The sequence below is a fragment of the Halovulum sp. GXIMD14793 genome (genome assembly GCF_054457435.1).
The window spans coordinates 1-56878 of the sequence record NZ_JBTLNE010000013.1 but is presented as its reverse complement, the minus strand read 5'-3'; the positions used below and the strand labels follow the sequence as shown (position 1 = coordinate 56878).

Genomic DNA, 56878 nt, shown 5'->3' with positions numbered 1-56878 from the left:
TTTCGGTATCAAAGAGAATCTCATTCTCCAGCTCGCCCTCAGATTTGCGCAAGGCGCGAATAGACTGGTTGATCTTGAATACATCCCGGCGACGATGCGCCAAGGCCAAACGGCTGGAGGAATCCTCATTGATGGTACGGTGTACCCAGTAATCCTCAGCCAAGGCAGCGATAGCCGCGTCTTGGTTGTCATAATCCATTTGAACTCGTCCGTGCTCAGAATAGCCTGCAAAGGCCGCATTCGTATCGCCGCGCGCAAGTGACACTGACGCCTGTTTCTGCCAATCTGACTGCTGGCGACGGATTTCAGTAAGCTTTGCAGCATCAATGTGGCTAAGCAGATCACGGAAGGGCGTGCCCGCTTCAATCGGTTGCAATTGGTCAGGATCACCGACCAGAACCAACTTGCAATCGCGTTTTTGAAGCTCAGTGGTTACTCGCGCCAATTGCCGCGTGCCAACCATGCCAACCTCGTCAATGACAAGAATGGAGCCGCGTTCAATCGGCTCATAGCCCGCCTTCCAACTGGTTTCCAGAGATGCAAGCGTGCGGCTTTCAATGCCGGATGCGCTTTGCAACCCATCCGCAGCTTTCCCGGCCAGGGCGGCCCCATAAACTTTGTAGCCTTGCAACTGCCAAGCCTCACGCGCCACGGATAACAAGGTGCTTTTCCCAGCTCCAGCCAGTCCGACGACGGCGGAAAGCTGGCTTGGCTTCAGAACATGGCGGATGGCTGCGATCTGTTCATCGCTCAGTTCTGCGTCGACGGATTTGCGCAAGGCTTTGTTCTGGCGATGGATGGCTCGGTCAATGTGAGGTTTCGATACGCGAAAGCCTTTTGCGTCGGCCATCGCGGTCGCCAAGCCGACAAGGTGATTTTCAGCGGCCTGGAAATCGCGCGTGGTGTAGCGGATTTCGCCATCATCGCTCACCAGAGCGACCAGCTTATCCGACCGTAGGGCCAGATCGGCGACGAAGCGCAATTGCACCGGATCGTCAATCTGACCAGAGAGTGCCCGCAGAATGTCGGTTTGGGTGAATTGGGCTTGGCGCTCAGATATGTGATCCAAGATCAGGTCCGGCTGATCTAGCAATTTCTCTCGTGTGAATGGGGGCAGATTGTCTGACGGCAAAACCAAAAACTGACGTGGATCGACAGAAAGGCTACCATCATGGGCGACGGCCTCGAATTCCTGCCACAGTACGTTGTGGTCCTGACGTGCCTGCCACTCGCGCTCCAGGGATCGACGCTCTGCCAAATGGCTGCGGATCAGAACCTCGCGTTCGGATTGTTGGGTGCGAGCGAGCATTTCCGCGTCGCGGGCAATGTCATCCACGACAATTTGATATTGACCCGTCAGCTTCGCCCAAGTTGCTTTCAACCCATTGGGCAATCGTTTCTGAGTTGCTTTCGTATGATCAAGCCGACGAGTTTCCAAAGCCTCTTCCAGATCGGTGCGCTCTTTGCGCTGTCTGCTGACCAGTTCAGAGAGCTGGGTTTCAAAGTCTCGCCGTGCCTTTGGAATGGCTTCATCTGCAATGCTCGTTTGGCCATTATTGAGAACCTGCGCATTCCAAAACTCAATTGCATCTTGAACGTTCGGCAGATCATTCTGATCGCCAAGGCGCGCACGCAGGTCTTTGGTTTTGACGCCACACCAGCGCGAGAGCGAATAGACCTCGCCGCGAGCATCAATAGCGACAAATCCACGGCGGCTCCCGCGCGCGAGGACAAAGCCGTGGTCCCGCAGGGCGGCGGCAAAGGCCTCCTTTGAGTCCGATATCTCCCAGCTTTGGGCGAAGAGAGCTTTCAACTCCCTGGGGTCGCGTTTGACCCGTTTGGATTGTGACGCCTCCGTCAGCCCGTAATTCAGCGGATCGCGGTCCTCAGGATTGCGCAACCCGGCGGGCATGTCCCAGCCATGTTCCATGTAAAGGTCCCGAGACATATCCCGCAGGCGGTATTTGGTATGCGCCAGATTGATGGCTTTCATTTGCGCTGCGTCAATGCGAGACCAGACACAATGGGCGTGGCGGCGGCCATTCTTTTCATGAAAAACAATCGCGCGGGGCTGGCCGGACAGGCCCAGCCGACGCTCGATCTCAGCAATGGCCCGTTCAAAGACCTCTATAGGGACAGTTTCGGGCTGCGGCGGGTTGAGCGACAAGGAAAACAAATACTGTCGACATTTTGTTCCAGAAGAGATTGCCTCCGCTTCTTGAAAGGCCCCAAGAAGATCATCCGCCAGAAACCCGCGCAACTCGTGTAGCGTCACATGCTCGTTGTCGCTTGCATTCATGAGATGCAGCGCCAACGCGCGACCATGACCCCGCTGATTGCCTTTCAGGATCATACCCGTTTGCCTAAAGCTCGAAGAAGCAGCGCGCGCATCTGTCCGACATAGGCATAAGCCTCGTTGATCTGCTCCTGTTCCGCAGGTTCAATCGATAACGCGCCGATGTTGGCGTGATAGGCCAGTTGGTTGAGATTGTTGGCTATCCGAGATTGACCCAACAAGGCGAGGACTTGCGCCAGCGCCGCTTGATCCTGAATCGGCGCGGCCTTGGGACCGCGACGTTTTGGCAATTCATCAGACAAAGCTCTGGCACGGATAAATGTGCTCAGCGCCATACCATCCGCCAAGTCTCTCAGCTTCGCGTAGTCAGCCTCTGAAAACCGCAATGTCACACGCGGGCAATCACGTGTCGTTTTACGCCCTAGCGGTTTCGAGGGCGCGTGCGTTTTTGTTCCGTTAACAACTTGATCAAATTCGTGTCGGGCCAAACTCATAGCGACGGACCCCGAGAACGGGAACGGCTAAGATGCGGGGCAGGATCAATTTTCTGAGCAGTTTCAATACCACCCGAAGCCTCGACAAACGCACGAAGCTTGCGGATAACCTCCGGGTCAGACTTGAGAAAAGCCTCCCATTCCTCTAATTCATCCAGTACAGAAACAAACGGTGCGTGTTCTAGGTTGTTCCTGTCAGGTGCAGCAGGTTCTGGCGCTGGAGACCGACCTTCTGGAATATGGCGATCTGTTCGACGGCAACCCGGTGGTGGAGGCCAAGGTGGCCGAGATGAAGGCCGCAACGCTGGACGAACTGGCCCAGATCGAAAAGATGGGCGGCGCGGTGGCGGCCATCGACTATATGAAAGCGCAATTGGTCGCTGCCAATGCGGCGCGCCTGTCGCGGATCGAGACCGGGGTAACGCCGGTGATCGGCGTGAATCGGCATCTGGACAGCGCCCCCAGCCCGTTGACTGAGGGCGAAGGCATCCTAACCGTAGACCCGGCGGTCGAGGAAGATCAGATCAAACGCCTGCAGGACTGGCGTGCGACACGCAACGAGGCGGCGGTGAGTGGGGTGCTGTCGGCCCTGAAGGCCGCAGCGGAAGCAGGGGAAAACGTCATGCCTGCCTCCATCGCGGCGGCAAAGGCGGGCGCAACAACCGGCGAATGGGCCAGCACGATGCGCGCCTGTTTCGGCGAATACCGCGCGCCCACCGGTATCGGCACCGCGATGTCCAACGCGGCTGAGGGGCTGGATGAGATCCGCGAAACCGTCGCTGGCGCGGCGGCCAGCCTTGGGACGCCGATCCGCTTTCTGGTTGGCAAGCCGGGCCTTGACGGGCATTCCAACGGCGCGGAACAAATCGCGGTCCGCGCCCGCGACTGCGGTATGAAGGTGTTTTACGAGGGCATCCGCATGACACCCGCAGCCCTGCTGAAAAAAGCGCAGGCAGAGGATGTGCATATCGTGGGTCTGTCGATCCTGTCGGGGTCTCACCTGCCGCTGATCGAGAAATTCCTGCGGCTGCGCTCGGAGGCGGGTCTTGATCGTGTCCCGGTGATCGCCGGCGGCATTATCCCGGAAGAGGACGCGGTGCGGCTTTCAGAACTGGGCGTGGCCAAGGTTTACACGCCGAAGGATTTTGAGCTGAACCGGATCATGTCCGACATAGTCGAACTGGTGACCGGTCCCGGCAGCATCGCCGCGGAATAGCCCGCCACGACCAATCCGGCAGCGCAGACTACCTACGACGATGGCCCGATGCGCGGCGGCCTTAGGCTTTTGTTCCGCGCAGGGACCCTACTTGCCGAACCCGCCTCCGGTGGGCGTATGCAGAACAAAGGTATCCCCCGGCCCCACCTCGCACTTGTCGGCGGAGGCCAGATCGCGGCGGTTACCATCAGACCGCTCGATCCAGGACGCACCAACCGCCCCCGGCTCGCCACCATCCAATCCCGGTGGTGGCAAAATCCGGTGCCCGGCAAGCACTGCCAGCGTCATCCCCTCAAGGAACCGAATGCGCCGCCGTGTCCCATCACCGCCCCGGAACCGCCCTATCCCGCCAGTATTGCGACGGATCGAAAATTCCTCAAGCACGACGGGGAACCGCCATTCCAGCACCTCTGGATCGGTCAGGCGCGAATTAGTCATATGGGTATGCACCCCGGCCGTACCCGGATGCCCATCCCCATTGGCCAACCGCCCCGCGCCGGACCCACCACAGATGGTTTCGTAATACTGGTAAGTATCATTCCCCCAGGTGGTGTTGTTCATCGTCGATTGCGCCGCTGCCTGAACATCCAGAGCCAGCAACAGGGCCGAGGTCACCGCCTGCGACACCTCCACATTTCCGGCAATAACCGCCGCCGGATAATCCGGTGACAGCATCGTACCACGCGGCAGGATCACCTTCAGCGGTTTCATCACCCCGTCATTCATTGGGATGTCATCATCAACCAGCAACCGGAACACATAGAGCACCGCCGCCATGGTCACCGGTTCCGGCGCGTTATAGTTGGTCGCCAGTTGTTCGGTGGTGCCGGTGAAATCAATCACTGCCTCACGCGCGGTGCGGTCAACGGTGATCTTCACCTCAATCTGCCGCTCCACCCCATCGAAATCCAGGTCCATGCGATAGGTGTATGTCGCATCCTTCAGCGTGGTGATGGCGCGGCGCACGCATTCCTCAGCATTATCCTGCACATGGCCCATATAGGCCTGCACCACATCCAGACCGAACTGCGCCACCATCTTGCGCAACTCCTGCGCGCCCTTTTCACAGGACGCGACCTGCGCTTTGAGGTCGGCGATATTGATATCGACGGCCCGCACCGGATACTGGGCCGAAAGCAGTAACTCCCGCGTCTCGGCTTCCCGGAACCGGCCCTGATCGACCAATTTCCAGTTGTCGATATATGCGCCCTCATCGTGGATCGTACGGCTGTCCGGCGGCATAGAGCCTGGCGTTAGCCCGCCCACATCCGTGTGGTGGCCACGGGCTGCGGTGTAAAACAGAACTCTGGTCCCGCTGTCATCCCAAACCGGCATCACCACCGTGATATCCGGCAGATGCGTCCCCCCGTTATAGGGCGCATTCAACACATAGACATCACCAGGCCCCATATCCGGGTTCTGCGCAATCACCGTTTTGACCGACGCCCCCATGGAGCCCAGATGCACAGGCATATGCGGCGCATTGGCAATCAGCCCGCCCCCCGCATCAAACACCGCGCAAGAGAAATCCAAACGTTCTTTTATGGTTACACTGGCCGAGGTATTCTCCAGCACCACGCCCATCTGTTCCGCAATGGACATGTAAAGGTTGTTGAACACCTCCAGCATGATCGGATCCGCCTTGGTGCCCACTGCATGGGTCTCGGCCAAAGCCTCAATCCGGGTCAGCGCCACATGGTTGAAACCTGTTATCTGAGCCTGCCAGCCCGGGGCAACCAGAATAGAGGTATGATCCTCCACCAAAACAGCAGGCCCGGTCAGGCGATCCCCTGGTGACATTGCGTCCCGGCGGACAAACCGCGTGTCCTGCCAGCCACCGTCAATCCAGACCGGCGCGGTCAGGGCGGTGTCCACATCCACCGCGGGTCGGCCGATCACCGGACCTTCGGTTTCAGTCAGATCCGCCGCCTTGCCAATCGCCTCGACACTGACCGCCTCGATGACCAAGGGCGTATCGCCGGGATCAAAGCCGAACTGCGCCTTATGCGCAGCGGCAAAGGCGGCTTGCATCTGATCCAAATCACCAAACGGGATTGGCAGCGTGGTATCGGTGCCCTGCACTTTCAGCCGCAGGACAGATTGCACCTCAATCTGCGCCTCGGCCACCCCCTGACGCTCCACCTCGGCCAAAGCCTGCGCGCCCAGACCGTCGATAATCGCCGCAGCCTCAAGCCGCGCATCGCCATCCAGCAGCTTTTCCACCGCCTGCACGCGCGCAGCACGGATATCCGCCAGCCCCATACCATAGGCCGACAAAAGCGAGGCCATGGGATGGATCAAACACCGCGACATGCCCAGCGTGTCGGCAATCGCGCAGGCATGCTGCGACCCCGCCCCGCCAAACACCGTCAGGCAATAGCGCGACACGTCATGCCCCCGCTGGACCGAGATTTTCTTGACCGCATTGGCCATATTTTCGACCGCGATTTTCAGGAAACCCTCGGCCACGGCCTCAGGCGCCATCCCGATCTGCGCAGCCATATCGGCGAATGCTGCCTGTGTCGCCGCCAGATCCAGCGGCTGATCCGCCTCGGGCCCGAAAATCGCCGGGAAGAATTCCGGCCGCAATCGCCCGGTCATCACATTCGCATCAGTAACCGCCAGCGGCCCACCGCGCCCGTAACAGGCCGGACCAGGATCGGCCCCGGCACTTTCAGGACCAACCCGCATCCGCGTGCCATCAAAAGACAGGATCGACCCACCACCGGCGGCAACCGTGTGAATATCCATCATCGGCGCAGTGACCCGCACACCTGCAACGGGCGCGTTCATCACCCGCTCGAACTCACCGGCGAAGTGGCAAACATCGGTCGAGGTTCCGCCCATATCGAACCCGATGATCCGGTCCTCCCCGGCAATTTCGGAGGTCCGCACAGCGCCCACAACACCCCCCGCGGGGCCTGACAGGATCGCATCCTTGCCCTGAAACAACCCCGCATCGGTCAACCCGCCCGAGGATTGCATGAACATCAGCTTGCCCGCGATATGGCCATCAAACGCCGCAACAACCCGGTCGATATAGCGCCGCAGGATCGGCGTCAAATAGGCGTCGACCACGGTCGTATCGCCACGCGACACCATCTTCATCAAGGGCGAAACCTCGTGACTGACGGAGACCTGCTCAAAGCCCAGCTCGCGCGCAATCGCCGCCGCCCGTGCTTCATGCGCATGGTGCCGATAGCCATGCACGAAGACAATTGCACAGGCCGATATCCCGGCCTCCTGCGCCGCGCTCAGATCGGCGCGCAACGCGGCCTCGTCCAAAGGCTGCTCAACCGTGCCATCTGCAAGGACACGCTCTGTCGCTTCGATCACTTGGGAATAGAGCATTTCCGGCAACACAATCTGGCGCGCAAACAGATGCGGACGTGCCTGATAGCCCAGCCGTAGTTGATCCCCGAGCCCCCGCGTGGTGACCAGCACCACTGGCTCGCCCTTGCGCTCCAACAACGCATTGGTCGCCACCGTCGTGCCCATCTTGACCGAGGCGATCCGATCCGCCGGGATCATCGCCTCCGTTGCCAGCCCCAGAAAGCCGCGCATCCCATGAAGGGCCGCATCCTCATACTGCTCAGGGTTTTCCGATAATACCTTGGCCCGGTGCAGACCGCCATTCGGGTCCCGCGCCACAATATCAGTAAAGGTCCCACCACGGTCGATCCAGAAATCCCACATGCACGCCTCCTGTTCCGGCCTTGCTTAGCGAACCTCTTGGGCAAGGTCCATCACCGCCAATGCCGCGCCGCCGGCTGGCGGGCGCGGGGTGGGCGGGTGGGCGCGCCCGTCAGGCGGTGGCACGGCATTGGCACTACCACCCGGAAGCAGCAGCGCATAAGGTGCAGCCCATGTCGATCTGGTCCCGCATTGCCGAAGCCCTCAAAGCGCTGTCCTCAGGCGAAGGCCTGTCCGCGCTTTTCGAACGGCTGCGCACACCGCCAGAACGCTCCGTCGCCTTTACCATTGCAGTGATCTCACTGGCAGCAAAAATGGCCAAAGCCGACGGCACAGTCACCGTGAACGAGGTCCGCGCCTTCCGCGAGGTGTTCTACATCGCACCGCAAGACGAATCGCAGGCTGCGCAAGTCTTCAACCTTGCCCGCCAGGATGTCGCCGGGTTCGAGCTTTATGCCGCACGCATCGGCAAAATGTTCGCCGAGGATCGCGTCGTTCTGGAAAACCTGCTGGAAGGCCTGTTCCACATCTCCATGGCCGACGGCATCTATCATGAGCAGGAAGACCTGTTCCTGCGTGAGGTCGCCAACCGTTTCAACCTGCCCGAAGCCAGCTTTCGCGCCATCCGCGCCCGCTATGTTCCTGACGCGGTCCCCGACCCCTATGATGTGTTGGGCGTGACGCAGGATATGCCAATTGCCGATATCCGCACCCGCTGGCGGCAATTGGTCCGCGAAACCCATCCCGACGCCCTGATTGCACGCGGCATGCCCGAAGAGGCCATCCAGCTGGCCACCAAGCGCCTGCACGCGATTAACGACGCCTGGTCCGCAATACAGGGTGCCGCATGACCCGTATCGCCACCTGGAATGTTGCCTGGTTTGCCGAACTTTTCAGCCGCAACGACAAACTGCTGCGCGATGATGAATGGTCACGACTTTATAACACCACCCGCAAGGATCAGGCCGATGCCATCGCCCAAGTCCTAAGGGCGGTTGATGCCGACCTGTTTGTCATTGTTGAGGCCCCAAATACCGGCAACACCCAATCCACCAGCTGCGCGCTTGGCAACTTTGCCGATCACTACAACCTGCGCCAGACCCATGCGCTGATCGGCTTTGAAAGCGAAACGCATCAGGAAATCGCCGCCTTTTACGACCCGACCCGTGTGAGCGTTCAACACGACCCCAAAGGTGGCCTGACCGGCCATGCACCCCGCTTTGATCAAAGTTTCGATCTGGATATCGACGTCGATGCGCAGCCTGAACAGCATGTATTTTCAAAACCTCCGCTGGAATTGCAACTTGACCCGGTCGGCGGTCAGCCGCTCCGCCTGATCGGTGTGCATGCCAAATCCAAGATGGCCCGCAATGCCCCAACACCAGAGGCCGCGCACCAGATGGCCATCGCCAACCGCCGCAAGAAGCTGGCTCAGTGTATTTGGCTGCGCCAGCGCGTGGATCAGCATCTGGCCGCTGGCGACGATCTGATCGTGCTGGGCGATTTCAATGACGGGCCGGGCCTCGACAGTTTCGAAAAGCTCTTTGAACGATCTGGGGTTGAGGTCGTTCTGGGCGATCCCGATACACCCGAAACCCTGCTGCGCGATCCGTTCAGCCGCGCCTGGCTGGAGGGCACGCGCACCGCACAAGCCGCCACTGCGCGCTTTTATGACAAGCCCACGCACCGCTATATCAACACGCTGATCGACTTTATCATGCTATCACCGGCACTGGCTGAGCGGTCGCAGCCAAAATGGCGCATCTGGCATCCGTTTGATGATGCGGACTGCTTTGAAGACAAGGCTCTGCAAAAGGCCCTTCTGACGGCTTCAGACCATTTCCCCGTTTCGGTTGACCTTGCACTTGCCCCCGGTGACAATGCCGCATCCTGACACCATATGTGTGAGACCATGAAACATATCCTTGCCCTGACTTTCGCGATCACGCTGGCCGGCCCCGCCCTGACCCAGGACGAGAAACCACCGGTAGAGCAACGCCATTTCCTGGACCGGTATCTCGAAGACCGGATGCGCGATCTTGCCGAGGAATTGCAGCGCGAACTGACCGAGAACCTTCAGCCCGAGCTGGAACGCCTGATGGGCGAGATGCTGCCCCGGTTGCGCGAACTGACCGAGCTGGTCGGCGGGTTGCAGTACTACGAAATGCCCGAAATCCTGCCCAATGGTGACATCCTGATCCGGCGCAAATCCGACGCCCCGCCCTTCGAAGGGCTGCCAGGGATCGTTGACAAGCCGATAGACCTTTAAGGACCGACTATGCAAAATTTTCTGTTTCCGCACGCCGATCTGGTGCTCGCACCCCAAACTGCGACCGCCGATGGCGAAAACCTCGGCGATCTGCCGGAATGGGACCTGACCGATCTTTATGCCGCCCCCGATGCGCCGCAATTGCAGGCCGATCTGGAGTGGCTGGCGGCTGAGGCTGACAGCTTCGCCGATGATTATCAGGGCAAGCTGGCCGATCTGGATGCCGCGGGCCTGCTGCGCTGTATCGAACGGAACGAAGCGATGGACCTGAAGATCGGGCGCATCATGTCCTATGCCGGTCTGCGCTACTACCAGAACACCACGGATGCCGACCGGGCCAAATTCATGTCCGATATGCAGACCCGGATCACCGATCTGACCACGCCTCTGGTGTTCTTCACGCTAGAGATCAACCGGATCGACGATGAGGTGCTGGCAGCGCATTACAGCGCATCCGAGGGGTTGAAACGCTACAAGCCGGTGCTGGACCGTCTGCGCAAGATGAAGCCGCACCAGTTGTCGGATGAGCTGGAGCATTTCCTCCACGACACCTCTGTCGTTGGCGCTGCCGCCTGGAACCGCCTGTTCGATGAAACCATGGCGGGCCTGACTTTCGATGTGGACGGCGACACCTTATCGCTGGAAGCAACCCTGAACCTGATGACCGATCATGACCGCACCCGGCGCGAGGTTGGCGCGCGGGCGCTGGCGGCCGTATTCACCGAACGTCTGCCGCTTTTCGCCCGTATCACCAACACCCTGGCCAAAGAGAAAGAGATCGTCGACCGCTGGCGCAAACTGCCCACCCCGCAATCCGGTCGCCATCTGGCCAATGATGTAGAACCAGAGGTGGTGCAGGCCCTGCGCGACGCCGTGGTCGCCGCCTATCCGCGCCTGTCGCATCGGTACTACCGGCTCAAGGCGAAATGGCTGGGGCTGGATAAACTGCAGGTCTGGGACCGCAACGCGCCGCTGCCGATGGAGGACAAGCGCATCATCGACTGGCCGACCGCGAAGCAGACGGTGCTGGACGCCTATGCCGGGTTCGACCCGCGCATGGCCGATTTGGCGGTGCCTTTCTTTGACAAGCGCTGGATTGACGCGCCGGTGAAACCAGGCAAGGCACCGGGGGCATTCGCGCATCCGACGGTCACGAATGTGCATCCCTATGTGATGCTCAACTACCTTGGCAAACAGCGCGACGTGATGACCCTGGCGCATGAACTGGGCCATGGCGTGCATCAGGTGCTGGCCGCCGAACAGGGCGAAATGCTGTCCTCAACCCCGCTGACCCTGGCAGAAACCGCATCGGTCTTTGGCGAGATGCTGACCTTCCGCAAGCTGCTGGACGCCGCACCGGACCAGACCGCGCGCAAAACGCTGCTGGCCTCCAAGGTAGAGGATATGATCAACACGGTCGTGCGCCAGATCGCGTTTTATGACTTCGAAAGCCGCCTGCACGCCGCCCGGCGGGAGGGTGAGATGACCCCCGACCAGATCAACGCCATCTGGATGGAGGTCACCCATGAAAGCCTTGGCGATGCGTTTGAGTTCATGGACGGATACGAGACCTTCTGGTCCTACGTCCCGCACTTCATCCACTCGCCCTTCTATGTCTATGCCTATGCCTTCGGCGATGGTCTGGTGAACGCGCTTTATGCGGTTTATCAGGACGGCGAGCCGGGCTTCCAGGATCGGTATTTCGACATGCTGAAAGCAGGCGGCTCCAAACACCACAAGGAATTGCTCGCCCCCTTCGGCCTCGACGCCTCCGACCCAACCTTCTGGGACAAGGGCATCGGCCTGATCTCGTCAATGATCGACGAGTTGGAGGCGATGGAGGGCTGACGTTGCTGCGATTTGCCTACCGAGCCGTCGGGCTGTCCTTTGAAAGGCGGTCGCTTGCGGCCTGTTAGGTAAGCTGCCGTTGATGATATTCATCGGATCGACCATCGGTGATGCAAAGAGTTAGGAACAGTGATTTGCCACATCAACCACCCGAAAGCATGGCCAAGGAACTTGGTGCGTGGAACGACGGTGCCGGAATACCGCTGGAGACTTGGGCGCAAAACGAGGGCAACTACAAGCTGACAGTCGGCTATGCAGCTCTTCTGTGGCCAAAGTTTGAGGCTGTCGGAAAGTACATTCTTGTCGAAGGCACAAGCAAAGAAAGCATCGAAAACTTTGAAGACCAGGCAGACTCGATGCCCAAGGGCGTTGAGTGGGTTCTCAACCATTTCCATCTGGCCGATCTGCACTACCACGATGAAGACAACCTGTCCGCCGACAAACTGCTTTTCATCGGGACCATCATAAAGGAAATGTGGGAGGCCAAGCTGCGAACCCAGTTTCCAGGTCGACCTTGCACGGTTAAGTTTTACGTCCCAGACGACCCTGAAGATCTAGGTGAATATCAAATTTCTTTTTGGCAGACCGCTTGGGACGCTGAGGAGCAAGGGTAAGTTTTAAATCAAACCTACCACTGGCCCTCTACACCAGTTCTGACCAAAGGCAAAAAGCCAGCGCCCCACCGCAGATCAGCCCGTCGTGGTACCAGCCTCATAGATCATATCGATCATCCGCTGATTGCCTTGGGAAAAGGCCAGCGGGCAGGCGTATTCCTCGTTCTCCAGAACAGCGGTGTTGAAGGCGTTGATCTGCTCTCGGTAATGATCGACCAGTGGGAAGCGTTCGCGGGTTTCGACACCGTCTGCAAAAACAGACACCACGTCATCACCGTAAAGCTTGGCGTTAAAGGGCGTCTCCACGGTCAAAAATCCCTTGGTGCCGTGGAACGTCATACGCTGGCGGGGGGCCATGCGCATGGAGACATAGAAATCCATGGTGAAACTGCCAAAGGCCGCATGGACGCGCGCGGTCGTATCGACGCCGTTTTCCCATTCGATGATGGACGAGACCTCCTCCGGCTCCTGGCCCGTGACAAAGCGGGTGGTCACGCAAGGGTAGACGCCGATGTCCCGCAATGCGCCGCCGCCGGTTTCGGATCGGTTGCGGATATTGTCAGGGTCATCATTGTAAAAGCTGAACGCGCCCTGCACGTGGCGCAAAGCGCCAATGACGCCTTCGCCCAGCAACTCCCGCACCCTGATCCATTGCGGATGATGGACAACCATGAATGCCTCGGCCGCCAGAAGGTCGGCTTCTGCAGCCGTCACCATGATCCGGTCGATCTCATCCGCGTTCAGGGCAATCGGCTTTTCGCACAGAACATGCTTACCAGCTTCCAGTGCTTTTATCGTCCATTCGACATGTTCGGAATTGGGCAGCGGGATATAGACGGCGTCAATCTGATCCGAGGCCAGCAGCTTGTCATAGTCATTCAGCAGCGTGACATTGCTGTAAGGCGCGGCCAGTTCGGCCGCCTTGCCCGGCGTTTTCGACGCAATGGCAGAGATCACCCCACGCTCTGACATATGAATTGCTGGGCAGACCCAGTCTGCGGCAATGCGTGCTGCGCTCAGCACACCCCAGCGAATCGGTGCCTCAGACATGGTGTCTCCTTTCTTGTCATACTGGTCTTCACCCTAACGCGTACCGCCGCCGAAAGAAGGCGGAAAAAGGCAAATATATGACCTTATCATGCCGTATATGTTAACCCTAAGCCAACAAACAAAAATTCTGTTGATTTCTTCCTACCTAAAAGTATAGGGTCAAAGCCCAAGCGTATATGATCTCATCTGCGCCCCCCAACTTGAGACCAAAACGGAGACAACCTCGATGTCCTTCGCCGCCGCTATTCGATCCACATCTGCCACCATCGCCCTGCTTGCGCTTTCGACCTCTCTGCTTTCTGCTGAGGATATCTCGACGCTGACGGCACGCGAGGGTGGTGTAAAAATCTCAGGTGAAATCACCGGGTTTAAGGAAGACCGTTATCAAATCGTCACCTCCCACGGTGCGATGGAAATCCCGGCCAAGCATGTGAATTGCGAAGGCCCCGGATGTCGCGTGGAGCGCGTGATTGCGGACTGGCAGCCTGGCATGCCCGACGGCTTGGCCGAAGTGACCATGCCTGACGGTTCGGTAACACTCAGCGGAACGGTCGTTGAGGTTGCGCATGGCAATATCCGTATCGACACACAACTGGGCGAGTTCGACCTTCCGTTGGATGCGATATCGTGCGACGGCCCCGGCTGCCCTTCACGCGCCGAGCGCGTCGCATATGTCGAGGCTGACAACCTGGTTGCGGAAACGCTGGCAAATGCACCTGCTGCTGACATTGTGAATACGTCGCTGGGGGGCAGCGGTGATATCACGACGGCACCAACCGCGCCCAAGGCACCCGAAGGCGCAGAAGTCGCCGCAGCACTGCCGTCCAGTCCTTTGACGGCACCGACACTGCGGATTTCAGGTCCCGAAGCTGTGATCAATGACCTGTTGCCGATCGCGCTTGGCACATATGCCGATACGTTCGGCGGCAAGCTGAGCCTGACCGACACAGGCAAGGGCACCGATGTTGGCGTTGTTGCTGAAAATGGCGACAAGATTCTGCGGCTGTCCGGTCTGACTGCGGTGCAGCCGGTTGAGCAGGTTGCCCTTTTGGCGAACGGTAAGTCGGATGTTGCGATCACCATTGGTGAGGCACCGAATGCTGCCCTCTCCCTAGTTGCGAAGGCAGGCAAAGGTGATCTTGACAGCTTTGAGCAGCAGCGTGTTCTGGCAATGGACGGGCTGGTTGCCATCGTATCACCTGAAAGCCAGATCAAATCGATCCTGGATGACGATGTGCAGGCAATCCTTGCCGGTCAGGTCACCAACTGGTCTGAACTGGGTGGTCCGGATATGGCCATCAACGTGCTGGCCTCTTCCGAAAGCCATTTGCGTGGGATGCTCCCCGAAGGGACACAAACCCGCAACGGCGACAGCGCCCAGATCGTGCAGGCTGTGCTGCAGGACCCGGCAGCCATCGGCTTCGTCCCATTCTCGGCCCGGGGTGAGGCCCGGACACTGCCACTGTCCTCGACTTGCGGCGTCGAGACAGAGGCAACCGCGGTGAACCTCAAGACCGAACAGTACCCCCTGATGCAGCGCGTTGTGGCTTACAACACCAACGACGCTGCCTCTTCGGAACTGGCTGACTTCCTAGCCTATCTGGAAAGCGCAGAACTTGATCAGGGCATTCGCCGTTCGGGCTTTGTCGATCTGGGGATCGAAACCGAAAAGCTGGAGGCGGCCAGCGCCCGCGTTGCCCGCGAAGCAGAGTCCTATGACATTGAGGTTCTGATCAACGGCGCCAAAGATCTTGTCGCCGATATGGACGGCAAAGAGCGCCTGTCCACTGTCTTCCGCTTCGACAACGCATCAACCCGTCTGGATCGCCGCTCCCAGCGTGACCTGCGGCGTGTGGTCGACTTTATCGCCGCACATCCCGATGCAGAGTTCATGATCGTCGGCTTCACCGACACCGTCGGAACGTATGACGAAAACCGTGAACTGGCCCAGCGCCGCGCCGACACTGTGCTGGCTGCGCTGCGTGAGGCGGACACGGGTAACGAAATTAACTCGGCCAAAGTGGGGACCAAAGGTGTGGGTGAGCTTTACACGCTGGCCTGCAACGAGCGGGGCGCAGAGCGCGCTATCAACCGCCGGGTCGAGGTCTGGATGGCTCGCTGAACAATACTTCTAGGTGCAGAACTAGGGGGCTTCGGCCCCCCTCTTTTTTTATCCAATGTGGTATTTTGCGGAGATGAACACGGTGATTTCCAACTCGCCGCCAGATACCGGAACACTGAGCTGCCGTGCACGACCACCAACCATTCTGTAGAGCGCGCTGTCGCTTCCCGAGGTATCGCTGTCCTGGATTTCCAGCACCCCTTTGACCTCGAAGCCGAAGCTTTGCTTGTGCAGCTCCAGCTTGGATTTGATATCTTCTGCAGCCGCGCGCCGCGCCTCTTGCAACAAAGCATCGTGGCGGCTTGCATCAAACGATATGTCATCAATCCGGTTCAGCCCTGATCGTGTCATCTGATCCAGAACCGTTCCCAGATTGTCCAACTCACGCACCTGAACCGTGACCATATTGGTCACCTGATAGCCGGAAAAAATCGGCTCATCCGTCTTCTTGTGCCTGTGCTCAATACGCCTGAGCGACAGGTTGGACGTCGTGATATCGCTTTTGGCGATCCCGGCCTTCCCGGCAATGTCAAAGACCTTTTGCAATGCGGTAGAATTGGCCTGCATCGCGTCGCTTGAGGTTTTGGCCTGTTCCTCAACACCGATGGTCAGAATGGCGATATCAGGTTCGGCGACCACTTTGCCGATCCCCGAAATCAGGATGAACGGTTCTTCAGGGGGATGCTGATCACGCATGGCTTTGCCTCCAACAGCGGGCGGGTTTGATCGGGAAATACCTGATCCCTGCCCGACTGTTACGACGCAAAGCCCGGTTATTCAATCAAAGCGTGTCGGCGTTTCCGAAAAGGCACCCGGCGCAAAAGCGCCAAGTCGAATAAATATCAAAAATCCTTGTTGCGCGAAGCATAGCTTCAGCAATAAGCCTGCACCTACTCAGTCGACTAAAGCGTTTCGAGTTTAGCTTGAGACATCACCTAAAATCGAAACGCGTAAGCCATATAGGTTGATCACTGCGTTGGCCATATCCGCGCGCAAGCGCACACTGACCGCGCGGAATCCAGGTCCAAAAGGCACATGCTGTTCTTAATTCAAAAGTTGGATTTTCTGCCTGCTCGGATGCGCTGGCGGGCGGCGCGCGCAGCCGCTTGGCAACGTTACCGAAAAGACTCAAAACAAGGCTATCCGCGTGCCAAGCGGCAGTTTGAGAAAGTGCATGGTTACCCACTTTCATTGTCGCATCCACAAACTCATAGTGAACGCCTACATCTCCGCAAGTTGTGCGATCACGATCCGCGTTTTACTGAACTGACCGACAAAGTGACCGCGCGCAACTATATCGACACGGTTCTTGGGACGGGTCAGGCTGACGAACTTTGTGTGCCGTTCCTGGCGCATGTCGACCGGTTTGCAGATCTGCCTGCATCGCTTTGGGAGCTGGATATCATCCTGAAATGCACCCACGGCTCTGGCATGAATAGCGTCGTGCGGGCGGGCGATAAGGCAGCGCGCTCAAGGGCCAAGAAGCGCTTAAACAAATGGCTTGGCAGGGTGCAGGCCCGCAAAAAATTCGAGTGGTGTTACCTGGACCTGACCCCGTCAATCATAGCTGAACCGCTGCTGGCGGACGGTGATATCCTGGACCTGAAGCTCTATTTTTACGACGGAATTTTGCGCCTTGTCATGCCCGAAGACAACACAGGCCCGGTAACCCGCCTGTCATACTATACACCCGATTGGACCCGGCTTGATATGACATGGCCGCATTATGAACCCCTTGAGGCCGAACGCCCACCGGCACTGGATGACATCATCCGCATCGCGACGCCGCTGGCCCAGGGGTTTGACATGATCCGGATCGACTTTCTGCTAACCCCGACGCGTCACTATCTTGGGGAACTGACCATCTATGACGGCAGCGGGCTGTTTGTCTTTGACAGCTATGAGGAAGACAAGGAGGCCGCTAAATACTGGCGGCAGCCGCATCTTGGGGTGGACACCTGACCCTTCTGTGCAACGCGGCCTGTTCAGCACTTACGTCGCAAAGCCAGTACCCTCCAAGTGCTATGGTTTGCAACTATCTGCAAGGCAGATGACCCCATATCAGCCAACCGCCTCGATCAGGCCCTTTTCAGCCGCCAGATCGCGCATGCGGGTCTGTAGCTTTTCAAACGCTCGGACCTCGATCTGGCGGATACGTTCGCGGCTGACATCATAGACTTTGGACAGGTCTTCCAATGTTTGCGGGCTGTCTTTCAGACGGCGTTCTGTCAGGATAAAGCGCTCACGTTCATTCAGTTCGCTCATCGCTTCCAGCAGCAGCTCGCGTCGGCCTTCGAGCTCGTCCCGTTCGGCGTAATCCGCCGCCTGGTCGGCATCTTCATCTTCCAACCAGTCCTGCCATTCGGCCGCGCCCTCACCATCGTTCTTGATCTGGGCATTCAGAGAGGCATCGCCACCGGACAGGCGGCGGTTCATTTCGACCACCTCCGTCTCGGTCACGTTCAGGTCTTTGGCAATCTGTTCGACGTTTTCCGGGCGCAGATCGCCCTCTTCCAGCGCGCCGATCTTGTTCTTGGCTTTGCGCAGGTTGAAGAACAGCTTTTTCTGGGCTGCGGTGGTGCCCATTTTCACCAAGCTCCACGAGCGCAGGATATATTCCTGAATGGCAGCACGGATCCACCACATAGCATAGGTCGCCAAGCGGAAGCCTTTTTCCGGGTCAAAGCGCTTCACCGCCTGCATCAGGCCGACATTGGCCTCGGACACGACCTCGGCCGTCGGCAGGCCATAGCCGCGATAGCCCATGGCAATCTTGGCCGCCAGCCGCAGGTGGCTGGTAACAAGCTGATGGGCCGAATCCGTATCGCCGTGATCGACCCAGGCTTTTGCCAGCATGTATTCCTGCTCCGGCTCCAGCATGGGAAATTTGCGAATTTCCTGCATGTAGCGCGACAGGCCCTGTTCGGGCGATGGGGCAGGCAGATTGGCATAGCTCATAAAGTGTCTCTCCGCTCAGTTGGCCGACTTGATGTAAGCACTGCTTACGAATATTCAAGGGGCGGCTGGTCAGATTTAAAGCGTTTCGAGTTTACCTTGAGACATCACATAAAATCGAAACGCGTACACCATATAGGCTTATCACTGCGTTTCAGGATAATCTTTTGTCTCAGGTTTATCCCGAAACGCTTTAGTTAACTTTTTGACTGACGCAAGAGGTCTAACAGATCATTGAAGTCTGCAGGCAAGGGCGCGGAAAGCAACAGTTTTTCACCTGTAACCGGGTGATCAAAGCCCAAGGTCGCCGCGTGCAACGCCTGCCGGGGGAAGTTGCGCAGCGCGTTGCTGACCTCTGCCGGAAGGGCGTCTTTGGCAAGGGCGCGGGGGCGGGCATAGACCGGATCACCGATGATTGCACAGTGGATATGTGCCAGATGAACACGGATCTGATGCGTGCGCCCGGTAAAAAGCTGGCAATGGACCAGTGACGCGACCGGGCGGGTTTGGGGGCCGAAAACCTCCCTCACAAAGAACTTTGTTCTGGCGACGCGCCCGCCCGCGGCCTGCACAGCCATGCGCTTACGATCAGTGCGATGACGCCCAATCGGGGCTTCAACCAGCAGGCCAGTGCCTAAATTCGCGTCTGCATCCGCCCGAACATGTGGGATACCGCGCAGATGCGGTGCTGCGGGGTCAGGGTGGCCCCAGCAAAGCGCGGTATAGGCTTTTTCCATCTCTCCGGCTTTGAACATCTCTGACAGCCGCGTATGCGCCGCAGCGGTCTTGGCTACCACGAGACACCCTGAAGTGTCCTTGTCGATCCGATGCACGATCCCGGGCCGCTCTACCCCGCCAATGCCGGATAACTGATCGCCACAATGCGCCAGAAGGGCGTGGACCAGCGTCCCGGTCTCAGACCCTGGGGCGGGATGCACGACCATGCCCGGAGCCTTGTTGACCACAATCAGATGCTCGTCTTCGTATAGAATATCGAGCGGGATCGCCTCGGGCACCAAATCCAGGGGTTTGGGCGGCGGCAGGGTGATATGATAGGTGCCCGGACGCGCAGTGGCTTTGGGATTGGTCATCGGGCCGTCCGGCCCGGTCACAGCCCCTTCGGCGATCAAAGCCTGCAGGCGCGAGCGGCTGAGGCCCGCCCCCTCTGGCACAATGCGGGCCAGCGCCTTATCAAGGCGTTCAGCCGTGCCTTCAGGCAGGTCAACGATATGAACGGACGGATCGGACATGGACGACAGCAATAGCCTGCATTCTTTGCCAGAGCCAGCAGGTCTGCGGCGGCTTCGGATCATGGTGATGATCCTGACGGGCACCCTGACGCTGGGGGTGATCATTATTGTCGGGCTGATGCTGGCCACCTTTGAGCGCGGACCGCAGCCTTTGCCGTTGCCCGAACAGGTGATCCTGCCGGAGGGCGAGGCTGCGCGCGCTTTTACACAAGGAACCGGCTGGGTTGCTGTGGTGACATCGGATGCGGATGGGGCGGAGCGGATCCGGGTCTTTGGCCCGGATGGGCGTGCCTTGCAGGTGGTGGATATCGCCCGGTAGGGGCATTGGAGCCTCCGGCGAGGATATTTTGGAACAATGAAGGGAAGGTTGCTTGCCGGGCGTGAGCTTCGGCACAATATTGGGTGATGATGTCATTACCACCGGGATTTCTTGACGAGCTACGGGCGCGCACCTCGATCGCACAGATCGCGGGGCGCAAGGTGACGTGGGATCAGCGCAAGAGCAATCCAGGCAAGGGGGATTACTGGGCGCCCTGTCCGTTCCATACCGAGAAGACTGCCTCGTTTCATGTCGATGATCAGAAGGGATTTTATTACTGCTTTGGATGTCATGCGAAGGGGGATGCTTTAAGTTTCGTGCGCGAGACGGAGAATATGGGGTTCATGGACGCCGTGCGTCTGCTGGCCGATGCGGCCGGGATGCAGATGCCGGCGATGGACCCGGCGGCTGCCGCCAAGGCGGAGGTGCGCAAGGGGCTGGCCGAGGTGATGGAGCAGGCGGTGCAGTTCTATCGTTTGCAGCTGAAGACCGGGGCCGCGACCGAGGCGCGGGACTATCTGGAGCGGCGCGGGCTGACATCTGAGACGCTGGAGCGGTTTGAGATCGGTTTTGCGCCAGGCGGGCGGCAAGCGTTGTTTGCGTATCTTACGGGCAAGGGAATCACTGCCGAGGATCTGGATCGGGCGGGTCTGTGCGCCCGGCCGGATGATGGCGGGCAACCCTATGACCGGTTCCGCGACCGCATCATGTTCCCGATCCGTGATGCGCGGGGGCGCACCATTGCCTTTGGCGGGCGGGCGATGGACCCGAATGCCCGGGCGAAATACCTAAACTCCCCGGAAACCGAGCTGTTTGATAAGGGGCGCAGCCTTTACAATCACGGCCCCGCGCGGGAGGCGGCGGGCAAGGCTGGCAGCCTGATCGTGGCCGAAGGGTATATGGATGTGATTGCGCTGGCGCAGGCGGGGTTTAACCATGCGGTTGCCCCACTGGGGACAGCGATCACCGAAGACCAGTTGCAGTTGATCTGGCGGATAACGCCAGAGCCCGTGATCGCACTGGATGGCGATAAGGCAGGATTACGGGCCGCATTGCGTCTGGTCGATCTGGCATTGCCGCATCTGGAACCGGAAAAGTCGCTACGGTTTTGTCTGCTGCCCGAAGGGTTGGACCCGGATGATCTGATCCGCGCGCAGGGGGCCCGGGCCATGGCCGATCTTCTGGACAGTTCTGCGCCCATGGTCGACATGCTGTGGCGCCGCGAAACCGAAGGCCGCAGCTTTGACAGCCCCGAGCGCCGTGCCGCGCTTGATACTGCTCTGCGTGCGGCCTTGGGCAAGATCAATCATAGCGGGCTGCGCAGCCACTATGAGACGGCGATCCGGGAAAAACGTGCAGAACTATTCCGCCCCACCCGCCGCGACACATCGCAGCGCGACAGCCGGGGCTGGCGCAATACGCGCCCACAGACGCCCCTGCCGACAACGCGGGCCTCCCTTTTGGGGCAGGCCACCGCCGGGGAAGAGGCCGCAGCGCGGGTGCGGGAAAGTACCATTCTGATGGGGTGCCTGGCCCATCCCGATCTGGCCGAAGAGTTGGAGGCGGATCTGGATGCCTTGCCGTTTCTTTGCCCCGATCTTGATCAGATACGCCGCGCGCTTTTACAAGCGTTGTCGGGCGACCTATCTGACCTGCAGACGGGGACCGCAGATATCCTTGGCCACGATCCCGTGGCGAAACTGGCCCAGATCGGGCAGGTGCGGCTGAACCGGCATGTCCAGCCTGACAGCGACGCAGGTGCGGCGCGAATGGCGGTCGCGGAAGAGATCGCCCGGCAACGCGCCTTTATCGGCCGCCAGCAGGAACTGCGCGAGGCCGAGGAGGAGCTTTCTGGCGTGGCGGATGAGGGGCTGACCTGGCGCCTGCGACAGGCGAATGAGGCCGCTGAAGCCGCCCTGAGACCAGTGCGGGATGATGCGGAAACGACCGAGGATGGCGAAAAAGAAATGCGGGATGCATTGCAATCCTACATCGATCGCCAGATTTGGTTAAAGAAGAAGAAATAGAATCACCAATTGCGAATCGGTGATTCGTATAGGAAATATGTAGAAACGAATCGTTCAGGCGGCTTACGGGCGGGGTAGGCCGGAACATTCAGGAGCTATGAATGGCCAAAGATACCGACGACACCAAGACGCGCGAGACCGACGAAGCAGCGGGACCGATGCTGGATATGAGCCAGGCCGCGGTCAAAAAGATGATCTCGCAAGCCAAGGCCCGGGGCTACATCACCTATGACGAACTGAACGAGGTGATGCCTTCGGAACAGGTGTCCTCGGAGCAGATCGAAGACGTCATGGCGATGCTGTCGGAAATGGGCATCAACGTCATCGAAAGCGACGATGTTGATGATGATGACACCGAAAGCGACGATACTGACAGCGAAGGCGGTGATCTGGTCGAGACCGGGTCCAAATCCCGTGAACTGGCCACAACCACCGCAGCTGGCGAAACGCTGGACCGGACCGACGACCCTGTGCGGATGTATCTGCGGGAGATGGGCTCCGTCGAGCTGCTGAGCCGTGAGGGCGAGATTGCCATCGCCAAACGGATTGAGGCCGGGCGCAACACCATGATCCTGGGGCTTTGCGAAAGCCCCCTGACCTTTCAGGCGATCACCATCTGGCGCGACGAATTGCTGGATGAGACGATCATGCTGCGCGATGTGATCGACCTTGAAACCACCTTCGGCGCCACGATGGACGGGGACGAGGATACGCCGGTCATCGATCCGAATGCGGCCAAGGCAGGGGCTCAGCCAAAACCGAAGGAAGAAGCGGAACCCGAAACCGATGCCGATGGCAACCCGGTGGCGCAGGACGATGAGGATGACGAGGATGATCAGGCCAACCTGTCGCTCGCTGCGATGGAAGCGACCCTCAAACCGCAGGTCCTGGAGACCCTTGACCAGATTGCGGCCGATTACGAACGCCTTGCCGCGATGCAGGATGACCGTATCTCGGCAACACTGAACAAAAACCAGAAATTCTCGACCACGCAAGAGCGTGAGTATCAGCGCCTGCGCGCCGAAATCGTGGAACTGGTTAACTCCCTCCATCTGCACAACAACCGCATCGAAGCGCTGGTTGATCAGCTTTATGGCATCAACCGCAAAATCATGTCGCTGGACAGCGCTATTGTGAAACTAGCCGACAAGGCCCGGATCAACCGCAAGGATTTCGTCAGCGAATATCGCGGCGCAGAGCTGGAACCGGGTTGGATTGACCGGGTCAGCGACCTGAAAGGCCGCGGCTGGGATATGCTGACCGGCGACATGCGCGAGCAGGTCGAAGGCTTGCGCGGCGAGATGGCCCAGGTCGGCCAGTATGTCGGCGTCGACATCACCGAATTCCGCCGCATCGTTAACCAAGTGCAAAAGGGCGAGAAAGAGGCCCGCATTGCCAAGAAAGAAATGGTCGAGGCGAACCTGCGCCTGGTGATTTCTATCGCCAAGAAATACACCAACCGCGGTCTGCAGTTCCTGGATCTGATCCAGGAGGGTAATATCGGCCTGATGAAAGCGGTGGATAAATTCGAATACCGCCGGGGCTACAAGTTCTCTACCTATGCGACATGGTGGATTCGGCAGGCGATCACACGCTCCATCGCAGATCAGGCGCGCACCATCCGTATTCCGGTGCATATGATCGAGACCATCAACAAGATCACCCGCACCGGTCGCCAGATGCTGCACGAGATGGGCCGCGAAGCGACCCATGAGGAACTGGCCGCCAAGCTGCAGATGCCGCTGGAAAAGGTCCGCAAGGTGATGAAAATCGCCAAAGAGCCGATCAGCCTGGAAACGCCCATTGGCGACGAGGAAGATTCGCAACTGGGTGATTTCATCGAGGATAAGAACGCCATCCTGCCGCTGGACAGCGCTATTCAGGGCAACCTGAAGGAAACCACAACCCGCGTTCTGGCCAGCCTGACCCCGCGCGAGGAACGTGTCCTGCGCATGCGCTTTGGCATCGGCATGAACACCGACCACACCCTGGAAGAGGTCGGCCAGCAGTTCAGCGTCACCCGCGAACGTATCCGCCAGATCGAGGCGAAAGCCCTGCGAAAACTGAAGCACCCCAGCCGCAGCCGAAAACTGCGGAGCTTTCTGGATCAGTAACCATCGAATGGCAGGAAGGCGGGCGATTTATGCCCGCCCCTTCTATGCCGTTCCGTGAGTTTGCAACCCCGCCATATCCCACCATGGGAGCATTCCAACGTGCTAAAGCGTCTTGGGATGGAAGGTGACGTCTGGGATATCAGGCTTGGCACCATCACTCGCCCCCCGGACGTGGGGCGCTTGTCCGTTTGGACAGGTTTTTCGCATAACGCTTTAGGCAATTTCGGAACTCATACAAACGCCCATCCTATAGGTGGCCTTGAAAAACCGGGCCAAGACGGCAAGTATTGGCAAGCGGGGAAGGTGATGTTCCGTCTTCCCTGTGAAAAGAACGCGTCCGACTGGGAATGGACACCTTATGATTTTCGATGTCACCAACCCGTTTGCAAGACGCCCGCGCTTTCTCGCCCGTTTGCCGCGGCTGGTGCGCTTTATTATCTTTCACTGGATGATCGGCTATCTTATCGCAGCCCTTTTCACAGCATTGGTCTTCGGTCTGAATATCGGCGGGATCAGTCAGATGGTTCTGCATTCTGAGGGCAGTTGGATTGCCGGGCTGGCGTTTTACATCCTGAACGGCATCCTGTTTGCTGGCGCGCAGGTCAGCGTTGCCGTCTCGCTTCATCTGAGTGACTGATATCCCGTATGCTGACGGTCCACACCTCTGGCCCTGGGCTTTATGAATTTACGGATCAGGTCACCCCGCTGGCCGGGCAGGGAAATGGGCTGCTGACGCTGTTTGTGCGTCACACCTCTTGTTCGTTGCTGATTCAGGAGAATGCTGATCCCGATGTCATGCGGGATCTGGATGCCTTTTTTGCCCGGCTGGTGCCACCTGCAGATGATCCCGCGATGGCCTATCTGCGCCACACACTGGAAGGGCCGGATGACATGCCAGCCCATATCAAGGCAGTTCTAACCGCAACGTCGCTTTCGATCCCGGTCATTGACGGGCAACTGGCGCTTGGCACCTGGCAGGGCATTTACCTGTTCGAGTTTCGCCACGCCCCGCACAGACGGCAGGTCGTGGCGCATCTTTCGCGATAACCCTGCCCGTCAAAATGGCGGACAGGGTAGATAGGCTTACTCGTCCAGAACAAAGGTCACCATCAGGTTGACGCGGTAACCTGTAACCTTGCCATCGTCGACCATCACGTGCTGCTCCTTGACCCAGGCGCCCTTGATCCCACGCAGGGTTTTAGAGGCCCGCTCAATGCCTTCTTCGATGGCTTCTTGAAAACCTTTCTTGGAAACGGAGGAAATCTCGGTAACGCGTGCAACTGACATTGTCTTTCTCCCTTCAGGTGTGAATGAGATGCAGGCTAACACGCCCCGCGCGCCTGTCGACACCACGAGGTGTTGCGGCAAATCCCCTTATCTCGTGGAAATGCAGAAAGCCTACCCAAGCGCTGGTGTTGGACCTATAGTACGGTCAATCGAGTATTTTTTCCGGGAGATCCCAACCCATGCGCTGTCCGTTCTGTGGCAATGTCGACACCCAGGTCAAAGATTCACGCCCCGCCGAGGATCACGTCGCCATCCGCCGCCGCCGGTTCTGCCCCGCCTGTGCGGGCCGTTTCACCACTTATGAGCGTGTGCAATTGCGCGATCTGGTCGTGATTAAAACCAATGGCAAGCGCGAGGATTTTGACCGGGACAAGCTGGAGCGCTCCATCCGCATCGCGCTGCAAAAACGCCCTATCGAGCCGGACCGGATTGACCAGATGATCTCGGGCATCGTGCGGCGGCTGGAAAGCATGGGCGATACCGATATCAACTCTAAAGCGATCGGTGAGATTGTGATGGAGACCCTGGCCCGGATCGACACCGTGGCCTATGTGCGCTTTGCCAGTGTGTACAAGAACTTCCAGGCTGTGGAAGACTTTGAGGAATTTGTTGCAGAGTTGCGTCCGCCGGAAACCCCCGAAAAGCCCGAGAAATAATGGATGACGCCGGTTGGATGCGCCATGCACTGATGCTGGCGCGTCAGGGATTGGGCCGGGTCTGGCCCAACCCATCTGTGGGCTGCGTTCTGGTGCGCGATGGCCGGATGGTTGGCGCGGGGCGCACTGCCGATGGTGGGCGGCCCCACGCCGAAGCTGTGGCCTTGGCCGATGCCGGTGACGCTGCGCGGGGTGCAACCGCCTATGTCACGTTGGAGCCTTGCGCCCATCATGGCCGAACCCCGCCTTGCGCTGACGCGATGATTGAGGCCGGGGTCAACCGTGTTGTCGTCGCAATGCCGGACCCGGACGCACGGGTCGACGGGCGCGGGATCGAGGCGCTGCGTGCCGGGGGCGTGGACGTTCAGGTCGGCCTGATGGCGACCGAGGCAGAAGCGTTGAATGCGGGGTTCCTGAAGGTCAGGCAGCAGCGCCTGCCGATGGTCACGCTAAAACTGGCTGCCACTCTGGACGGCCGGATCGCCACGGCGCAGGGCGAAAGCCGCTGGATTACCGGGCCAGAGGCACGCCTTTTTGTCCATCATCAACGACGGCGGCATGACGCGGTGATGGTCGGGGCCGGAACCGCGCGCGCAGATAATCCGATGCTGGATGTGCGTGGGCTGGGTGATGGCCCGCAGCCGGTGCGCATCGTGGTGAATTCCAGCCTGTCCCTGTCTCTGACCTCGCATCTGGCGCAAACCACCAAGGACATCCCCGTCTGGCTGATCCATGGCGGAGCGGCAGAGGCGCGGCGGCGGGACACCTGGCGCGATCTGGGTGCCACGCTGATCGAGGTATCGCAGGGCGATGACGGACGCCTGAACTTATCCGCAGCCCTGCAAGACCTGGCCACGCATGGCCTGACCCGCATTCTGTGCGAAGGCGGGTCAAAGCTGGCCGCTGCATTGATCCGGGCCGGGCTGGTAGATCAGTTGATGCTGATCACGGCGGGCAAGGTGATTGGTGATGATGGGATTGCCAATATCGGTGCCCTTGGTCTGAACAGTCTGGACGCTGCGCCGCGGTTTCATCCGGTTGAAACGCGGCCATTGGGCGCCGATATCATGACCCGCTGGATCAGCGCCACAAATGCGCAAACCGCCTAAGGCGATACTGCAACGCGGCCAGCCAGCGCATCCGCCGCCGCGGATTGCGTGATACCCCCGGCCCGCCAGCTGCCAACCGATCAAGGATCACCTCCACCGGGCAAGCCAGCCCCGACACCGGGTCGCGATAGCGGGGATAGGCGATCAGGGTTGCGTGGATCAGCGCCTCAAGACTGGGCCGGGCCTGACGCCGCGCAAAGCTTTGCCCATGATCCTGCGTCAGCCCCCACCCCGCATAGAACGGACGGCCAAGGCAGTGGACCTCTTTTCCGCGCAAAAGTGCCTCGAACCCCAGTAGCGAGGTCATGGTCACCACCAGATCACATGCCTCGATCAATTCGGCGGGGTCCGTATTGGTAGCCACATGATCCGCGATATCGGCGGCATCAGGCACCTGACCTTCGCGCAAGCCTGCCTCGACATCCGGGTGCGGCTTGTAGATCAGCACATCACCTGGAAACAAGCTGCGCGCATGTTGCAGCAGATCCCGGTTGGTCGCGATCCGGTCAGTGCCCAGACGGATTGAGGCGTCATCCTCGACCTGTCCTGGCACCAGAATGCGTCGCTGACCCACCTTTGCCGGAATAGTCGCTGGCGGGTCGCCGACATTATACTTGGTCAGACCATCCTTGATCAGCCGCGCGCTTAGGGCGGCGACACGCGCCTGCTCGCCCTCCGTCAGCACAGGTTTTTCAGCGATCAGGGTTTCAAGCCGACTGGGCCGGGTCGGATCAAAGTAAATCCCCAGATCATCCAAAACCAGCGAGGCCGCAGGCAGCAGATTGGCCCCAAGCCCCACGGATCGCAGAAACCCGTCTTCCATTCGCAGCAGCTGCACACCCGCAGCCTCGGCCATAGGGGCCAGATCCGGTGTCTCGCGGCTGGCCCAGACGATCAGGTCGCGCTCCAGCCGCTTGGCCAGGGCGACCGCGCGGGAGGCGTCTCCTTCGAACCGAGGGGCACCGCCCCGGCTTTGCAGGAAATCGCGCATGAGGGGGTGCTTCCAGGGCTTCAGGCCCAGACAGACCGCACCCCGCCGATCCTCATCAAAAGCGCGCCGTTCAGCGGCCAGTTGCTGCACAACGGTTTCAAAGTCGGTCAGCGCATCACGACAGGGATCATACCAATGCGGATAGATCAGCATCGCCGCGCCAAACAACTCCTCAAGATTGCGGCGACGGGTTCGGCGGGGCAGCGGCAGGCGGTCGTCCGACAGCCCCCAACCGGCATAGAACGGCTGACCGAATATCACCGGGCGATGCCCTGCCAGCATCGCCTCAAACCCCATTTGAGACGTTACACAGTAAACGGCCGCGGCACGGTCCGTCAGGTCCCACGGGTTAGCCGGGGCGGTAAACAGGCTGGTGCGGGCATCGGTGTCATCCTGCCCGAAATGTCCGCGTTTTGCGCCGTCAGCCACCACAGGATGGGTGCGGATCACAATGCGCTTGTCCGGATGCTCGGACTGCGCGGCGCGCAGCATCTTCGCAAACACCTCATCCGTCACACCACCATAGCGGATGGCGGCATCGTCATAGGTCTGGTCGATGACCAGAACATACCCCGGCTCAGGCAGCTCAACTGCCTCCCAGGCATTGTATTTCGACAGGCGCAGATCGCGCAGCATCTCGATCCCGCGCCGGGCGCGGCGCAGAAGCTCCGGGTCCGACAGATCGCCATCCTGCAACAACACTTCCAGATCTGACGGCTGGGTGCTGTCGAAATGCAGGCCCCGCAGATCGGTCAGCAGGCCCAAAGGCGCAGCACCGGTATGACCTGGCTCGACCGAGCGCAAAAAGGCATCCTCGACATTCAACAACAGCAAACCGGTTCGCGCCGCCAGCTTTATGCCGCGGGCCGCAATCGGTTTGCGTCCCCAGACGCCCACCGCCTGACAGGCTTTGGCCCGCCAGCCGGGCGTGATCTGCCAGCCGCAGAGGTCAAGAATACGCCGCAGACGTGGACGCAGGTAAAAGCCCAGCGACAGAACCGCCAGCTTGCCGCCCCGGCTCACCGCCCTGACAGAACTTCCGCGGTCCGCGCGATATTCGCCGTCAGATCCAGCGTGCTGGAGGTTGCCTGCAACACCTTCGCCCAGGACACGAACGGGGCTTGCGTGATGTAGATGGTATCATCGTCCCGAACCTGAAATTCCTTGGCGATGAAAAAGCCGGTCGGCTTGGTCAGGTCGATGACATAAGCAAAGGGGGCATTCTCGCCAATCGAAGGATTGCCGGTGACGTTCTGCCCGACGGAGCGCGGCTCGCGGCGGAACACGAAAATCCCGGTCGGGTCCGAGGTGTTGCCGTCCAGACCGCCAACCTCTGCCAAAGCCTCAATCACGTTGATTTCGGCGCGGGGGAAGGGCACGCGAGCCTGTGTCCCGGTGGCACCAAGTGCGGTGAACGCGCGCCGGTCTTCCTCGACGATGATCTTGTCATTGGGGCGCAGCGCGACATCCACACTCGGGTTGTCATAGAGTTCCTGCAGAAAGATGCGCCCGGTGCTGGACCCACGGCGCACCGCGATCCGTGCAATCTCGGGGTCGATTGTCACCCCGCCAGCCGTTGCCAGCATGGAGGACAGGCGTGTGGTCGATGGCTGGATAGGATAGACGCCCTGCGCGCCAACCCCGCCAATCACAGAGACCGAGGACCCATCACCGGCCACCCGGCGAACCTCAACCTGCGGATCGGGGGTCTGCGTATCCAGATTGCGCGTGATCAGCAGGCGCAACTGTTCCGGTGTCTTGCCTGCAGCCTTCAGCACACCCGCATATGGCATAAAAATGTTGCCAGCCTGATCGACCTGGATCTCCTGCAGCACGGTGACTTTCTGCCCAACGCCAGCCAGCAGGCCGTTTTCCACGTTTTCCCAGACCGTCACGGACAGCGTGTCACCCGGACTGATCGCATCTGTCGATGTCGTCCCGGCTTTCAGGAAAGCGTTGGAGAAACCCAGCTTCTCGTTCCGGTTCGAGGCCCGGGCGATCTGCTCGGTTACCATCACGATATTGACCTCGCCGCCATTTGCGGTGGAGCCTTCAGCGATTTCACGGGCATTCGGGCCTGACCGCGGCAGCGCACAGGCGGCAAGCAGCATAGTCAGGCAGAGCACGCCTGTACAGCCTGCTCGCGCGATGTTTACGGATCTCATCTGTCTGCCTCGGTCTTTTTCCATAAGGGTGCCTTCAAATATGCCCAAAAGCAAGAAAGCCCGGGCACTTAGCTAAATTAGGGCGAAGTGCCGCGCTCTCCCAGCAACACATCGCGCAGCGGCCAGGTCCCGGCCTGCAGGGCATAGGGATCGCGGTCGCTGAGCATGACATCGACGATATCGCGCAGGATTTGCGCCCGGCCCCGCTCCGTATAAAACCCCCCCGCGAATTGCGAGGTCTGCAGCAAATAGTCCCTAAAATCGAGATATGCCTGCTTGTCAGGCCGGCGCGGCATGGCAAAGAACTCATCCAGCGGCTGGGTCGAGATAAGCTCTGGTTTGTCATAGATGCAACGGCCGAACACCCGCAGCGGCATCCCCCGCCACAGCGCCTGCTGCCCGGCGGTCGAGTTCACGGTTACGGCTGTTTTCGCCTTGTCCAGCAAAGGACCTAACTTGCCGCCGCGCAGATAATGCACGCGGTCAGAAACACCGTATTGTGCTGCGGCGGTACGGATCAGCTGCGGCAGGCCCGCCCGGTCATCCTCCAGCGGGTGAAACTTGAACACCAGCTTGTGGTGCTGGGGGGCACCTTTGGCAAACTCCTGCACAACAAGGTCAACGAAATCGCCGATCCGTTCAAAATCGCTATGCTTGATGAATGAGGAATCATGGGCCAGTTGCATCAGCACCACGTGATAGGCCGCACCGCTGGCCTCCAGCCTTGCAGCTTTGGCCCGGTTGATAATCAAATCGACGGGCATCTTGGCCAGACGCCTGAAATGCAGCCACCATTCGCGGCGGACCGATATCGCGCGATGCGTCTGGTAGGCACGGTACTGCTGGTTTCGGAACAGGATCATCCAGTGATAGATCGCCCCAAGATAGATATGGTGCCACAGCGCACCCCATTGTGCGGGCGGCACAGCCTGCGGGTGCCCGACCTCGGGAAGGCGTTGGCGGATCTCGGCAATGGACAGGTCCATCAGCGGCGAATGCCCATTCACGCCATCACGTTCATAGGTCACCCAGTAGGGGCGCAGATATCCTTCTTCGAAGCAATGGCATCGGATGCCATTTGCCCTGGCCAACTCAAGCGCGGTGACATGGATTTCACGCGTATCGCCGTAAATCACGATATCGGTGACCGCGTTCTGCGCCAGAAACTCTGTCAGAAAGCCACGCCAGGCCTCAAGCGCGCCCTCAAAGGCTGTGTAGCTGTTACGATGCTTCCAGAAAAAACGGTCCCCGGCGTTAAAGCCAATCCGGTGAATGCCGCAGCCCGCCTGTTTCAGCGCACCCGCAAGCCGGGAAAAGAACCGCCCATGCGGCCCCTGCAGAAAGAGGAAATGCCGGTCAGTCATGTCAGACCTTTGCCTCAAATGAACCCATGCACTCGATAAACTACGCTCTGACGCAGGTTAACAAAGCATTAACCGTCCGCGCCACCCTTGAGATATGCGTGTCGCAGGTGTATCCGCCATGAACGGATATCATCAAGGGTTAAGGCGTGTTCACCGGAATTATCACCGATATAGGCAAGGTGTTGCTGACACGGCAGGATCGTGACCTGCGTGCGCGGATCGAAACCCACTATCCGCTTAGCGAGATCGCCATCGGCGCGTCGATTGCCTGTGACGGGGTCTGCCTGACGGTTGTCGAGAAAGCGGATGATTGGTTCGAGGTCGATATTTCCGAGGAAACTCTGACCAAAACAAACATCCGGCAGGTCTGGCAAAGCGGCGCCAGCATCAATCTGGAACGCCCGCTAAGGCTGGGCGATGAACTGGGCGGTCATATTGTTTCCGGCCATGTTGACGGGCTGGCCGAGGTGCTGAGTGTGTCAGCCGTGGCGGGCAGCACCTGCATTCGGTTCCGCGCCCCTGATGATCTGGCAAAGTTCATCGCACCCAAAGGATCGGTGGCGCTGAACGGCACATCCCTGACCGTCAATGATGTCGCAGGATCTGAATTCACTGTTAACCTGATCCCCCATACGCAGGAGGTCACGACCTGGGGCGACGTCACGGAAGGCGACCTGATCAATCTGGAGATCGACACGCTGGCACGCTATGTGGCCCGGATGAACGAGGTATAGTGACACAGATGGCCGATCATCCAAATTCTGACCAACACACCTATGGCGATGCGATTTCCTCTATCGAAGAGATTATCGAGGATGCCCGCAATGGCCGGATGTTCATTCTGGTTGATCATGAAGATCGGGAGAATGAGGGCGATCTGATCATCCCCGCCCAGATGGCGACCCCGGATGCGATCAACTTCATGGCCACCCATGGTCGCGGTCTGATCTGTCTGGCGCTGACCGGCAAACGGCTGGATGCGCTGGGTCTGCCATTGATGGCCCAGACCAATTCGTCGCGCCATGAAACCGCCTTCACCGTCTCGATTGAGGCGCGCGAGGAGGTCACAACCGGTATTTCCGCCCATGACCGCGCCCGCACGGTCGCTGTGGCCATCGACAGTGCCTCGGGCGCGCAGGATATCGCAACGCCGGGCCATGTCTTTCCGCTTCGGGCACGTGACGGCGGCGTGCTGGTGCGCGCCGGGCATACAGAGGCTGCGGTCGATATCTCACGTCTGGCCGGGCTGAACCCCTCGGGCGTGATCTGTGAAATCATGAACGAAGACGGCACCATGTCGCGCCTGCCAGATCTGGTCTCTTTCGCGAAGCGGCACAATATCCGCATCGGGACCATTTCGGACCTGATCGCCTATCGCCGCCGCAATGACAATCTGGTGCGCCAGCGGTCGCAGCGCGGTGTGCAATCTGCGTTTGGCGGCGATTGGGATATGCAGATATTCTCGGACGATGCGGGCGGCGGCGAGCATATCGTGCTGACCAAGGGCGATGTGACCACAGAAGTACCGGTTCTGGTTCGCATGCACGCGGTCAATCCATTTGACGATCTGTTGGCCCTGACGCCCGGCCGCAATGGCCAGTTGGCCGCAGCCATGCACCAGATCGCAGAAGAAGGCCGGGGCGTTGTGGTGGTCTTGCGTGATATGCAGGCCCAACTTGTGCTGGAGGACGAGGTATCGCCCCAGACGCTGCGGCAATACGGGCTGGGCGCGCAGATACTTGGAAGCCTTGGAGTTCGGGAGATGATCCTGCTGACCAACTCTCCGGCACCCAAAGCTGTTGGACTGGACGGATACGGGCTGGAAATCGTCGGCACGCAGCCAATACGGATAGAGCAGGACTGACATGGCCAACATCACCCATCACCAACTGACCCCACCGGTCTTTGACCGACCCACCCGGATCCTGATCGTTGTCGCGCCCTATTACAAGGACATCGCCGATCAGCTGCTGACCGGGGCCAAAGCCGCCTGCGAAGCGGCGCAGGCAATGTATGACGTGGTTGAGGTGCCCGGCGCGCTGGAAATTCCGCAAGCCATCGCTTTGGCCACGCGGACGGGGGGATATGACGGCTATGTCGCGCTGGGATGTGTGATCCGTGGTGAAACCACACATTACGAGACCGTCTGCAATGACAGCAGCCGGGGCCTGATGGATCTGGGCCTTCAGGGGCATTGCATCGGCAATGGCATTCTGACAGTGGAAACCATGGATCAGGCTGAGGCACGTGCCGAGGCCACGGGCCAGAACAAGGGCGGCGACGCAGCAGAGGCGGCCTTGCACCTGATCGCATTGTCACGCCGGTTCCGCCTGCAAAACGCCCCGCAACGCGGGCCTGACGAATTCAAAATGGCGGGATCGCCGGATAAGGGAATTGCCTGAGATGACCAAACCATCCCGCGATGACAAGCACCGCATGCGCTCTGCCGCACGCCTGTTTGCCACACAAGCGCTGTTTCAGATGGAAACCAGCGGCGAGCCCATGGATGAGGTGCGCGAGCAGTTCGAAACCTATCGCATCGGCGCAGAACTGGATGGCGATCAGTATTCCGAGGCAGATGTGGACCTGTTCCGTGCCCTCCTCCACGAGGCTGTCAATATACAGGCCCGGATCGACAAGATGACCGATACCGCTTTGGTGGCCAAATGGCCGATTGCCCGGATCGACCCGACCTTGCGCGCATTGTTCCGGGCGGCCGGGGCAGAGCTGCTGACCCAAGATACACCGCCCCGCGTCTGCATCACCGAATTTGTCGATGTCGCCAAGGCGTTCTTTCCGGATGGCCGAGAGCCGAAATTCGTGAATGCGGTTCTGGATCATATGGCACGCGAAGCACAGCCTGACGCCTTCGCCTGAGACGGCCTTCTTTCCGCCCTAACTATATAGATATGTTGACGCAAAGAGCGCAGCGGATAGCGGCTGCGCGTTACATCCTGTCTGTTGGTATCGTAATGGACGGAATACTTGGTGACCGGGGGTGACTTGCCAGGGAGTGACAGTCAGATCATTGCGCCAAGGCTGTGCTTGGAACCGTGTGCGGCCAATGGCTTGGCATGGGCAAAACGGTGTTTCAAGCTGGCCATGTCTTGGCTTACGCTCCGGTCAAATCGAACGGGTGCTGCCCTGATGCGTCTGAATGTCGGCTTTGTCGCGCTTGCCGTGGCCTTTGCACTGTGCCTGCTGCCCGCCGGTCCCGGCGCGGCGCAGTCCCCGGTTTTTCTGCAGGTTGAACCGGATGCGGATTATCGGGCATCGGTCCGCTTTCGCAACATTCAGTCCGAAATGTTTTATGTCGACCGGAATATGGGCGACCTGGACCTCGATGGCCTGCCAGATCCACCGGTTGACCGGTCCGAAGAACTGGTCAGGGGGGATGCGCCAGTGTCGACGCGGACACGTTTGTCCGAGAATATCGCGACAATCGCCCTGATCGGCCTTTTGGCCACGCTGGGATACCTTGCCTACAAATATGGCGGGCGCGCACGGGACGGCTTTGCCCGGCCCGACAAAGGCCGCCGCAACAATCGCCGCAGCGCACCAATCGAAGAGCAGCGCCAGATCAAACGCGCCCGAACCCAGGAGCTGATCGCGCGGCTTCTGGATATGGAGGATCGGCACGCCGCAATGGTGGAACTGATCCATCATGTGCTGGATGCCGCCGCTACCCGCCATGACCTGCGGCTGGGCCGCTCTGAAACCTCGCGCGATTTCCTGCGCCGCTTGCCAGAGGATTGGCCCTATCTGGCCGATATGCGCCGCATCGTCATCGCCGAGGAACTGGTACAGTTCGGCGGTCGCCCCCTGATCACCCGCACGTTCGAGGATTGCCTACGCCGCGCCACCCCCATTCTGGATGAGGTGCAGGCATGAGCTACTATGCCGCCGACCGGTCCGAGGGGGGCATTCGGGCTGCCGATATCCTGTCGGTTCTGATCATTGTTGCCGTCGCGGCCGCTGCCGCCTGGTACATGATCCGCGACCGCGACTATCCACTGCAATCCTCGGCCATGGGGCATGCCGGGCTGATCGCCTGGCTGCGCGATCAGGGTCTCGAAGCGCGCGAGGCACGCGGGCTGCCTATCACCCCGGAAAAGGTCGGCCTGCGGGTTTTGCCGGTGCATGACACTGACCTGACACGCAATTTCGAGGCCCCGACCGACAAACGATCCTATCTGGCCAGCGGGACGGAATATGACATCTCGGCCGGGACGATCCTGCGCAAGATCAACTCTTTGCCCAGCGTCATTATTGCCCCGAAATGGAGCCGTGCCGCACGCCATTCAGGCTTTGCCGACCCATCTCTTCTGCTGCCGGTTGCGGATGCCAGCCGCCCCTTCCTACAACTGAACGTCATGGAAGAGCCATTGACGCGGCCCGATGCAAAGATGCTGGAATTGTCCGGTCCTGCGGATCAGAAGGGCAAAGCCCAGGCCGCCACGCTTTATGCGCCGCAGCTTTTTGCGCGGACGGTTCCTGCGGGCTGTATCTCGTTGCTGGGCGGGCCACTGGGGCATGCCGTGATCGAATGCGACGGGCACAAGCGCAGCTTTATCGCGGTGTCCGATCCGGATATTTTCAACAATCACGGGCTGTCGCTGGGCCGCAATGCGGATATCGTGGCCAACCTTATCGGGGAATGGTCCGGCGGTCTGCCGGTGCTGATCGACACAACGTCTGAGGTTTTCGTCAAGGAAACCCCGCAAAGGGCCGCCCGGCGTGAATGGTCCGATTTGCTCCGGCTGTTCGACTACCCGTTCTCAGTCCTGTGGGCGGCAGCAGGGGTGTTGATGATGCTGGCCTTGTGGCGCAGTTGGTTACGCTTTGGTCCCGCGGTTTCTGTCTATGATGATCGGATCGGCGCCTCCAAAGCGGTCTCAATCGACGCCAAGGCGCGGCTTTTGCGGATGACAGGCAATGATAGCGCGCTGTTCGAGACCTATATCACCGCCCGCATCCGCCAGTTGGAAGATGCGCTTTTCGGAACAAGTGCGCTTGCCGAAGACCCGGTCCGGCGGATATTTTCGCTGGTAGAGCGGCGCAACCCTGATCTGGCGCGGGCGTTTGGGACAGCCGCAGCGGCTGCACAAACGCCATCGCCGGAAACCTCCGAAGCCGGGCTTCTGGAGCTGGCAGAGACCTTTGAACGACAAACAGAACAGGTGCTGAATGAATTTGGACGATCTGCACAGGGCGGCTGACCAAATCCGCCGCGAAACCGGCAAGGCGGTTCACGGGCAGGACGACGTGGTCGATCTGCTGCTCATCTCGTTGTTTGCACGCGGGCATTGCCTGTTGGAAGGCCCGCCAGGAACCGCAAAAACGCTGCTTGCGCGGGCTTTGGCGGCGGCCTTGGCGATCGATTATGGCCGCATCCAGTTCACGCCTGACCTGATGCCCGGTGATGTGCTGGGGGTGAATATCTTTGATTTCTCCTCCTCCAGCTTTCGGCTGACCAAGGGGCCGGTCTTTACCGACGTTCTGCTGGCGGACGAGATCAACCGTGCCCCACCCAAGACACAGGCTGCCTTGCTGCAGGTGATGAACGAACGCGTGGCGACGATTGACGGCACGGATTATTCACTGGGCGAGCATTTCTTTGTCATCGCCACACAAAATCCCATTGAGCAGCAAGGCACCTACCCCCTGCCCGAGGCACAGTTGGACCGGTTCCTGTTCAAGCTGGTGATTGATTTTCCGATTGAGCGGGCCGAAATGGAAATCCTGCGCCGCCATGCCCAGCGGCCTTTGGGCATTTCGGGCCAGGCGCTGGATGTGGATGCCGTGATCAGCGCCGAAACGCTGGCGCAGGGCCGGGCACTGGTTGATGATATTCGTCTGGATGAGACCATCCTGCGCTATATCCTGTCGCTGGTTCGCGCCACGCGCGAAGACCCGGAAATCCGGCATGGGGCCTCGACCCGCGCGGCAGATGCGCTGGCGGGTGCGGTGCGTGCAGCTGCGGCACTGGATGGACGGGATTACGCCATCCCAGATGATGTGCAGCGCCTGCTGTTGCCCACCCTGCGCCACCGCATCGTGCTTGGCCCCACCGCCGAGATTGAGGGCCGCAGCGAAACCGATGTGCTGCAAAACATCCTGAACCGGATCGAGGCACCGAAATAATGCGCCCCAGCCGGCGATTGCTGGTGATTGGCGCCATTCTGTTGGCGCTGTCGGCACAGATAGTCGCCACCGGCCAACTCCCGGCCGAAGCGGCAGTTGCCCTTTGGGTTGTGTTCACCACCATCCTGATTGCTGACCTGCTGCTGACACCGGCTGGTGGGCGGGCCACCGTCAACGTCACCTGCCCGGCCGAGGTATTCTCGGGCGAGACCGCCGAACTGGACGTGGAATTGCGGGGCCGCAATGTCCTGCCGCGCCGGATCCGCGCCAAACTCGCCCCGGATACCGAGCTGAGCCCGCCGATCAGCTTTGCTTTGCTGGCCAACGGAAAAAGGGCCGAGGGCAGCGTTTGGGTTACTGCCCGGCGACGCGGGCGGTTTGCCCTTAGGGCGATCTGGCTGGAATGGTCCAGCCGTCTGGGGCTGTGGGACATCGTCACTCGCAAACAGATCGACACCGTTCTGTCGGTGATCCCGAATATCCGCCCGGTGATCTCTGGTCAGATAGACGTAGCCGTGAAATCCGACCTCTATGGCACCAAAGAGAACCTGATGAGCGGCGAAGGCTCGGAATTTCATCAGTTGCGCGAATTCACCACCGGGATGGATGTCCGCGCCATCGACTGGAAACGCTCTGCCCGTCACCGGGAACTGGTGGCCAAGGAAATGCGGGCCGAACGCAACCACCAGGTCGTGCTGGCGCTGGATAACGGCTATCTGATGCGCGAGGAAATCGGCACCCTGCCCAAGATCGACCATGCTGTGAATGCCGCCATGTCCATGGCCTGGGCCGCCGCCCTTGGCGGCGATCTGGTCGGACTTTATGCTTTTGATGCAGCGCCGCGCCAGTTCGTACCGCCACAACCCGGGCGCACCGCCTTTCCGCATCTGCGTGCGCAGGCCGCCAGTCTGGACTACCAAACGGTTGAGACCAACCACACGCTGGCCATGGCCAATCTGGGTGGGTTGCTGAACCGGCGCAGCCTGATTGTGGTGTTTTCCGATTTTGTCGACACCACCACAGCAGAATTGCTGGTCGAGAATATCCACGTCCTAAACCGCACCCATGTGATCCTGTTTGTCACCCTGTCCGACCCGCTGTTGAATGCGGCGGGCCGGTTTGACACATTGCAAGGCATGGCGGCCTCGGTCTCGGCTCGGCAAATGCAGCGAGAGCGTAAGCTGGTGCTGGACAAGCTGCGCCGCATCGGGGTGCTGTGTCTGGAAACGGCCCCGGACCGGCTGACACCGGCGCTGGTCTCGACCTATCTCATGATCAAGGCGCAGGAGTTGATATGACAACCGCCGCGCCACCACAAATCCGATCTGCCCGTTTCAGGGCCGAGCGCGAGTCCGACTGGCGGCGCCTTGAGGCGCTTGTCGACAAGACAGAGCGCTATGGCATCCGCTCGCTCGGCTTTGCCGAAGCGCAGGATCTGGCGACGCTCTATCGGCAGGCGCTGAATTCCCTGTCGCTGGCGCGCGCCATCTCATTGGATAAAGGGCTACTGGAATATCTTGATGCCTTGTGCGCACGGGCCTATCTGGCGGTTTATGCCCCGCAGAAGGCGCTAAGCGGGCTGATCGGAAAGCTGATCCTGCGCGGTATCCCGCAAGCCGCGCGCCGCTCTTTGCCGCTGATCCTGCTGGCCTTTGTTATCATGCTGACCGGGGCCGCCGCGGGCTATCTTTTGTTTGTCGATGACCCGACCTGGTACAACACGCTGATGCCGCCGGAGCTGGGCCAGGGGCGCGGCCTGACCAGCACACGCGGCGAATTGAGATCGGTCCTGACAGGTGGTGACGATGCGCCAATGGAAAGCCTGACGGCCTTTGCCAGTTTTCTGTTTTCGCACAACACCCAGATCGCCATCCTGATTTTCTCGTTCGGGGTGCTGGCCTGTCTGCCCTCGGTGGTACTGACCTTTTTCAACGGGCTGATCCTTGGCGCGTTTGTGGCCCTGCATGTGGATCGCAACTTGGGCTATGAACTGGCCGGATGGCTTTCAATCCATGGCGTGACAGAGTTGTCAGCGCTTGTCATCGCCTGTGCGGGCGGGTTGCAACTGGGCTTTGCCGTCCTGTTCCCCGGCGAGATGCCCCGCAGCGACGCCCTGCGCCAGCGTGGTCGCGATGCGGTGAAACTGGCGCTTCTGGCGGCGCTGATGCTTGTGGTCGCGGCCATCCTTGAGGGTTACTTCCGGCAAACCGTCCAGGATACCGAAACGCGATTGATCATTGGCTGGTCCGTCGGCCTGTTCTGGCTGGTCTATCTGGGCGTGCTGGGGCGCGGCAAGGCCCCCTCATGACCAGCGCACGGACCGCAAAACAACCCAGACGGCTGATCACCGATTTCATCCCGCCCGAAGGGGTACCGATCCATTTCCGGGTGGCGGGGCTGGGCGCACGCTTTGCAGCGCAGCTGGCCGATCTGGCGATTACCGTTGCAATCGTTTTGCTGATCCTGACCCTGGCCTATTTTGCGGCAGCCATGTCCGTCCCCTCGCTCGAGGCGCTGGCCGCGCTTTTGTTTTTTGCTCTGCGGGTGCCCTATTACGTTGCGACCGAAATTCTGTGGAACGGTCAGACCATCGGCAAACGATTGATGCGCGTTCGGGTCATCTCGGCCGATGGCCGCACCCTTTCGGCCCATGCCATCACCATCCGCAATCTTATGAAAGAGATGGAGGTGTTCGTCCCCGGCACCTATCTGCTGCTGACACCCGCGCTCAGCCCGCTTACCGCGCTGATCGTCAGCTTATGGATCATCCTTCTGCTGGCAGTGCCGCTGTTCAGCCGCCGCCGTCAGCGTCTGGGCGATATCATCGCCAATACGCTGGTCGTCGAAATCCCCCGCCCGGCCCTTTTGCCCGATATCGCAGACAGACAGCAGGCGGCGCGGCAGCGGTTCTCGTTCCTGCCGCATCATCTGGACCACTACGGTCGGTATGAGCTGCAAACACTCGAGGCACTTTTACAGATTGAACCTGCGCCCCTGTCAACCGCAGCGCGGCGTCAGCATGACGAAAACGTCACACGGGTCGCAGAAACCATCATCAATAAAATCGTGTATACCAGCACCGTCAGCCCGCAGGATTACCGGGTATTCTTAAGCGCATTTTACGCCGCCCAGCGCGCGCATCTGGAGAACAGGCGTTTGATGGGGGACACGCGCGAAGATAAATTCCACCGCGATCCACTTTGATCCGCTGCGTTCCTATTCATTTTACTGTAGATAAGGTTGCCATGACGACAGCAAGAGCGTGACGTTACGTGCAACAAAAACCCGTTCAGCCCCTGAATGTTGGCGATGTTCTTGGCCAGACCTTCGCCACCACCTTCAACCGGTTTCCTGTTCTTTTTGCGATCACAGTGCTGCCAGGGCTGGGGCTGGCCGCTGCGAATGCGGAATTGCAACAAAGGTTCCTTATGCTGGCAAAGCAACTCAGCAGCAGCGCGTTGGTGGAGTTCGCACTTCAGGCCCTGTTTCTGGGTGTGCTGAGCGCCGCTGCAACGGTTGCAGCCGCCGGGTTTGTCGTTCTGTGTGCGGCAGAACTCATGTTCGGTAAGCGTCTGCAACCTTTGGATCACTTTCTGCATCTGCTGCGGGCGCTTCCTGTGTTGCTGGGCACCATCACAGCAAGCCTGATCGTCGCCTGTTTACCCTTCGCGGCGCTGGCTGGCATTTATTATGTCATGCCTGGATTGCTACGCCTGATCTGGCTACCGCCGACGCTGACTTTTCTTATCGCACTGGCTGGCGCGCTTTACCTGATGGCGCGGATGTGGGTGGCATTACCATCGGTTCTGATCGGCGGCGATGGGTTTAACTCTATCAGTCGGTCAACCTGGCTGACCAAGGGCTATCGCTGGCCGATTTTCGGGGCGATCTTGTTGCTGCTGGTTCTGGACCTGATCATCGTCTTCGTCGCCAGCGTTGGCCTTGGCCTGCTGATGCAGTCTGTCTTTGGCCTCAGTATCGACTTCAACGCCGCCTTCAGTCCCGAGGTTCTGGGCCTCAACACTGCCGTCTACAGCCTTATCCTTATCCTGATGAGCGTTTTTACCGTGCAGCTCTATTCCCGCCTGCGCGAGGTGAAAGAGGGGCTCGGCCTTGGCGATGTCGCTGCGGTGTTTGAATAATGCGCGTGGGTCTGATCCCGACGGTCGAGACCGCGTTCGGTCTGTTTCGCAGACATGGCGCAGCGCTTTATGTGGATTTCTTTCTGGCGATGGTGGCGTCCAGCCTGATCCTGTCCCTGCTCTATCCCGACGCGACCTACGGCAAACCTGCGACCTCATTTCAGGAACAGATCATCAACAGCCTGACGTCACCGGCGATGATCGTCGTAACCTGCATCAATGCGCTGGTCATGTGCGGCGCAATCGCCCGGGTCTGGCGGCTTGAGGGCAATACCCTGCCGCAAAATCTGAGTTGGGGCCAACTGGCCCTGCCGCTGATCCTGCAGGTCGCCCTGGTCGATTACCTGGCGTTGGCTCTGTTCTTTCCGGTGCTGATCCCCAGCTTCATCTGCATGGCGCTGACCTGTGTCCTGATCCCGGCAGTAGTGCTGGAGGCGCAGGGCTGGAACGGGATCGTTCGCGCGGTTCAGCTGACCCGGCCTTATGTTCTGGCGCTAACGGGGATCTGGGTGATGAAATACGCCGCCTTTTTGCTGCCCGCCATTCTGCTGGGCGCAGAGCGTCCGCCGGAAGGGACGCCCTATAATGTGTGGCAGGATATTTTGGCGCATTTCTGGCTGCCGGTCAGCGACGCTGTTTCAGTCTGCCTGATCATCGCGATATATCAACGGCTGATTGCGCTGGAACACCGGACGGGCTGAGCCTGCAAATGATGCGGCTCAGCCCTCTATCCCAAAGCCCCCGGATCAATCGGTAAACCGATTATCCCTTGGGAACCCACGCGGGGCCATGCGGCCAGCAGCGGCGCGCTTGCCAATCCAGTCTGACAATTCGGTCTCGGTCCGGGTGCGGCCTGCCGGGTCCTTCCAGCTTAGGCCCTCGGTCAGGGTAAAGGTCGTTACATCCGCAAGGCCGGTGGCGGATTTGTCCAGCGGCGCCTGGCCCACCGGAACCTTCTGAATACGCACACCCTTGCCCCGGCCCATTTCAGGCAGTTCGGACAGCGGGAAGATCAGCATCTTGCGGTTCTCACCCACGCTGGCGATGTGATCCCCGGTAACAGGCCGACAGACCCGCGCCACGATACCATCCTTGACGTTCAGCACCTGTTTGCCGCTGCGCGTCTGGGCAACGACATCGTCCTCGGCCACCACAAACCCATCCCCGGCAGAGGAGGCCACCAGCAGCTTGCGGCCCGGTTTGTGCAGGAACAGGTCGATCAGTTCGACATCATTGGGCAGGTCAACCATCAGACGCACCGGCTCGCCCATGCCGCGCCCACCGGGCAGGCTGGAACAGGCCAGTGTGTAGAACCGGCCATTGGCACCAAAGGCCAGCAACTTATCGGTGGTTTCGGCATGGAAGATAAAGCGCGGACCGTCGCCATCCTTGAATTTCAGCTCCTGATCCAGCGCGATATGGCCCTTCATGGCCCGGATCCAGCCCATGGCAGAGCAGACCACCGTAATCGGTTCCCGCTCGATCATCGCCTCAAGCGGAACATCTGCCACCTCGGGCGCATCGGCAAAGCCGGTACGGCGGGCCCCCAGCGGGTAATCCGGGGTTTCCGCCTTCAACAGCGCCAGATCGTCGGCGAAAGTGACACCACAGAACTTGCGCGGCGCGTCGAATTTTTCGCGGATCTCGCGCAGTTCTTCGGCGATGCGGGACCATTGCGTCTCTTCGCTTTCCAGAAGGCCGCGCAGGCCGGTGCGCTCTTCAAGCAGCGCTTCATGCTCGCGCCGCAGCTCCATCTCTTCCAGCTTGCGCAGACTGCGCAGACGCATGTTCAGGATGGCCTCGGCCTGAATATCTGTCAGCTCAAACTCGGCCATCATCACCGACTTTGGCTCATCCTCGGTGCGGATGATTTCAATCACGCGATCGAGGTTAAGGAAGGCGATGATGTACCCTTCCAGCACCTCCAGCCGGTGGTCGATCTTGTCCAGACGGTGGCGGGAGCGGCGCACCAACACCTCGCGCCGGTGATCCAAAAACGCGCGCAACACCTCTTTCAGGCTGCAAACCTTAGGTGTGCGACCATCGATTAGCACATTCATATTCAGGCTGAACCGGGTTTCCAGATCGGTCTGCTTGAACAGGGTTTCCATCAGAACGACGGGATCGACCGTGCGGGATTTCGGCTCAAGGATCAGGCGGATATCCTCGGCGCTTTCGTCACGGATATCGGCAAGGATCGGGATTTTCTTGGCATTGATCAGCTCGGCAACACGCTCGATCAGCTTGGATTTCTGCACCTGATAGGGGATTTCGGTGACCACGATCTGCCATTGGCCGCGCCCCAGGTCTTCGGTTGTCCAGGCGGCCCGCAGACGGAACGCGCCGCGCCCGGTGCGATATGCATCAGCAATGGTGTCACGCCCGTCGACCAGAATGCCCCCCGTTGGGAAATCCGGGCCGGGAACGTAATCCAACAAGGTCTCATCCCGCGCATTCGGCGCCTTGATCAGATGCAGGCAGGCATCGACCAGCTCGCCGATATTATGCGGCGGTATGTTGGTTGCCATGCCCACCGCAATGCCCGAGGACCCATTGGCCAGCAGGTTGGGATAGGCGGCCGGCAGGACAGCAGGCTCTTCCAGCCGGCCATCGTAATTGTCCCGGAAATCGACGGCATTTTCCGACAGACCTTCCAGCAAGGCCTCGGCCATCGCGGTCATCCGCGCCTCGGTATAGCGGGGGGCGGCGGGGTTATCGCCGTCGATATTGCCGAAATTACCCTGACCGTCGACCAGCGGATACCGGACGTTGAAATCCTGCGCCAGACGCGCCATCGCGTCATAGATCGCCTGATCACCATGCGGGTGGAAATCCCCCATCGTGTCGCCGCTGATCTTGGCCGATTTCAGATAGCCACCGGTCGCCGACAGCTTCAGTCGGTGCATCGCATAGAGAATACGCCTGTGAACGGGCTTCAGCCCATCGCGGGCATCGGGCAAGGCGCGGTTGGTGATGGTCGACAGCGCATAAGTCAGATATCGGTCGCCCAGTGCCCGGCGCAGGGGTTCGGCAACTTCACGCGGTATCTCGGGGGAGTCGATCACATCTGTCATAGATATTGTGTATATCGGTGCAAAACCCGGGTCCAGATGGTTTCTGCATCCGGCTTGCGTGACAGGGGAACTTGGCGATACCTTGCCGCCAGAAACAGAGGTCGCAATGCAACAATATCAGTCGATTATCGACGGCGCTGTCGCAGATGGCGCAGCACCTTTTTTGGTTGCCGGTCTTGCCGGGCCCGAGGGGACGCGCTGGCTGGGACAGGCTGGGGATGTCAGTGGGGACACGCCGCAAGCCATCTTTTCCATGACCAAGGCGGTCGCCGCGCTGGCGGCGATCATGCTGGTTGAGCGTGGACAGCTTGATCTGGACACGCCCATCGGCGACCTGGTGCCGGAGTTTGATACCCTCAAGCGGCTGGTCGGGTTCGATGACGAAGCGCCGATCCTTATGCCCCCTGCTACCCGCGCCACGGTGCGTCAGCTGATGACACACGAATCTGGTCTGGAATACGAACATTGGAACAAAGGGGTCGCGCATTGGCGCAAGGCCACCGGTGCCCCAAGCATTGCGCGGGGCACACGCGAGGGCCTGATGTACCCCCTGAGTTTCGAACCCGGCGAGCGGTTTGGCTATGGCATTGGCATCGACTGGCTGGGTCTGGTGATCGAAGCCGCCAGCGGGCGCAGCATCACCGCTTTTTGCCAGGAAGCGATTTTTAGCCCGCTTGGCCTGGCCGCCACCACATTCGAAGCGCCCGAGGGCACCGCGCCGATGTTCGCGCGGGCCGAGGATGGTTTCAAACCCAGCCCACTGGCCCCGCCCCCCTCGCCCGAGTTTTACGGCATGGGTCAGTGCCTGTATTCCACGGCCTCGGACTATCTGCGGCTGTTGCGCCTGTTTCTGCGCGGCGGCGAGTTGGATGGCGCGCGGCTGATTGAGCGGGATTGCATGGCCATGCTGATGACCCCGCAGACCGACCCGCTGCCGCGTCCGCTGCTGCGCACGGTCAATCCGCGCGCCTCTGCCGATTTCGACCCATTCCCGGACACGCCGCTTAGTCACACGCTGGGCTTTTTGCGGGTGGGTCAGGATGTGCCGGGGATGCGCCATGCAGGTTCGGTCGGTTGGGCCGGGTTTGCCAATACGCATTACTGGATTGATCCGGCCAGCAATATCGCCGCCGTTTTCATGACCCAGATGATCCCTTTTGCCGATCCGCAACTGATCGACGCTTATCAGAATTTTGAACGCGCGGTTTATGCCGAATGAGCAGGTCCATCCTGATCACGGGCTGTTCCTCGGGCATCGGCTATGACGCCGCCCACACATTGAAAAACCGCGGCTGGCAGGTCTTTGCCACCTGCCGGAGAGAGGCCGATTGCGACCGTTTGCGCGGCGAGGGGCTGGACAGCTTTGTTCTGGATTATGCCGATGAGGCCGGAACAAAAGCTGCCATTGCAACCGCGATTGACCGCACAGGCGGCACGCTGGATGCGCTGTTCAACAACGGCGCCTTCGCCACCCCCGGCCTGGTCGAGGATCTGCCGCGCGAGGCCATGCGCGAGATTTTCGAGGTTAATCTCATCGGGCAATTCGACCTGATCCGCCAGGTTCTGCCGGTGATGCGGCGGCAGGGGCATGGCCGGATCGTCAACAACTCGTCGGTCCTTGGCCTGACGGCTTTGCGCGGGCGCGGCGCGTATAACAGCACCAAATTCGCGATGGAGGGGCTGACCGATACCCTGCGGCTGGAGATGGCGGGGGAGCCGATAAATATCATCCTGATCGAACCGGGCCCCATTCGCACCGATATCCGTCGCAAATCGCAACCTCAGTTCGAGAAATGGATCGACTGGAAGGCCTCTGCCCGGCGGAAATTCTACGAAACCGTCATCACCCCCCGGCTTTATGCCGAGCAGTCCGAGAAACTCGACAGGTTTGAAAAGCAACCCTCGGCCGTAACGGATAAGCTGATCCGCGCGCTGGAGGCAAAGCGCCCCGCCCCGCGCTATTATGTCACCACGCCAACCCATTTAATGGGCACACTGAAACGGCTATTGCCAACGCGCGGGCTGGATTGGGTGGCGCGCAAAGGATGACAGGCGGCAAAGCCGCGCTATCTTACCCGGTATAAGGAGAAGCTCATGCTACCGAAATACATGGTCGTTATCGGCCTGATCGCCTGCCTGATCGTGCTGGCCATTCTTGCGGTCGGCGTCGCCAGCTTTGGCAAGGGCGGCGACTTTAACCGCAAATACGCCAACAAGATCATGCGGATGCGATTGGCGGCCCAATTTGCTGCGGTCGTCATCATCGTTGGCATGGCCTATTTCTTTGGCGAAGGACGGTAAGGCGCGGACCCATGGTTGTACTGAACAAGATTTATACACGCACCGGCGATGGCGGTGACACGGCGCTTGGCAATGGCACCCGGGTTCCAAAGCATTCCCTGCGGGTGGAGGCTTATGGAACCGTGGACGAAACCAACGCCACCATCGGATTGGCCCGCCAGCATGCCGCGGGCGATATGGATGCGGCTCTGGCGCGCATCCAGAATGACCTTTTCGATCTGGGCGCTGATCTGTGCCGCCCTGATATCGCCAAAGACGCCGAGGCCGAGTACCCGCCGCTGCGCATAAACGACGCGCAAGTCACGCGACTGGAAGAGGAGATCGACGTCATGAACGCCGATCTGTCACCGCTGCGCAGCTTCATCCTGCCCGGCGGGTCCGCTCTGGCCGCGCAGCTTCATCTAAGCCGCACGGTATCGCGCCGCGCTGAGCGCCTTTCGACGGCTTTGGCCGAGGTCGAAGAGGTTAATCCCGCAGCCATCAAGTACCTCAACCGCCTGTCCGACTGGTGCTTTGTCGCCAGCCGCGTGGCAAACGGAAATGGTGAGGCAGACGTGCTTTGGGTGCCAGGCGCTAACCGGTAATTGCGCTGAGGGCAGCGCCCGGCCCTGGGTGGGTGCATTTGGGCCCTCTGGTATATTGCACTTTATGGCTGCCACCCCGACGGGCGGCGGGGCTTTGCATGAGGGATGCAAAGCGCCCTCTCATGGGGAGGGTCGGGCGCGGCCCGGGCTGGCCGCCCGGGCGGAATGGGCGACCCGTCACTCACCCAATTGATCGCGCAGTCCGCCCCCCTCAAAAAATGACCCCACGCAACAGCGACCATTTTACCCTGTTTTCCCTGACGACAAAACGATAACACCATGTACAAAGCCATGAATCGGTCCATTAGACCGACCAGAAAGGGAGACTCCGCCGATGAAGGTCCTTGTACCCGTAAAGCGAGTGATCGACTACAATGTGAAGGTGCGCGTCAAATCTGACGGCTCCGGGGTCGATCTGGCGAATGTGAAGATGTCCATGAACCCCTTCGACGAAATCGCCGTCGAAGAGGCCGTGCGCATGAAAGAGGCTGGAAAGATCGAAGAGATCGTCGCCGTTTCCATCGGCGTCAAACAAGCCCAGGAAACGCTGCGCACCGCCCTTGCCATGGGCGCTGACCGCGCAATTCTGATCGTGGCCGCTGATGACGTGCATACCGATATCGAACCGCTGGCCGTTGCCAAGCTGCTGAAAGCTGTGGTCGATGAGGAACAGCCGCAGATGGTTATCGCCGGCAAGCAGGCCATCGACAACGACATGAACGCCACCGGCCAGATGCTGGCGGCCCTGCTGGGCTGGAGCCAGGCAACCTATGCGTCCGAAATCGGCGTCGAGGGCGACAGCGCCACCGTCACGCGTGAGGTGGATGGCGGTCTGCAGACCATCAAGGTCAAACTGCCCGCGATCATCACCGTCGATCTGCGCCTGAACGAGCCGCGTTTTGCCTCGCTGCCCAATATCATGAAGGCCAAGAAAAAGCCGCTGGATGAAAAAACTGCCGCCGATTACGGAGTCGATGTCACGCCCCGGCTTGAGGTGATCAAAACATCGGAGCCTGCCGAACGTCAGGCGGGTGTGATGGTTGGTTCTGTCGATGAACTGGTCGAGAAACTGAAAAACGAAGCGGGGGTAATCTGATGGCTGTTCTGCTTTTTGCCGAAGTGAATGGCGGTGAATTGTCCGTCGATGCCACCGCCAAAGCCGTCACCGCGGCCAAGGCTCTGGGCGATGTGACCGTGCTGTGCGCCGGGGCGTCCGCCAAGGCGGCAGCCGAATCTGCGGCCAAGATTGACGGCGTCTCCAAAGTGCTGTGCGCTGAGGATCCAGCCCTGGATCACCGGCTGGCCGAGCCAACGGCAGACCTGATCGTCAGCCTTGCCGGGGATTACAGCCACATCGTGGCCCCTGCCACAACCGATGCCAAGAACGTCATGCCGCGCGTCGCAGCGCTGTTGGACGTCATGGTGATCTCGGACGTCTCCGGCATTGTCGATGCCGATACGTTTGAGCGTCCGGTTTATGCGGGCAACGCTATCCAGACGGTCAAATCCGCCGATCCGAAAAAAGTCATCACCATCCGCACCTCGACCTTCGATGCGGCTGGCGAAGGCGGCTCTGCTGCGGTCGAGGATATCGCAGCCGCTGGCAATCCTGGTGTGTCGGAATGGGTTGAAGACAAGGTCGCCGAAAGCGATCGGCCGGAGCTGACCTCGGCCAAGGTGGTCGTATCTGGCGGTCGCGGCGTTGGCTCGCAAGACGATTTCGCCCTGATCGAGAAACTGGCCGACAAACTGGGCGCCGCCGTTGGTGCATCCCGCGCCGCCGTCGATTCAGGCTATGCCCCGAATGACTGGCAGGTGGGCCAGACCGGTAAGGTCGTCGCGCCAGAGCTTTATATCGCCGTCGGCATCTCCGGCGCAATCCAGCACCTTGCTGGTATGAAAGACAGCAAAGTGATCGTCGCGATCAACAAGGACGAAGAGGCCCCGATTTTCCAGGTGGCCGACTATGGCCTTGTTGCGGATCTGTTCACTGCGGTTCCGGAACTGACGGATAAACTCTGAAGAACGGCACAGTTTTGCCGCAAGGCACTTCGACTTGCTACTGGCCCCAGACTATCCGCTGGGGCCATTTCTTTTTTGATATGCGAAATGCAATTCAGATTATCAGGCATCGCCCGTTTATGTGATCGGTTTCACGCATAGGGATCCTCGGTTAACTGCATCATCGACATCAAGGACACCTCCCCCACATGCATCAGGCGGCGGGCGACGGCGTGTTGGCTGCAAAGATGGTCGGTCTGCAGGCAATCGTTCAGGTCGCGGGCGACGCGGGCGAAATCCTCTAGCCCGATCTGATCCGCGAGAACGGCTATCTTTCTGGCCAGACGGCCCGCTTCGGCCCTGTCGCTGCGATGCAAGGCGACCTCTACCGCGCCCAGCTTGTCGACCATGTCAAAACAAGCTTCCTCGATCACTTCGCGGCACCGGATTGGCCCCAGCGAGTTTTCAAGGATTTCAATAGCGCGTGCATCCAGCCGCGCCTGTTCCTGCCTTTGCAGGCTGGTCACATTCGTCATTATCTACCCCGGTTTCCCTCAGCCACAAGACATACAGAAACGACCTGAACGAGAGGTTATCGACGCCGATTTGAGTACTTGAATTCTTAGTCAAATTTGACCATTTGGGGGATCAGGGAGAGCAAGATGAACCATATAAAGCCACTGCCACAATTCTATATTGAGCGTTACAAGGGCTGGCACGCCACCCGTTTTGCCGAGAACAAAGCCTGGTATACCCGCCTGGTGAATGAGGGGCAGCGGCCCCGATCCATGGTGATTTCCTGTTGTGACAGCCGGGTGCATGTAACCGCGATTTTTGGCGCGGAAACGGGGGATTTCTTTATCCACCGCAATATTGCCAATCTGGTTCCACCCTTTGAAACCGGTGGCGGGATGCACGGAACCTCGGCGACATTGGAATATGCAGTGACGGTCCTGAAGGTCGCCAACATCATGGTTTTGGGCCATTCGCAATGCGGCGGTGTTGCGGGATGTTTGGATATGTGCTCGGGCCATGCGCCGGAACTGGAGGACGCCTCAAGCTTTGTCGGTCGCTGGATGGATATTCTGAAAGACGGGTATGAGAAGGTTAAGGGCATCGAAGATCGCGAATCGCAGTTGCGCGCCCTTGAGAAAGAGGGCGTGCAGGTTTCATTGAACAACCTGATGACCTTCCCCTTCGTCCGCGATGCGGTCGACGCGGGTGATCTGGCCCTGCACGGGCTGTGGCACGATATCGGCACCGGAATGCTGGAACAGTTGGACGGCGAAACCGGACAGTTTCAGCCGGTGTGACCGGGTGGCCACGCCGGACATAAGAATTGTGACAATCCGCTAAGGATTGACGTCGATCAAACCCTCTATGGCTGGTCCTGACGCTGTACCCGGACCAGCCACATTGAGGGGACCCAACCAATGACCATGATGAAAGCAGCCGTGTTCATCGAAGCGAACCGGATTGAGCTTGAAGACAAGAAAATCCCGGATATCGGCGCCAATGATGCGCTGATCCGGATCACCACAACCACCATCTGCGGGACCGATGTGCATATCCTGAAGGGCGAATATCCGGTTGAGACAGGGCTGACCATCGGGCACGAGCCTGTCGGGATCATCGAAAAGCTTGGCTCAGCGGTTGAGGGGCTAAAAGAAGGTCAGCGCGTTATCGCCGGGGCGATCACGCCTTCGGGCATTTCGAATGCCTGTCTGTGCGGGCAGTGCAGTCAGGATGGCGCGGGTGCGAAACATGGCTGGAAGCCGATGGGCGGCTGGCGCTTTGGCAACACGATTGATGGCAGTCAGGCCGAATACCTGCGCGTCCCCGATGCCGCTGCCAATCTGGCGGTGGTGCCAGATCATCTGACCGATGAGCAGGTGCTGATGTGCCCGGATATCATGTCCACCGGTTTTTCCGGGGCCGAGAATGGCAAGATCCGGATCGGGGATACGGTCGCGATCTTTGCTCAAGGTCCGATTGGTCTTTGTGCCACCGCCGGGGCCAAGCTGATGGGGGCGACAAAGATCATCGCCGTGGACGGTGTGCCCGCCCGGTTGGAGATGGCACGGAAAATGGGGGCGGATGAGGTTGTCGATTTCACCAAATGCAACGCCGTCGACAAGATCCTGGAACTGACCGACGGACGCGGCGTTGATGTTGCCATCGAGGCCCTGGGCCAGCAAGTCACGTTCCAAAGCTGCCTTGAAGTGTTGCGCCCGGGCGGAACCCTCTCCAGCCTTGGGGTCTATTCCGGCGATCTGACCATTCCGCTGGGCAGCTTCCATGCCGGGCTGGGCGATAACGCGATTGTCACAAGCCTTTGCCCCGGCGGCAAGGAACGTATGCGGCGTCTAATGGATGTGATTGCCAGCGGGCGGGTCGATCTGGGGGCCATGGTGACCCATAAGCGCAGTCTCGATCAGATCGAAGACGCCTATGATCTGTTTGCCAATCAGCGCGACGGGGTTTTGAAAGTGGGTATTAAACCCTGAAGAATAAAGCCGGGCGAAATGGTTCCGCCCGGCGCATTTGGATCAGTGAACGACGATCTGCTGGTCGCCGGGCCAGGTGATCTCGTAGCTGAACTCGATCTTTTTCTTGGTCCCGGCCCCCAGTTCAAAGGTCCAGCTGCGCACGCCGCGTTTGCCTTCGACAGAGGTTTCGCTGGGCGCGGGGCGGGCATAGACCTCGACCTCGAAATCCTCGTTCTCGGAATAGGGTGCGCGGTCAAAGATGGTGAGCGGGATCGCGTAAGACAGCACACTTTCTGCGATGATCGCATAACGTTCGGTACGGCGGTTTGTGGTGCCGATGATGCCGAAATCGCCATCTTCGCGGCTTAGAACACGACGCTTTACAGTGACACCATCGAGCACACCGAAGGGCAGCATAGTTTCCTCTCCTGCTGCGGTCAGGGCGACATGCGTTTCGCCAACAAATGTACCATCGCGGAAGACCGAGGCGCTGCCGGGCAGAAGCGGACCGCCAAGGCTGTTGGTCAGCGAAGCGTAGAGATAGGCATTGCTATCCAGTTCCGGCGTGGACCGCGCCAGCATCTTGACCTCCATCTCGTGGCTGTCGATGGACAATTGCCGCACGGTGCCATCACCAGATACTGTGGCCTTTGTCGGCAGTTTGTAAATGATGGTCTGCCCCTGTGTGTCGATCTCTGCGCTTCTGCTTTGGCCAACAAAAACTGGTTCTGGAGCGGGCGCTAGCGCGACATCTTCCTCTACCATTGCGTCAGCAAGCATTTCGGATTGCGCCTCAAGAGGCTGCCGTTTCTGCATCTGAAGACCAGCAGAGGCAGCAGGCCGCATAGGTGTTACCTTGGGGGCCGGGCGTACCTGAATTTCCCAAAGTTCCGGTGCCTCCATCCGTTGGGTCGGGCGGGCGGTAGACAGGGTCAGGGCGACATCGGTCCAATCCTCGCCGGAATATTGCACGACCCTGGCATGACGCTCGATCCCAAGCGAGGCTGTTTCGCCCTGATTCAGCCGCAGATCATAGACCGGCTGCCAGCCTGCCTCATCTATACGGTAGGAAATCTGCAACTTACCTTCCAATGCGCTGTCGGTGTCAATCTCGACCGTGGCGATGGACCGGGGTGGGCGCGGCATCTGGGTTGCGGACAATGCCTGCTGCTTCTTTTGGAGCTCTTCACGGATGTCCTCTTTCTGCTTTTCGATGCGATCAACCTCGGTCGCGGCGAGGTTGCGCGCTGTCATCGCTTTGTCGACTTCTGCGGTTACAATCCCGATAGCTTCGGCCCAGGTCGCAGTTGTGGCGCGCTGGTATTCCAGATCATCCACCATTTTCTGCGGTTCGCGGCTGATCAAGGCATGTGCGAATTTCAATCGGGCGTCGGCAACCGACATCAGGGCATGCTGATCACGGATATCGCGGTCCAATGCCTCTAGCTGGTCCTCCATCGCCTCGATCTCGTCCTCCAGGCGTTGCACCTGTGGGCTGGTTTTCTCATCCTCCGGTGGCAAGCGGTCGACGCGGTGATTGACCGATACGATAGCAAACTCGGCATTGCCCTCACCGGAAATTCGCAGCGAGGCAGGGTCAAAATCCAAAGGCAGATCGTCGATGATGATGCTGTTTGTGCCACTTTCGGCACTGAATTCCGCCTGCCGGGTCACGGTTGCGCCTGACGGATAAACCGTTGCTGCCGTCACCAGGCTGTCAACGTCAATATCAGCGGCCAGCGCGGGGCTTTGCAGGGCACAAAGGGCTAGAAGGGATACGGAAAGGCGCATGAGGGTCATCCTTTGGTTTTTGCAGTCTCTAAGGCTTGGACGCGGCAGGTGCGGTGATCCTTGGCGAGCCTAGCAAAAAAAGTCGCGCGGGTCTGTGCGGATTGTGCAAAAGCGGATCAGAATGGCGGTTGGTGTGAGTCATATGAAGACAAGGCGTATCCTGATCACTGGATGTTCCGCAGGCGGGAAATCCACCCTTTTGGCTGCGTTGGCCGCCGCCGGGCACCGGGTGGTGACAGAGCCCGGCCGCCGGATTGTTGCCGAAGAGCTTGCTGGGGACGGACGGGCGCTGCCATGGGTCGATATGGCCGCCTTCGCACGGCGCGCCGTGGATATGGCAAGGGCTGACTTGGACGGGTTGGCGGATTTTTCGGGGACGGTCTTCTTTGACCGCGGCCTGATCGATGCTGCCATCGCACTGCATCATGCCGCAGGGGTGCCGGTGCAGCGGACCCTGGGTGACCGTCGCCCTTACAACGACCCCGTTTTTCTGGCACCGCCCTGGCCGGAGCTGTTCAAACAGGACGCAGAGCGCCGCCATGATCTGAAGGAGGCACGGGAAGAATATGATCGTATCGCCGAAACATTGCACCGGCTGGGCTATCAGGTGCGGTTGCTGCCGAAAGTGTCGGTAGAGGCGCGGATGGCATTCGTTCTTGGTCAGCTGGGCTAAAAATCGCTCGACTCCGGGCTGGCCATTGGTAATGTGGAGTTCGAACAAAGAGGGAACATATCATGGATTCGCAAAACCTGAAAATCGACTATGTGGAGTTTTATTCCGCCCAGATGGAGGAAACGCAGGCGTTCTTTGCCAAGGCCTTCTGCTGGTCCTTTGTCGATTACGGCCCGGACTATCGCGACATTCAGGGGGCCGGGGCGGGCGCAGGGCTGGAACGCAGCACCACCGCCTGCCCGCTGATCGTGCTGAAGTCTGATGATCTTGAAGGCGCATTGAAACAAGTCCGCGCGGCCGGTGCAGAGATCACAAAGGACATCTTCGAATTCCCTGGCGGCAAACGCTTTGAGTTCAAGGAACCGGGCGGCACGGCTATGGCGGTCTGGAGCGAGGGTTAGCTCTTATTCGCCTGCTTTTGGCATAGATCTGGGCAAATCGGCCATCCGCACGGTGGTAAGGTGGCAAGTCCCAGACTTGAAACGGCGGGGCAAACCTGGCTAGGGGTAAAAGACAGTCTGGGCAGATCTGGGGCTTTGATCGTGGGGCAAAGATGTAATCTGATTATCGTCAAAAATGGTCGTTGCGATATCTACTACGACCATTGGGCGGCAAACAGACTGGACCAGGAGCTTTTCTGGGGGCCAGAAATAGCCCGTGCATTTATTGAACAGCGCGACGCCCAGCCGGATTCCCTGCTCGATGATCGCTGGAGCGAAGGAGGCTGTGTTTTAGACTTCGATACCAAGCACCTGCTTTGGTACGGAGGGGAAGATACGCTCCGTGACGCTGCCGCCAATTTAGCCCATCAGGATCTTATGTCCTCTCAATGGCCTGGGTGGCAGGTCGAATGGGCCAAGGACGGTATTTTTGATATCGCGGCAAAGCTGAACCTGCCCAGACGGGCCGTGTCGTCGGATCTGGCGTTTGAGCCAAATAGACTCTCCCTGCCGCACACGGAAAGCTATCAGGACGCCATTATTCTGTATGCAAGCGGTGTATTGTCTTATCAGTTGGACGGTCAGTTATGTGCCGCCGCTTTTTGCGGTGATGATTTTGGCGACGGATACAGCTGTTTAGACGAAGATCTTACAAAGCAAAGCTTAGTTGATTTTGTGAACTCTTTCAGCCTGAAAGAGTTTCAGGAAGCCCGCGCGATTGATAAGAATTGGCTTGGTTTTGAAACGGGTATCCATTTTGACTTTGATGCGATGACGGTCGATTTATGGTACCCCTCCCCAAGCGAAGGCTTCCCCGATTTGTTTCGGCGCAGGTGGCACAGTTTCACGCATCAATTTCACGGCCCCGATTATCGTTGGCATAAAGATATGTTCCCTATGCTTGGATGGCCCGATGTGAACGCTGATGTGAAGCGGCAACGGCTGAAGGATATCCGCAATACGCTGGACAGGGATGAAGGCACAAACCCAGCTATCAGCACGATGAAGGCCATGAAAGAGAGCTTTCCGGATGCAAGCATTGAGGTAAGCGAAAGCATTCTGCACCATCGCCCTCAGGATCTTAACCTCAAAAGCCAAAAATATGATATTCTCGACAGGCTAAGGTCCGGCCTTTGAACCCGCGAATTGCAGCTGCGGCGGCGCGGGCTTGGCAACGTTTGCGAAACTGCTTGCCACCGTCCTTCGCCAGCTTTCCTAAAGCGTTTCGAGTTTACCTTGAGACATCACATAAAATCGAAACGCGTACACCATATAGGCTTATTGACCTGCCCCCCGAAACTTCCCTCGTTCTGATGTAGAGTTTGCTCAACCTTTTGAAGGAGCAAACGAATGCGAAAGAGCCGTTTCACGGAAGTCCAAATCATTGGGATGATCAAAGA

At 59.5% G+C, this 56878-nt stretch carries 51 protein-coding genes and 1 pseudogene (1 of these 52 cut by a window edge); 38 read left to right on the top strand and 14 right to left on the bottom strand.

The genetic code is table 11. The features are described from left to right. Both ACW9UQ_RS05295 and ACW9UQ_RS05290 read right to left on the bottom strand, forming a co-directional pair. A protein-coding gene (locus ACW9UQ_RS05295) for an AAA family ATPase (protein WP_458929958.1) crosses the window boundary here: on the bottom strand, positions 1-2299 show its 5' portion. It extends 422 nt beyond the left edge of the window; the window shows 2299 of its 2721 coding nt (coding positions 1-2299); it begins with the start codon at positions 2297-2299; its stop codon lies off the left edge, out of view. 50 nt (positions 2300-2349) lie between these two features. Next, complete coding sequence (locus ACW9UQ_RS05290; RefSeq protein WP_458929957.1) at positions 2350-2790, bottom strand: plasmid mobilization protein; 441 nt, start codon at positions 2788-2790, stop codon at positions 2350-2352. Between the two features lie 190 nt (positions 2791-2980). Between ACW9UQ_RS05290 and ACW9UQ_RS05285 the strand changes: the two are divergent. Then, positions 2981-4006: pseudogene (locus ACW9UQ_RS05285) on the top strand (methylmalonyl-CoA mutase family protein); the annotation flags it as partial. An 87-nt stretch (positions 4007-4093) separates the two neighbouring features. On the opposite strand, the gene ACW9UQ_RS05280 reads toward ACW9UQ_RS05285, so the two are convergent. Next, the gene (locus tag ACW9UQ_RS05280) at positions 4094-7702 is read right to left on the bottom strand and encodes a hydantoinase B/oxoprolinase family protein (RefSeq protein ID WP_458929956.1); all 3609 of its coding nucleotides are present in this window, start codon (positions 7700-7702) and stop codon (positions 4094-4096) included. A 170-nt stretch (positions 7703-7872) separates the two neighbouring features. On the opposite strand from ACW9UQ_RS05280, the gene ACW9UQ_RS05275 reads away from it, so the two are divergent. The 5 genes from ACW9UQ_RS05275 (at position 7873) to ACW9UQ_RS05255 (ending at position 12430) form a co-directional block, all read left to right on the top strand. Continuing rightward, a complete protein-coding gene (locus tag ACW9UQ_RS05275) occupies positions 7873-8550 on the top strand; it encodes a TerB family tellurite resistance protein (protein ID WP_458929971.1) in 678 nt (225 codons plus the stop codon). Further along, on the top strand, positions 8547-9593 hold the full coding sequence (locus ACW9UQ_RS05270; RefSeq protein WP_458929955.1) for an endonuclease/exonuclease/phosphatase family protein: 1047 nt from the start codon (positions 8547-8549) through the stop codon (positions 9591-9593). Before ACW9UQ_RS05275 ends, ACW9UQ_RS05270 begins: the two co-directional genes overlap by 4 nt. 18 nt (positions 9594-9611) lie before the next feature. Continuing rightward, positions 9612-9968, top strand: coding sequence for a hypothetical protein (locus ACW9UQ_RS05265; protein ID WP_458929954.1), 357 nt, complete (start codon positions 9612-9614; stop codon positions 9966-9968). Between the two features lie 9 nt (positions 9969-9977). Then, complete coding sequence (locus ACW9UQ_RS05260; protein ID WP_458929953.1) at positions 9978-11816, top strand: M3 family oligoendopeptidase; 1839 nt, start codon at positions 9978-9980, stop codon at positions 11814-11816. A 134-nt stretch (positions 11817-11950) separates the two neighbouring features. Continuing rightward, on the top strand, positions 11951-12430 hold the full coding sequence (locus ACW9UQ_RS05255) for a hypothetical protein (RefSeq protein WP_458929952.1): 480 nt from the start codon (positions 11951-11953) through the stop codon (positions 12428-12430). A 75-nt stretch (positions 12431-12505) separates the two neighbouring features. Here the strand turns inward: ACW9UQ_RS05255 and ACW9UQ_RS05250 are convergent, their stop codons facing one another. Further along, a complete protein-coding gene (locus ACW9UQ_RS05250; protein ID WP_458929951.1) occupies positions 12506-13480 on the bottom strand; it encodes a Gfo/Idh/MocA family protein in 975 nt (324 codons plus the stop codon). Positions 13481-13706: 226 nt separating this feature from the next. On the opposite strand from ACW9UQ_RS05250, the gene ACW9UQ_RS05245 reads away from it, so the two are divergent. Beyond that, on the top strand, positions 13707-15602 hold the full coding sequence (locus tag ACW9UQ_RS05245) for an OmpA family protein (protein WP_458929950.1): 1896 nt from the start codon (positions 13707-13709) through the stop codon (positions 15600-15602). Positions 15603-15650: 48 nt separating this feature from the next. Here the strand turns inward: ACW9UQ_RS05245 and ACW9UQ_RS05240 are convergent, their stop codons facing one another. Continuing rightward, positions 15651-16298 carry an SIMPL domain-containing protein gene (locus ACW9UQ_RS05240; RefSeq protein ID WP_458929949.1) on the bottom strand — a complete coding sequence of 216 codons (648 nt, stop codon included), beginning with the start codon at positions 16296-16298 and terminating at the stop codon, positions 15651-15653. 339 nt (positions 16299-16637) lie between these two features. Between ACW9UQ_RS05240 and ACW9UQ_RS05235 the strand changes: the two genes are divergently transcribed. After that, a complete protein-coding gene (locus ACW9UQ_RS05235) occupies positions 16638-17564 on the top strand; it encodes an ATP-grasp fold amidoligase family protein (RefSeq protein ID WP_458929948.1) in 927 nt (308 codons plus the stop codon). Positions 17565-17663: 99 nt separating this feature from the next. Here the strand turns inward: ACW9UQ_RS05235 and rpoH are convergent, their stop codons facing one another. Beyond that, on the bottom strand, positions 17664-18560 hold the full coding sequence (gene rpoH / locus ACW9UQ_RS05230) for an RNA polymerase sigma factor RpoH (RefSeq protein WP_458929947.1): 897 nt from the start codon (positions 18558-18560) through the stop codon (positions 17664-17666). 194 nt (positions 18561-18754) lie between these two features. Further along, entirely contained in the window at positions 18755-19807 is a 1053-nt protein-coding gene (locus ACW9UQ_RS05225; protein WP_458929946.1) for an RluA family pseudouridine synthase, read from the bottom strand. Here ACW9UQ_RS05225 and ACW9UQ_RS05220 point away from each other — a divergent pair. The 5 genes from ACW9UQ_RS05220 (at position 19806) to ACW9UQ_RS05200 (ending at position 25314) form a co-directional block, all read left to right on the top strand. Then, positions 19806-20126: a DUF6476 family protein gene (locus tag ACW9UQ_RS05220; RefSeq protein WP_458929945.1), complete on the top strand. Its 321-nt coding sequence runs from the start codon at positions 19806-19808 to the stop codon at positions 20124-20126. The genes ACW9UQ_RS05225 and ACW9UQ_RS05220 overlap by 2 nt on opposite strands. Positions 20127-20215: 89 nt before the next feature. After that, positions 20216-22153: a DNA primase gene (dnaG, locus tag ACW9UQ_RS05215; protein WP_458929944.1), complete on the top strand. Its 1938-nt coding sequence runs from the start codon at positions 20216-20218 to the stop codon at positions 22151-22153. Positions 22154-22254: 101 nt separating this feature from the next. Then, positions 22255-24267: an RNA polymerase sigma factor RpoD gene (rpoD, locus tag ACW9UQ_RS05210; RefSeq protein WP_458929943.1), complete on the top strand. Its 2013-nt coding sequence runs from the start codon at positions 22255-22257 to the stop codon at positions 24265-24267. A 358-nt stretch (positions 24268-24625) separates the two neighbouring features. Beyond that, positions 24626-24904, top strand: coding sequence for a hypothetical protein (locus ACW9UQ_RS05205; protein ID WP_458929942.1), 279 nt, complete (start codon positions 24626-24628; stop codon positions 24902-24904). Positions 24905-24912: 8 nt separating this feature from the next. Continuing rightward, complete coding sequence (locus ACW9UQ_RS05200; protein ID WP_458929941.1) at positions 24913-25314, top strand: secondary thiamine-phosphate synthase enzyme YjbQ; 402 nt, start codon at positions 24913-24915, stop codon at positions 25312-25314. A 36-nt stretch (positions 25315-25350) separates the two neighbouring features. Here ACW9UQ_RS05200 and ACW9UQ_RS05195 read toward each other — a convergent pair whose 3' ends face one another. Then, positions 25351-25554, bottom strand: a complete 204-nt coding sequence (locus tag ACW9UQ_RS05195; protein ID WP_458929940.1) for a dodecin family protein — start codon at positions 25552-25554, stop codon at positions 25351-25353. Between the two features lie 179 nt (positions 25555-25733). Between ACW9UQ_RS05195 and nrdR the strand changes: the two genes are divergently transcribed. After that, the gene (nrdR, locus tag ACW9UQ_RS05190) at positions 25734-26210 is read left to right on the top strand and encodes a transcriptional regulator NrdR (protein WP_458929939.1); all 477 of its coding nucleotides are present in this window, start codon (positions 25734-25736) and stop codon (positions 26208-26210) included. After that, the gene (ribD, locus tag ACW9UQ_RS05185) at positions 26210-27319 is read left to right on the top strand and encodes a bifunctional diaminohydroxyphosphoribosylaminopyrimidine deaminase/5-amino-6-(5-phosphoribosylamino)uracil reductase RibD (protein WP_458929938.1); all 1110 of its coding nucleotides are present in this window, start codon (positions 26210-26212) and stop codon (positions 27317-27319) included. Before nrdR ends, ribD begins: the two co-directional genes overlap by 1 nt. On the opposite strand, the gene ACW9UQ_RS05180 is transcribed toward ribD, so the two are convergent. The 3 genes from ACW9UQ_RS05180 to ACW9UQ_RS05170 all read right to left on the bottom strand — a co-directional run bounded on the left by ACW9UQ_RS05180 (position 27291) and on the right by ACW9UQ_RS05170 (position 31839). Beyond that, on the bottom strand, positions 27291-29333 hold the full coding sequence (locus tag ACW9UQ_RS05180; RefSeq protein ID WP_458929937.1) for a capsular polysaccharide biosynthesis protein: 2043 nt from the start codon (positions 29331-29333) through the stop codon (positions 27291-27293). The genes ribD and ACW9UQ_RS05180 overlap by 29 nt on opposite strands. Next, positions 29330-30475 carry a polysaccharide biosynthesis/export family protein gene (locus ACW9UQ_RS05175; RefSeq protein WP_458929936.1) on the bottom strand — a complete coding sequence of 382 codons (1146 nt, stop codon included), beginning with the start codon at positions 30473-30475 and terminating at the stop codon, positions 29330-29332. Before ACW9UQ_RS05175 ends, ACW9UQ_RS05180 begins: the two co-directional genes overlap by 4 nt. Positions 30476-30552: 77 nt before the next feature. Next, positions 30553-31839: a capsule biosynthesis protein gene (locus tag ACW9UQ_RS05170; protein ID WP_458929935.1), complete on the bottom strand. Its 1287-nt coding sequence runs from the start codon at positions 31837-31839 to the stop codon at positions 30553-30555. A gap of 146 nt (positions 31840-31985) precedes the next feature. Between ACW9UQ_RS05170 and ACW9UQ_RS05165 the strand changes: the two genes are divergently transcribed. From ACW9UQ_RS05165 to ACW9UQ_RS05110, 12 genes are all read left to right on the top strand, one after another. Then, positions 31986-32573, top strand: coding sequence for a riboflavin synthase (locus ACW9UQ_RS05165; protein ID WP_458929934.1), 588 nt, complete (start codon positions 31986-31988; stop codon positions 32571-32573). Between the two features lie 8 nt (positions 32574-32581). Next, complete coding sequence (gene ribB / locus ACW9UQ_RS05160; RefSeq protein ID WP_458929933.1) at positions 32582-33703, top strand: 3,4-dihydroxy-2-butanone-4-phosphate synthase; 1122 nt, start codon at positions 32582-32584, stop codon at positions 33701-33703. Position 33704: 1 nt separating this feature from the next. Continuing rightward, the gene (locus ACW9UQ_RS05155; protein ID WP_458929932.1) at positions 33705-34241 is read left to right on the top strand and encodes a 6,7-dimethyl-8-ribityllumazine synthase; all 537 of its coding nucleotides are present in this window, start codon (positions 33705-33707) and stop codon (positions 34239-34241) included. Position 34242: 1 nt separating this feature from the next. After that, positions 34243-34716: a transcription antitermination factor NusB gene (gene nusB / locus ACW9UQ_RS05150; protein WP_458929931.1), complete on the top strand. Its 474-nt coding sequence runs from the start codon at positions 34243-34245 to the stop codon at positions 34714-34716. A 270-nt stretch (positions 34717-34986) separates the two neighbouring features. Next, complete coding sequence (locus tag ACW9UQ_RS05145; protein ID WP_458929930.1) at positions 34987-35730, top strand: DUF4129 domain-containing protein; 744 nt, start codon at positions 34987-34989, stop codon at positions 35728-35730. Further along, positions 35727-37058 (top strand): hypothetical protein, encoded by a 1332-nt coding sequence (locus ACW9UQ_RS05140; RefSeq protein ID WP_458929929.1) that lies wholly within the window; start codon positions 35727-35729, stop codon positions 37056-37058. The genes ACW9UQ_RS05145 and ACW9UQ_RS05140 overlap by 4 nt, the downstream gene beginning before the upstream one ends. Further along, a complete protein-coding gene (locus ACW9UQ_RS05135; RefSeq protein WP_458929928.1) occupies positions 37027-37983 on the top strand; it encodes an AAA family ATPase in 957 nt (318 codons plus the stop codon). Before ACW9UQ_RS05140 ends, ACW9UQ_RS05135 begins: the two co-directional genes overlap by 32 nt. Beyond that, positions 37983-39281: a DUF58 domain-containing protein gene (locus ACW9UQ_RS05130; protein ID WP_458929927.1), complete on the top strand. Its 1299-nt coding sequence runs from the start codon at positions 37983-37985 to the stop codon at positions 39279-39281. Before ACW9UQ_RS05135 ends, ACW9UQ_RS05130 begins: the two co-directional genes overlap by 1 nt. After that, positions 39278-40291, top strand: coding sequence for a stage II sporulation protein M (locus ACW9UQ_RS05125; RefSeq protein ID WP_458929926.1), 1014 nt, complete (start codon positions 39278-39280; stop codon positions 40289-40291). Before ACW9UQ_RS05130 ends, ACW9UQ_RS05125 begins: the two co-directional genes overlap by 4 nt. Then, positions 40288-41187 (top strand): RDD family protein, encoded by a 900-nt coding sequence (locus ACW9UQ_RS05120; protein WP_458929925.1) that lies wholly within the window; start codon positions 40288-40290, stop codon positions 41185-41187. The genes ACW9UQ_RS05125 and ACW9UQ_RS05120 overlap by 4 nt, the downstream gene beginning before the upstream one ends. Positions 41188-41255: 68 nt before the next feature. Next, positions 41256-42125, top strand: coding sequence for a hypothetical protein (locus ACW9UQ_RS05115; protein ID WP_458929924.1), 870 nt, complete (start codon positions 41256-41258; stop codon positions 42123-42125). Then, entirely contained in the window at positions 42125-42826 is a 702-nt protein-coding gene (locus ACW9UQ_RS05110; protein WP_458929923.1) for a hypothetical protein, read from the top strand. The genes ACW9UQ_RS05115 and ACW9UQ_RS05110 overlap by 1 nt, the downstream gene beginning before the upstream one ends. A 45-nt stretch (positions 42827-42871) precedes the next feature. Here the strand turns inward: ACW9UQ_RS05110 and parC are convergent, their stop codons facing one another. Continuing rightward, a complete protein-coding gene (parC, locus tag ACW9UQ_RS05105; protein ID WP_458929922.1) occupies positions 42872-45199 on the bottom strand; it encodes a DNA topoisomerase IV subunit A in 2328 nt (775 codons plus the stop codon). A 106-nt stretch (positions 45200-45305) separates the two neighbouring features. Here parC and ACW9UQ_RS05100 point away from each other — a divergent pair, with 106 nt between their 5' ends. The 6 genes from ACW9UQ_RS05100 (at position 45306) to ACW9UQ_RS05075 (ending at position 50106) form a co-directional block, all read left to right on the top strand. After that, a complete protein-coding gene (locus ACW9UQ_RS05100) occupies positions 45306-46418 on the top strand; it encodes a serine hydrolase domain-containing protein (RefSeq protein ID WP_458929921.1) in 1113 nt (370 codons plus the stop codon). Further along, positions 46415-47248: an SDR family NAD(P)-dependent oxidoreductase gene (locus tag ACW9UQ_RS05095; RefSeq protein ID WP_458929920.1), complete on the top strand. Its 834-nt coding sequence runs from the start codon at positions 46415-46417 to the stop codon at positions 47246-47248. The genes ACW9UQ_RS05100 and ACW9UQ_RS05095 overlap by 4 nt, the downstream gene beginning before the upstream one ends. A gap of 45 nt (positions 47249-47293) precedes the next feature. Then, positions 47294-47500: a twin transmembrane helix small protein gene (locus tag ACW9UQ_RS05090; RefSeq protein WP_458929919.1), complete on the top strand. Its 207-nt coding sequence runs from the start codon at positions 47294-47296 to the stop codon at positions 47498-47500. Positions 47501-47511: 11 nt separating this feature from the next. Continuing rightward, positions 47512-48084, top strand: a complete 573-nt coding sequence (locus ACW9UQ_RS05085; protein WP_458929918.1) for a cob(I)yrinic acid a,c-diamide adenosyltransferase — start codon at positions 47512-47514, stop codon at positions 48082-48084. Positions 48085-48418: 334 nt separating this feature from the next. Next, positions 48419-49180 (top strand): electron transfer flavoprotein subunit beta/FixA family protein, encoded by a 762-nt coding sequence (locus ACW9UQ_RS05080; protein ID WP_458929917.1) that lies wholly within the window; start codon positions 48419-48421, stop codon positions 49178-49180. After that, complete coding sequence (locus ACW9UQ_RS05075) at positions 49180-50106, top strand: electron transfer flavoprotein subunit alpha/FixB family protein (RefSeq protein ID WP_458929916.1); 927 nt, start codon at positions 49180-49182, stop codon at positions 50104-50106. The genes ACW9UQ_RS05080 and ACW9UQ_RS05075 overlap by 1 nt, the downstream gene beginning before the upstream one ends. A 131-nt stretch (positions 50107-50237) precedes the next feature. Here the strand turns inward: ACW9UQ_RS05075 and ACW9UQ_RS05070 are convergent, their stop codons facing one another. Further along, positions 50238-50621 carry a hypothetical protein gene (locus ACW9UQ_RS05070; protein ID WP_458929915.1) on the bottom strand — a complete coding sequence of 128 codons (384 nt, stop codon included), beginning with the start codon at positions 50619-50621 and terminating at the stop codon, positions 50238-50240. Positions 50622-50747: 126 nt separating this feature from the next. Between ACW9UQ_RS05070 and ACW9UQ_RS05065 the strand changes: the two genes are divergently transcribed. Together ACW9UQ_RS05065 and ACW9UQ_RS05060 are read left to right on the top strand one after the other, a co-directional pair. Further along, positions 50748-51398 carry a carbonic anhydrase gene (locus ACW9UQ_RS05065; protein ID WP_458929914.1) on the top strand — a complete coding sequence of 217 codons (651 nt, stop codon included), beginning with the start codon at positions 50748-50750 and terminating at the stop codon, positions 51396-51398. 120 nt (positions 51399-51518) lie between these two features. Then, complete coding sequence (locus ACW9UQ_RS05060; RefSeq protein WP_458929913.1) at positions 51519-52592, top strand: NAD(P)-dependent alcohol dehydrogenase; 1074 nt, start codon at positions 51519-51521, stop codon at positions 52590-52592. A gap of 42 nt (positions 52593-52634) precedes the next feature. On the opposite strand, the gene ACW9UQ_RS05055 is transcribed toward ACW9UQ_RS05060, so the two are convergent. Continuing rightward, positions 52635-54365 (bottom strand): mucoidy inhibitor MuiA family protein, encoded by a 1731-nt coding sequence (locus ACW9UQ_RS05055; protein WP_458929912.1) that lies wholly within the window; start codon positions 54363-54365, stop codon positions 52635-52637. 142 nt (positions 54366-54507) lie between these two features. On the opposite strand from ACW9UQ_RS05055, the gene ACW9UQ_RS05050 reads away from it, so the two are divergent. The 3 genes from ACW9UQ_RS05050 to ACW9UQ_RS05040 all read left to right on the top strand — a co-directional run bounded on the left by ACW9UQ_RS05050 (position 54508) and on the right by ACW9UQ_RS05040 (position 56615). Continuing rightward, positions 54508-55038: an AAA family ATPase gene (locus ACW9UQ_RS05050; RefSeq protein ID WP_458929911.1), complete on the top strand. Its 531-nt coding sequence runs from the start codon at positions 54508-54510 to the stop codon at positions 55036-55038. Between the two features lie 62 nt (positions 55039-55100). Further along, positions 55101-55439 (top strand): VOC family protein, encoded by a 339-nt coding sequence (locus ACW9UQ_RS05045; RefSeq protein WP_458929910.1) that lies wholly within the window; start codon positions 55101-55103, stop codon positions 55437-55439. A 60-nt stretch (positions 55440-55499) separates the two neighbouring features. Then, complete coding sequence (locus ACW9UQ_RS05040; RefSeq protein WP_458929909.1) at positions 55500-56615, top strand: hypothetical protein; 1116 nt, start codon at positions 55500-55502, stop codon at positions 56613-56615. Positions 56616-56878 lie beyond the last annotated feature (263 nt).

Excerpts from the sequence above, each read along its gene's own strand:
- ACW9UQ_RS05290 (WP_458929957.1), bottom strand. The coding sequence starts at position 2,790 with ATGAGTTTGGCCCGACACGAATTTGATCAAGTTGTTAACGGAACAAAA.
- ACW9UQ_RS05280 (WP_458929956.1), bottom strand. The coding sequence starts at position 7,702 with ATGTGGGATTTCTGGATCGACCGTGGTGGGACCTTTACTGATATTGTG.
- ACW9UQ_RS05275 (WP_458929971.1), top strand. The coding sequence starts at position 7,873 with ATGTCGATCTGGTCCCGCATTGCCGAAGCCCTCAAAGCGCTGTCCTCA.
- ACW9UQ_RS05270 (WP_458929955.1), top strand. The coding sequence starts at position 8,547 with ATGACCCGTATCGCCACCTGGAATGTTGCCTGGTTTGCCGAACTTTTC.
- ACW9UQ_RS05265 (WP_458929954.1), top strand. The coding sequence starts at position 9,612 with ATGAAACATATCCTTGCCCTGACTTTCGCGATCACGCTGGCCGGCCCC.
- ACW9UQ_RS05260 (WP_458929953.1), top strand. The coding sequence starts at position 9,978 with ATGCAAAATTTTCTGTTTCCGCACGCCGATCTGGTGCTCGCACCCCAA.
- ACW9UQ_RS05250 (WP_458929951.1), bottom strand. The coding sequence starts at position 13,480 with ATGTCTGAGGCACCGATTCGCTGGGGTGTGCTGAGCGCAGCACGCATT.
- ACW9UQ_RS05245 (WP_458929950.1), top strand. The coding sequence starts at position 13,707 with ATGTCCTTCGCCGCCGCTATTCGATCCACATCTGCCACCATCGCCCTG.
- ACW9UQ_RS05240 (WP_458929949.1), bottom strand. The coding sequence starts at position 16,298 with ATGCGTGATCAGCATCCCCCTGAAGAACCGTTCATCCTGATTTCGGGG.
- ACW9UQ_RS05235 (WP_458929948.1), top strand. The coding sequence starts at position 16,638 with ATGCTGTTCTTAATTCAAAAGTTGGATTTTCTGCCTGCTCGGATGCGC.
- rpoH (WP_458929947.1), bottom strand. The coding sequence starts at position 18,560 with ATGAGCTATGCCAATCTGCCTGCCCCATCGCCCGAACAGGGCCTGTCG.
- ACW9UQ_RS05220 (WP_458929945.1), top strand. The coding sequence starts at position 19,806 with ATGGACGACAGCAATAGCCTGCATTCTTTGCCAGAGCCAGCAGGTCTG.
- ACW9UQ_RS05225 (WP_458929946.1), bottom strand. The coding sequence starts at position 19,807 with ATGTCCGATCCGTCCGTTCATATCGTTGACCTGCCTGAAGGCACGGCT.
- dnaG (WP_458929944.1), top strand. The coding sequence starts at position 20,216 with ATGTCATTACCACCGGGATTTCTTGACGAGCTACGGGCGCGCACCTCG.
- rpoD (WP_458929943.1), top strand. The coding sequence starts at position 22,255 with ATGGCCAAAGATACCGACGACACCAAGACGCGCGAGACCGACGAAGCA.
- ACW9UQ_RS05205 (WP_458929942.1), top strand. The coding sequence starts at position 24,626 with ATGATTTTCGATGTCACCAACCCGTTTGCAAGACGCCCGCGCTTTCTC.
- ACW9UQ_RS05200 (WP_458929941.1), top strand. The coding sequence starts at position 24,913 with ATGCTGACGGTCCACACCTCTGGCCCTGGGCTTTATGAATTTACGGAT.
- ACW9UQ_RS05195 (WP_458929940.1), bottom strand. The coding sequence starts at position 25,554 with ATGTCAGTTGCACGCGTTACCGAGATTTCCTCCGTTTCCAAGAAAGGT.
- nrdR (WP_458929939.1), top strand. The coding sequence starts at position 25,734 with ATGCGCTGTCCGTTCTGTGGCAATGTCGACACCCAGGTCAAAGATTCA.
- ribD (WP_458929938.1), top strand. The coding sequence starts at position 26,210 with ATGGATGACGCCGGTTGGATGCGCCATGCACTGATGCTGGCGCGTCAG.
- ACW9UQ_RS05175 (WP_458929936.1), bottom strand. The coding sequence starts at position 30,475 with ATGAGATCCGTAAACATCGCGCGAGCAGGCTGTACAGGCGTGCTCTGC.
- ACW9UQ_RS05170 (WP_458929935.1), bottom strand. The coding sequence starts at position 31,839 with ATGACTGACCGGCATTTCCTCTTTCTGCAGGGGCCGCATGGGCGGTTC.
- ribB (WP_458929933.1), top strand. The coding sequence starts at position 32,582 with ATGGCCGATCATCCAAATTCTGACCAACACACCTATGGCGATGCGATT.
- ACW9UQ_RS05155 (WP_458929932.1), top strand. The coding sequence starts at position 33,705 with ATGGCCAACATCACCCATCACCAACTGACCCCACCGGTCTTTGACCGA.
- nusB (WP_458929931.1), top strand. The coding sequence starts at position 34,243 with ATGACCAAACCATCCCGCGATGACAAGCACCGCATGCGCTCTGCCGCA.
- ACW9UQ_RS05145 (WP_458929930.1), top strand. The coding sequence starts at position 34,987 with ATGCGTCTGAATGTCGGCTTTGTCGCGCTTGCCGTGGCCTTTGCACTG.
- ACW9UQ_RS05140 (WP_458929929.1), top strand. The coding sequence starts at position 35,727 with ATGAGCTACTATGCCGCCGACCGGTCCGAGGGGGGCATTCGGGCTGCC.
- ACW9UQ_RS05135 (WP_458929928.1), top strand. The coding sequence starts at position 37,027 with ATGAATTTGGACGATCTGCACAGGGCGGCTGACCAAATCCGCCGCGAA.
- ACW9UQ_RS05130 (WP_458929927.1), top strand. The coding sequence starts at position 37,983 with ATGCGCCCCAGCCGGCGATTGCTGGTGATTGGCGCCATTCTGTTGGCG.
- ACW9UQ_RS05125 (WP_458929926.1), top strand. The coding sequence starts at position 39,278 with ATGACAACCGCCGCGCCACCACAAATCCGATCTGCCCGTTTCAGGGCC.
- ACW9UQ_RS05120 (WP_458929925.1), top strand. The coding sequence starts at position 40,288 with ATGACCAGCGCACGGACCGCAAAACAACCCAGACGGCTGATCACCGAT.
- ACW9UQ_RS05110 (WP_458929923.1), top strand. The coding sequence starts at position 42,125 with ATGCGCGTGGGTCTGATCCCGACGGTCGAGACCGCGTTCGGTCTGTTT.
- parC (WP_458929922.1), bottom strand. The coding sequence starts at position 45,199 with ATGACAGATGTGATCGACTCCCCCGAGATACCGCGTGAAGTTGCCGAA.
- ACW9UQ_RS05100 (WP_458929921.1), top strand. The coding sequence starts at position 45,306 with ATGCAACAATATCAGTCGATTATCGACGGCGCTGTCGCAGATGGCGCA.
- ACW9UQ_RS05095 (WP_458929920.1), top strand. The coding sequence starts at position 46,415 with ATGAGCAGGTCCATCCTGATCACGGGCTGTTCCTCGGGCATCGGCTAT.
- ACW9UQ_RS05090 (WP_458929919.1), top strand. The coding sequence starts at position 47,294 with ATGCTACCGAAATACATGGTCGTTATCGGCCTGATCGCCTGCCTGATC.
- ACW9UQ_RS05085 (WP_458929918.1), top strand. The coding sequence starts at position 47,512 with ATGGTTGTACTGAACAAGATTTATACACGCACCGGCGATGGCGGTGAC.
- ACW9UQ_RS05080 (WP_458929917.1), top strand. The coding sequence starts at position 48,419 with ATGAAGGTCCTTGTACCCGTAAAGCGAGTGATCGACTACAATGTGAAG.
- ACW9UQ_RS05075 (WP_458929916.1), top strand. The coding sequence starts at position 49,180 with ATGGCTGTTCTGCTTTTTGCCGAAGTGAATGGCGGTGAATTGTCCGTC.
- ACW9UQ_RS05070 (WP_458929915.1), bottom strand. The coding sequence starts at position 50,621 with ATGACGAATGTGACCAGCCTGCAAAGGCAGGAACAGGCGCGGCTGGAT.
- ACW9UQ_RS05065 (WP_458929914.1), top strand. The coding sequence starts at position 50,748 with ATGAACCATATAAAGCCACTGCCACAATTCTATATTGAGCGTTACAAG.
- ACW9UQ_RS05060 (WP_458929913.1), top strand. The coding sequence starts at position 51,519 with ATGACCATGATGAAAGCAGCCGTGTTCATCGAAGCGAACCGGATTGAG.
- ACW9UQ_RS05055 (WP_458929912.1), bottom strand. The coding sequence starts at position 54,365 with ATGCGCCTTTCCGTATCCCTTCTAGCCCTTTGTGCCCTGCAAAGCCCC.
- ACW9UQ_RS05050 (WP_458929911.1), top strand. The coding sequence starts at position 54,508 with ATGAAGACAAGGCGTATCCTGATCACTGGATGTTCCGCAGGCGGGAAA.
- ACW9UQ_RS05045 (WP_458929910.1), top strand. The coding sequence starts at position 55,101 with ATGGATTCGCAAAACCTGAAAATCGACTATGTGGAGTTTTATTCCGCC.